The organism is Pseudoduganella sp. OTU4001 (assembly GCF_038440195.1).
Lineage (GTDB): Bacteria > Pseudomonadota > Gammaproteobacteria > Burkholderiales > Burkholderiaceae_D > Rugamonas.
This window is the reverse complement of the sequence record NZ_JASATG010000037.1, coordinates 1-53,685: the sequence shown is the minus strand read 5'-3', so window position 1 is coordinate 53,685 and position 53,685 is coordinate 1. Positions and strand designations below refer to the sequence as shown.

General features: G+C 64.5%; 58 protein-coding genes and 1 riboswitch (1 of these 59 only partly in view). Of the genes, 30 read left to right on the top strand and 28 right to left on the bottom strand.

Translation table 11 applies throughout. The features are described 5' to 3' along the window. Positions 1–36 carry the final stretch of a 2OG-Fe(II) oxygenase gene (locus AAHE99_RS23335; RefSeq protein ID WP_342119815.1) on the top strand. It extends 747 nt beyond the left edge of the window, so 36 of the gene's 783 nt are visible here — the last part of the coding sequence; its start codon lies beyond the left edge, outside the window; the stop codon is at positions 34–36. Between the two features lie 492 nt (positions 37–528). Here the strand turns inward: AAHE99_RS23335 and AAHE99_RS23330 are convergent, their stop codons facing one another. The 3 genes from AAHE99_RS23330 to AAHE99_RS23320 all read right to left on the bottom strand — a co-directional run bounded on the left by AAHE99_RS23330 (position 529) and on the right by AAHE99_RS23320 (position 2,763). Beyond that, on the bottom strand, positions 529–1,167 hold the full coding sequence (locus AAHE99_RS23330; RefSeq protein WP_342119813.1) for a glutathione S-transferase family protein: 639 nt from the start codon (positions 1,165–1,167) through the stop codon (positions 529–531). Positions 1,168–1,238: 71 nt separating this feature from the next. Then, positions 1,239–2,402 (bottom strand): M56 family metallopeptidase, encoded by a 1,164-nt coding sequence (locus tag AAHE99_RS23325; protein WP_342119812.1) that lies wholly within the window; start codon positions 2,400–2,402, stop codon positions 1,239–1,241. Continuing rightward, positions 2,392–2,763 (bottom strand): BlaI/MecI/CopY family transcriptional regulator, encoded by a 372-nt coding sequence (locus tag AAHE99_RS23320; RefSeq protein WP_342119811.1) that lies wholly within the window; start codon positions 2,761–2,763, stop codon positions 2,392–2,394. The genes AAHE99_RS23325 and AAHE99_RS23320 overlap by 11 nt, the downstream gene beginning before the upstream one ends. 105 nt (positions 2,764–2,868) lie before the next feature. On the opposite strand from AAHE99_RS23320, the gene AAHE99_RS23315 reads away from it, so the two are divergent. The 8 genes from AAHE99_RS23315 (at position 2,869) to AAHE99_RS23280 (ending at position 13,682) form a co-directional block, all read left to right on the top strand. Beyond that, positions 2,869–4,530 carry an amidohydrolase gene (locus tag AAHE99_RS23315; RefSeq protein ID WP_342119810.1) on the top strand — a complete coding sequence of 554 codons (1,662 nt, stop codon included), beginning with the start codon at positions 2,869–2,871 and terminating at the stop codon, positions 4,528–4,530. 231 nt (positions 4,531–4,761) lie between these two features. Further along, the gene (gene hutU, locus AAHE99_RS23310) at positions 4,762–6,468 is read left to right on the top strand and encodes a urocanate hydratase (RefSeq protein ID WP_342119809.1); all 1,707 of its coding nucleotides are present in this window, start codon (positions 4,762–4,764) and stop codon (positions 6,466–6,468) included. A 104-nt stretch (positions 6,469–6,572) separates the two neighbouring features. Then, positions 6,573–8,114, top strand: coding sequence for a histidine ammonia-lyase (hutH, locus tag AAHE99_RS23305; RefSeq protein ID WP_342119808.1), 1,542 nt, complete (start codon positions 6,573–6,575; stop codon positions 8,112–8,114). Positions 8,115–8,124: 10 nt separating this feature from the next. Beyond that, positions 8,125–8,913: an N-formylglutamate deformylase gene (gene hutG / locus AAHE99_RS23300; RefSeq protein WP_342119806.1), complete on the top strand. Its 789-nt coding sequence runs from the start codon at positions 8,125–8,127 to the stop codon at positions 8,911–8,913. Beyond that, entirely contained in the window at positions 8,910–10,277 is a 1,368-nt protein-coding gene (locus tag AAHE99_RS23295) for a formimidoylglutamate deiminase (protein ID WP_342119805.1), read from the top strand. The genes hutG and AAHE99_RS23295 overlap by 4 nt, the downstream gene beginning before the upstream one ends. After that, positions 10,274–10,858 (top strand): HutD/Ves family protein, encoded by a 585-nt coding sequence (locus tag AAHE99_RS23290; RefSeq protein WP_342119803.1) that lies wholly within the window; start codon positions 10,274–10,276, stop codon positions 10,856–10,858. The genes AAHE99_RS23295 and AAHE99_RS23290 overlap by 4 nt, the downstream gene beginning before the upstream one ends. Beyond that, positions 10,859–12,106, top strand: coding sequence for an imidazolonepropionase (gene hutI / locus AAHE99_RS23285; RefSeq protein WP_342119802.1), 1,248 nt, complete (start codon positions 10,859–10,861; stop codon positions 12,104–12,106). A gap of 28 nt (positions 12,107–12,134) precedes the next feature. Next, entirely contained in the window at positions 12,135–13,682 is a 1,548-nt protein-coding gene (locus AAHE99_RS23280) for a glycine betaine ABC transporter substrate-binding protein (protein ID WP_446728951.1), read from the top strand. Here the strand turns inward: AAHE99_RS23280 and AAHE99_RS23275 are convergent. The 4 genes from AAHE99_RS23275 to AAHE99_RS23260 form a co-directional block, all read right to left on the bottom strand. Beyond that, positions 13,636–13,803, bottom strand: a complete 168-nt coding sequence (locus AAHE99_RS23275) for a hypothetical protein (RefSeq protein ID WP_342119801.1) — start codon at positions 13,801–13,803, stop codon at positions 13,636–13,638. The two genes, AAHE99_RS23280 and AAHE99_RS23275, sit on opposite strands and share 47 nt — an antisense overlap. A gap of 262 nt (positions 13,804–14,065) precedes the next feature. Further along, positions 14,066–14,548 carry a GNAT family N-acetyltransferase gene (locus AAHE99_RS23270; RefSeq protein ID WP_342119800.1) on the bottom strand — a complete coding sequence of 161 codons (483 nt, stop codon included), beginning with the start codon at positions 14,546–14,548 and terminating at the stop codon, positions 14,066–14,068. Continuing rightward, entirely contained in the window at positions 14,545–15,486 is a 942-nt protein-coding gene (locus AAHE99_RS23265) for a DMT family transporter (protein WP_342119799.1), read from the bottom strand. Before AAHE99_RS23265 ends, AAHE99_RS23270 begins: the two co-directional genes overlap by 4 nt. Before the next feature lie 50 nt (positions 15,487–15,536). Next, a complete protein-coding gene (locus AAHE99_RS23260; protein ID WP_342119798.1) occupies positions 15,537–15,974 on the bottom strand; it encodes an Mpo1 family 2-hydroxy fatty acid dioxygenase in 438 nt (145 codons plus the stop codon). 143 nt (positions 15,975–16,117) lie between these two features. Here AAHE99_RS23260 and AAHE99_RS23255 point away from each other — a divergent pair, with 143 nt between their 5' ends. The 5 genes from AAHE99_RS23255 to AAHE99_RS23235 all read left to right on the top strand — a co-directional run bounded on the left by AAHE99_RS23255 (position 16,118) and on the right by AAHE99_RS23235 (position 20,632). After that, positions 16,118–16,726, top strand: coding sequence for a PH domain-containing protein (locus AAHE99_RS23255; protein ID WP_342119797.1), 609 nt, complete (start codon positions 16,118–16,120; stop codon positions 16,724–16,726). 7 nt (positions 16,727–16,733) lie between these two features. Beyond that, positions 16,734–17,675 carry an NUDIX domain-containing protein gene (locus tag AAHE99_RS23250; RefSeq protein ID WP_342119796.1) on the top strand — a complete coding sequence of 314 codons (942 nt, stop codon included), beginning with the start codon at positions 16,734–16,736 and terminating at the stop codon, positions 17,673–17,675. Further along, positions 17,672–18,169, top strand: coding sequence for a DNA-deoxyinosine glycosylase (locus AAHE99_RS23245; RefSeq protein ID WP_342119795.1), 498 nt, complete (start codon positions 17,672–17,674; stop codon positions 18,167–18,169). The genes AAHE99_RS23250 and AAHE99_RS23245 overlap by 4 nt, the downstream gene beginning before the upstream one ends. 192 nt (positions 18,170–18,361) lie before the next feature. Then, positions 18,362–19,003, top strand: a complete 642-nt coding sequence (locus AAHE99_RS23240; RefSeq protein ID WP_342119794.1) for a hypothetical protein — start codon at positions 18,362–18,364, stop codon at positions 19,001–19,003. Between the two features lie 174 nt (positions 19,004–19,177). Then, positions 19,178–20,632, top strand: a complete 1,455-nt coding sequence (locus tag AAHE99_RS23235; RefSeq protein ID WP_342119793.1) for a hypothetical protein — start codon at positions 19,178–19,180, stop codon at positions 20,630–20,632. 678 nt (positions 20,633–21,310) lie between these two features. On the opposite strand, the gene AAHE99_RS23230 is transcribed toward AAHE99_RS23235, so the two are convergent. Further along, positions 21,311–21,622 carry a helix-turn-helix domain-containing transcriptional regulator gene (locus tag AAHE99_RS23230; RefSeq protein ID WP_342119792.1) on the bottom strand — a complete coding sequence of 104 codons (312 nt, stop codon included), beginning with the start codon at positions 21,620–21,622 and terminating at the stop codon, positions 21,311–21,313. Positions 21,623–21,752: 130 nt separating this feature from the next. On the opposite strand from AAHE99_RS23230, the gene AAHE99_RS23225 reads away from it, so the two are divergent. The 4 genes from AAHE99_RS23225 (at position 21,753) to AAHE99_RS23210 (ending at position 24,811) form a co-directional block, all read left to right on the top strand. Further along, entirely contained in the window at positions 21,753–21,953 is a 201-nt protein-coding gene (locus AAHE99_RS23225; RefSeq protein WP_342119790.1) for a hypothetical protein, read from the top strand. Between the two features lie 100 nt (positions 21,954–22,053). Continuing rightward, positions 22,054–22,182, top strand: coding sequence for a hypothetical protein (locus AAHE99_RS23220; protein ID WP_342119788.1), 129 nt, complete (start codon positions 22,054–22,056; stop codon positions 22,180–22,182). Between the two features lie 79 nt (positions 22,183–22,261). Then, positions 22,262–24,319 carry a response regulator gene (locus AAHE99_RS23215; RefSeq protein WP_342119787.1) on the top strand — a complete coding sequence of 686 codons (2,058 nt, stop codon included), beginning with the start codon at positions 22,262–22,264 and terminating at the stop codon, positions 24,317–24,319. A 32-nt stretch (positions 24,320–24,351) separates the two neighbouring features. Continuing rightward, a riboswitch (SAM-I-IV-variant riboswitch) is annotated at positions 24,352–24,457 on the top strand. A gap of 42 nt (positions 24,458–24,499) precedes the next feature. Beyond that, positions 24,500–24,811: a hypothetical protein gene (locus tag AAHE99_RS23210; protein WP_342119785.1), complete on the top strand. Its 312-nt coding sequence runs from the start codon at positions 24,500–24,502 to the stop codon at positions 24,809–24,811. Here AAHE99_RS23210 and AAHE99_RS23205 read toward each other — a convergent pair. Further along, positions 24,804–25,919, bottom strand: coding sequence for a helix-turn-helix transcriptional regulator (locus AAHE99_RS23205; RefSeq protein ID WP_342119784.1), 1,116 nt, complete (start codon positions 25,917–25,919; stop codon positions 24,804–24,806). The two genes, AAHE99_RS23210 and AAHE99_RS23205, sit on opposite strands and share 8 nt — an antisense overlap. A 113-nt stretch (positions 25,920–26,032) precedes the next feature. Between AAHE99_RS23205 and AAHE99_RS23200 the strand changes: the two genes are divergently transcribed. Beyond that, positions 26,033–26,362 (top strand): carboxymuconolactone decarboxylase family protein, encoded by a 330-nt coding sequence (locus AAHE99_RS23200; protein ID WP_342119783.1) that lies wholly within the window; start codon positions 26,033–26,035, stop codon positions 26,360–26,362. Here AAHE99_RS23200 and AAHE99_RS23195 read toward each other — a convergent pair. From AAHE99_RS23195 to AAHE99_RS23180, 4 genes are read right to left on the bottom strand one after another with little or no spacing between them, the layout of a single operon-like run. After that, entirely contained in the window at positions 26,359–26,604 is a 246-nt protein-coding gene (locus AAHE99_RS23195) for a DUF3297 family protein (RefSeq protein ID WP_342119781.1), read from the bottom strand. The genes AAHE99_RS23200 and AAHE99_RS23195 overlap by 4 nt on opposite strands. Then, positions 26,601–26,906: a type II toxin-antitoxin system RelE/ParE family toxin gene (locus AAHE99_RS23190; protein ID WP_342119779.1), complete on the bottom strand. Its 306-nt coding sequence runs from the start codon at positions 26,904–26,906 to the stop codon at positions 26,601–26,603. Before AAHE99_RS23190 ends, AAHE99_RS23195 begins: the two co-directional genes overlap by 4 nt. Further along, positions 26,894–27,178, bottom strand: coding sequence for a CopG family ribbon-helix-helix protein (locus tag AAHE99_RS23185; RefSeq protein WP_342119778.1), 285 nt, complete (start codon positions 27,176–27,178; stop codon positions 26,894–26,896). Before AAHE99_RS23185 ends, AAHE99_RS23190 begins: the two co-directional genes overlap by 13 nt. A gap of 43 nt (positions 27,179–27,221) precedes the next feature. Beyond that, positions 27,222–28,835 (bottom strand): acyl-CoA dehydrogenase family protein, encoded by a 1,614-nt coding sequence (locus AAHE99_RS23180; RefSeq protein ID WP_342119777.1) that lies wholly within the window; start codon positions 28,833–28,835, stop codon positions 27,222–27,224. A gap of 69 nt (positions 28,836–28,904) precedes the next feature. On the opposite strand from AAHE99_RS23180, the gene AAHE99_RS23175 reads away from it, so the two are divergent. After that, positions 28,905–29,561, top strand: coding sequence for a TetR/AcrR family transcriptional regulator (locus tag AAHE99_RS23175; protein ID WP_342119776.1), 657 nt, complete (start codon positions 28,905–28,907; stop codon positions 29,559–29,561). On the opposite strand, the gene AAHE99_RS23170 is transcribed toward AAHE99_RS23175, so the two are convergent. After that, positions 29,558–30,388: an alpha/beta hydrolase gene (locus AAHE99_RS23170; protein ID WP_342119774.1), complete on the bottom strand. Its 831-nt coding sequence runs from the start codon at positions 30,386–30,388 to the stop codon at positions 29,558–29,560. The genes AAHE99_RS23175 and AAHE99_RS23170 overlap by 4 nt on opposite strands. Positions 30,389–30,485: 97 nt before the next feature. Between AAHE99_RS23170 and AAHE99_RS23165 the strand changes: the two genes are divergently transcribed. Continuing rightward, positions 30,486–31,085 carry a YdeI/OmpD-associated family protein gene (locus tag AAHE99_RS23165; RefSeq protein WP_342119771.1) on the top strand — a complete coding sequence of 200 codons (600 nt, stop codon included), beginning with the start codon at positions 30,486–30,488 and terminating at the stop codon, positions 31,083–31,085. Here the strand turns inward: AAHE99_RS23165 and AAHE99_RS23160 are convergent, their stop codons facing one another. From AAHE99_RS23160 to AAHE99_RS23145, 4 genes are read right to left on the bottom strand one after another with little or no spacing between them, the layout of a single operon-like run. Then, positions 31,086–33,008, bottom strand: a complete 1,923-nt coding sequence (locus AAHE99_RS23160) for a CocE/NonD family hydrolase (protein ID WP_342119769.1) — start codon at positions 33,006–33,008, stop codon at positions 31,086–31,088. It lies immediately after the preceding gene. Between the two features lie 15 nt (positions 33,009–33,023). After that, positions 33,024–34,199, bottom strand: a complete 1,176-nt coding sequence (locus AAHE99_RS23155) for a tetratricopeptide repeat protein (protein WP_342119768.1) — start codon at positions 34,197–34,199, stop codon at positions 33,024–33,026. 43 nt (positions 34,200–34,242) lie between these two features. Beyond that, entirely contained in the window at positions 34,243–35,346 is a 1,104-nt protein-coding gene (locus AAHE99_RS23150; protein WP_342119767.1) for a hypothetical protein, read from the bottom strand. A 5-nt stretch (positions 35,347–35,351) separates the two neighbouring features. After that, complete coding sequence (locus AAHE99_RS23145; RefSeq protein ID WP_342119766.1) at positions 35,352–36,218, bottom strand: HDOD domain-containing protein; 867 nt, start codon at positions 36,216–36,218, stop codon at positions 35,352–35,354. 123 nt (positions 36,219–36,341) lie between these two features. Between AAHE99_RS23145 and AAHE99_RS23140 the strand changes: the two genes are divergently transcribed. Next, positions 36,342–36,911 carry a DNA-3-methyladenine glycosylase gene (locus AAHE99_RS23140; protein ID WP_342119765.1) on the top strand — a complete coding sequence of 190 codons (570 nt, stop codon included), beginning with the start codon at positions 36,342–36,344 and terminating at the stop codon, positions 36,909–36,911. Here the strand turns inward: AAHE99_RS23140 and AAHE99_RS23135 are convergent. Beyond that, positions 36,892–38,565 carry a methyl-accepting chemotaxis protein gene (locus tag AAHE99_RS23135; RefSeq protein ID WP_342119763.1) on the bottom strand — a complete coding sequence of 558 codons (1,674 nt, stop codon included), beginning with the start codon at positions 38,563–38,565 and terminating at the stop codon, positions 36,892–36,894. The genes AAHE99_RS23140 and AAHE99_RS23135 overlap by 20 nt on opposite strands. 6 nt (positions 38,566–38,571) lie before the next feature. Beyond that, positions 38,572–39,024 (bottom strand): cache domain-containing protein, encoded by a 453-nt coding sequence (locus AAHE99_RS23130; RefSeq protein WP_342119761.1) that lies wholly within the window; start codon positions 39,022–39,024, stop codon positions 38,572–38,574. Between the two features lie 173 nt (positions 39,025–39,197). On the opposite strand from AAHE99_RS23130, the gene AAHE99_RS23125 reads away from it, so the two are divergent. From AAHE99_RS23125 to AAHE99_RS23115, 3 genes are read left to right on the top strand one after another with little or no spacing between them, the layout of a single operon-like run. Next, entirely contained in the window at positions 39,198–40,577 is a 1,380-nt protein-coding gene (locus AAHE99_RS23125; RefSeq protein WP_342119760.1) for a KamA family radical SAM protein, read from the top strand. Between the two features lie 9 nt (positions 40,578–40,586). Continuing rightward, entirely contained in the window at positions 40,587–42,047 is a 1,461-nt protein-coding gene (locus tag AAHE99_RS23120) for an MFS transporter (RefSeq protein WP_342119759.1), read from the top strand. Positions 42,048–42,077: 30 nt separating this feature from the next. Continuing rightward, positions 42,078–42,923, top strand: a complete 846-nt coding sequence (locus AAHE99_RS23115) for a fumarylacetoacetate hydrolase family protein (RefSeq protein ID WP_342119758.1) — start codon at positions 42,078–42,080, stop codon at positions 42,921–42,923. On the opposite strand, the gene AAHE99_RS23110 is transcribed toward AAHE99_RS23115, so the two are convergent. After that, a complete protein-coding gene (locus tag AAHE99_RS23110) occupies positions 42,920–44,260 on the bottom strand; it encodes an aspartate aminotransferase family protein (protein WP_342119756.1) in 1,341 nt (446 codons plus the stop codon). The genes AAHE99_RS23115 and AAHE99_RS23110 overlap by 4 nt on opposite strands. Positions 44,261–44,354: 94 nt before the next feature. On the opposite strand from AAHE99_RS23110, the gene AAHE99_RS23105 reads away from it, so the two are divergent. Then, positions 44,355–44,897: a carboxymuconolactone decarboxylase family protein gene (locus AAHE99_RS23105; RefSeq protein ID WP_342119754.1), complete on the top strand. Its 543-nt coding sequence runs from the start codon at positions 44,355–44,357 to the stop codon at positions 44,895–44,897. Here the strand turns inward: AAHE99_RS23105 and AAHE99_RS23100 are convergent. From AAHE99_RS23100 to AAHE99_RS23090, 3 genes are all read right to left on the bottom strand, one after another. Continuing rightward, positions 44,887–45,669, bottom strand: coding sequence for an SDR family oxidoreductase (locus AAHE99_RS23100; protein WP_342119753.1), 783 nt, complete (start codon positions 45,667–45,669; stop codon positions 44,887–44,889). The genes AAHE99_RS23105 and AAHE99_RS23100 overlap by 11 nt on opposite strands. Further along, positions 45,666–45,992, bottom strand: coding sequence for a nuclear transport factor 2 family protein (locus tag AAHE99_RS23095; protein WP_342119752.1), 327 nt, complete (start codon positions 45,990–45,992; stop codon positions 45,666–45,668). The genes AAHE99_RS23100 and AAHE99_RS23095 overlap by 4 nt, the downstream gene beginning before the upstream one ends. A 110-nt stretch (positions 45,993–46,102) precedes the next feature. Further along, positions 46,103–47,014 (bottom strand): LysR family transcriptional regulator, encoded by a 912-nt coding sequence (locus AAHE99_RS23090; RefSeq protein ID WP_342119751.1) that lies wholly within the window; start codon positions 47,012–47,014, stop codon positions 46,103–46,105. 149 nt (positions 47,015–47,163) lie between these two features. Between AAHE99_RS23090 and AAHE99_RS23085 the strand changes: the two genes are divergently transcribed. Both AAHE99_RS23085 and AAHE99_RS23080 read left to right on the top strand, forming a co-directional pair. After that, positions 47,164–47,919 carry an alpha/beta fold hydrolase gene (locus AAHE99_RS23085; RefSeq protein ID WP_342119750.1) on the top strand — a complete coding sequence of 252 codons (756 nt, stop codon included), beginning with the start codon at positions 47,164–47,166 and terminating at the stop codon, positions 47,917–47,919. Positions 47,920–47,951: 32 nt separating this feature from the next. Next, positions 47,952–48,383, top strand: a complete 432-nt coding sequence (locus AAHE99_RS23080; RefSeq protein WP_342119749.1) for a MarR family winged helix-turn-helix transcriptional regulator — start codon at positions 47,952–47,954, stop codon at positions 48,381–48,383. Here the strand turns inward: AAHE99_RS23080 and AAHE99_RS23075 are convergent. Genes AAHE99_RS23075 through yjgA form a run of 4 tightly spaced genes read right to left on the bottom strand, consistent with a single transcriptional unit; the run spans position 48,376 to position 51,074 of the window. After that, the gene (locus AAHE99_RS23075) at positions 48,376–49,224 is read right to left on the bottom strand and encodes a M14 family zinc carboxypeptidase (RefSeq protein WP_342119748.1); all 849 of its coding nucleotides are present in this window, start codon (positions 49,222–49,224) and stop codon (positions 48,376–48,378) included. The genes AAHE99_RS23080 and AAHE99_RS23075 overlap by 8 nt on opposite strands. Then, positions 49,200–49,868 carry an alpha/beta hydrolase gene (locus AAHE99_RS23070; protein ID WP_342119746.1) on the bottom strand — a complete coding sequence of 223 codons (669 nt, stop codon included), beginning with the start codon at positions 49,866–49,868 and terminating at the stop codon, positions 49,200–49,202. Before AAHE99_RS23070 ends, AAHE99_RS23075 begins: the two co-directional genes overlap by 25 nt. Continuing rightward, complete coding sequence (gene mog, locus AAHE99_RS23065) at positions 49,865–50,473, bottom strand: molybdopterin adenylyltransferase (RefSeq protein ID WP_342119745.1); 609 nt, start codon at positions 50,471–50,473, stop codon at positions 49,865–49,867. Before mog ends, AAHE99_RS23070 begins: the two co-directional genes overlap by 4 nt. Further along, on the bottom strand, positions 50,466–51,074 hold the full coding sequence (yjgA, locus tag AAHE99_RS23060; RefSeq protein WP_342119744.1) for a ribosome biogenesis factor YjgA: 609 nt from the start codon (positions 51,072–51,074) through the stop codon (positions 50,466–50,468). Before yjgA ends, mog begins: the two co-directional genes overlap by 8 nt. A 71-nt stretch (positions 51,075–51,145) precedes the next feature. Between yjgA and pmbA the strand changes: the two genes are divergently transcribed. Together pmbA and AAHE99_RS23050 are read left to right on the top strand one after the other, a co-directional pair. After that, complete coding sequence (gene pmbA / locus AAHE99_RS23055) at positions 51,146–52,498, top strand: metalloprotease PmbA (protein ID WP_342119743.1); 1,353 nt, start codon at positions 51,146–51,148, stop codon at positions 52,496–52,498. 50 nt (positions 52,499–52,548) lie between these two features. Beyond that, positions 52,549–53,640 carry a TRAP transporter substrate-binding protein gene (locus tag AAHE99_RS23050; RefSeq protein ID WP_342119742.1) on the top strand — a complete coding sequence of 364 codons (1,092 nt, stop codon included), beginning with the start codon at positions 52,549–52,551 and terminating at the stop codon, positions 53,638–53,640. Positions 53,641–53,685 lie beyond the last annotated feature (45 nt).

Genomic DNA, 53,685 nt, shown 5'->3' with positions numbered 1-53,685 from the left:
CACACGCTGGGCATCATCTTCCACGACGCCGCATGAAGGGTCGGGTGTCTCGATTCGGGGTCCCTGGCAAACCCACAGAAAATTGCACTGAAATGGCCTGAAATGCCACTGAAATCCCCTGAACTTTGGTTTCGAGTGCTGAGGGGGCGCTGGCATCCTGGCTCGCCACGGCGCGCGGCGAAGCGCCACAATCGGCACGCTTGCATCTGCCACCGTGGTGGGGAACGTAGTCATGTACGAAGGTCTTCCCACCACCCCAAACAGATTTGCCGCAGAGGTTGCCGGTTCCGCGCGCAATGCCTGGGAAGTACTTTGGTGCGGCTCCCTGGGCAGCGCTCTTGGAAGAAAGCGCTTTTTGTTCGTAATGAACACTTGCGCGGCCCACGCGTGGAGGGACCGCCGCAGTTCCAGGCGCACAACGCAGCGGCAGCGCGATTCCGGGGATTTCAGTGGCATTTCAGGCCATTTCAGTGCAACTTTCTGTGGATTTGTTTGAGACCCCGGATCGAGGTCCCCATCACCCAGTCTTCAGGGAAGCTCTGATGACGAATGCGGATCGATCGAGTAGGGATGGTGCTCGTCGAGGAAGCCGGGCTGCGCGCGCACGCGCTCGATCCAGGCGCAGACTTGCGGGAACTCGCGCAGCGGCAGGCCTGCTTCGTCGGTGCGGTGAGCGTACGCGAACAAGGAGATGTCGGCGATGGTGTATTCATCGCCGCAGATGAAGGGCCGCGACGCCAATTCGCGCTCCAGGATTTGCAGCGCGCGCATGCCGCCGGCACGCCGCATCGCCACCAGCGCGGCTGGGCGGCGCGCCAGCTTGCCCGTCATCGTCCAATGGCGCAGGCACGCAATGTTCAGCACATAGTCCTGCTCGAACGACATCCACTGCTGCACCTTGGCGGCGGCAAACGCGTCGGCCGGCAGGTAGCGTGTGCCGGCAGCCAGATAAGTCAGGATGGCATTCGACTCCGCCAGCACGCGCCCATCATCCAGCCGCAGCGCCGGCACGGCGCCGGTCGGGTTGATGGCGAGGTAGGCCGGGTCTTGGCCGGCGCCTTCGAAGATGCTGACCAACTCGGTGCGGTACTGCAGGCCGAGATGCGACAGCAGCAGGCGTACTTTGTAGGCGTTTTGCGAAGGCAGGTAATCGAACAGCGTCATCATGTGCGGGACTCCAACGGTTAAAACCGTATTGAACCCGTCACGCGGCGCCGCCGCACTCCGCTTCTTGCTGCTCAATCCTGTGCCGTCACGCGCACCGCGACGTTGAAGTCCTTGCCGCCATCGGCCACGGCGAAGCTGCCATTGCCGCCTTCCGGCATCTTCAGCTTGAAGTTGCTGACGGCCTTGTCGCCATGGCTCACCTGCACCTTCAGCAGGACGTTACCGCCCGCTGGTTCGGCCACAAAGCGCGTGCTCCACTTGTCGGCGCCTTCGCCTACCGTCACCGTGCCCGGCTCGCCGGCTTTCAGCAGGATGCGCGGGGCGGAACCTTCCATCTCGAGATGCAGCTTGTAGTGTTTGCCGGCCGGGGTGCCGGCGTGGGCCGACAAGCCGGCCAGGCCGCAGGCCGCCACCAGCAATGCGGCAGCCAGCTTGCCGCCGTTGCGGCGGGCCGGTGAAACGGATGATTTCAATTGCATGATTCTCTCCTTCAGTGGATGGACGGCCTGCCATTGGCAAGCCAGTGGAAGACCCTGCGCCGCCAGCTGTGTTTTCAGCATGGCATTGGCATAAGTGCCGGCCTGCCCGTGCCGGCGCAGGACCGTTTCGTCGCACGCCAGCTCCTGGTCCAGCCGGAAGCGCGCTGCGGCAAGGTGGATCAGCGGATTGCACCAGGCCAGGCATTGCAGCAGCGCGCATGCCGCATTGGCGAGCAGGTCGCCGCGCTCGGCGTGGATGCGTTCATGGGCCAGCACCAGGCGCCGTTCGGCCCGGTCGTACTTGCGGCGGAAGTCCAGCGGCAGCACCAGGCGCGCGCGCCATATGCCCAGCAGCAGCGGGCCGTCCGGCCAGCGTTCGCGCTGCAGGCCGCGCTGGAACGACCATTGGCGCCAGGCCATCCAGCCGGCAGTGGTCAGCGCCCCCGCCAGCCAAGCGCCGATCAGCCAGGCCTCCCAACCAGCGGCGCGCCAGATGGCCGCCGTGTTACTGGCCGCCTGCAGGGCATCGCCCAGCGCATGGGTGGCGGGTGCCGGCATGGCCGGCCAGGCGACCGACTGTCCGATCACGCCACTGCGCGGCGCCAGGGCCGCCAGCATGCTGGCCGGCACGCACGCCCACAGCAGGTAAGCGCAGCCCGCCCCGCACAGGCGGCGCAGCGGCTGGCGCAGCAGCAGCACCAGCGTGCAGGAGGCCGCACTGGCCAGCAAGAAGCGCAGCAGCCAGTCACTTGTCATCGTCCAGTTCCTTCACCAGTTTTTTCAATGCCGCGATATCGGCTTTGCTCAAGGCCTTGTGCTGGCTGAAGTGCGCTACCAGCGGCGCCAGGCGGCCGTTGAACATGCGGTCGAGGAAGCCCTGGCTTTCGGTCGCCAGCCAATCCTCGCGCGCCAGCAGCGGCGCATACAGGTAGCGCCGCCCGTCCTTTTGCGCGCTGATGGCGCCTTTGTTCAACAGGCGGTTGAGCAGGGTCTTGATGGTGGCGTCCTGCCAGCCCTGGCCGGCCAAGGCGGCGCACACGTCCTCCGACGCCAGCGGATGGCGTCCCCATAACACCTGCATCACCTGGGCTTCGGCTTCACTGATCTGGATAGTCATGATCATTTACGTTTGTAATCGATGGTTGATGATTACACGTGTAAATGGTCGAGTCAACAGGTACACTCTGCAAATTCTTGCTTTCAAATTGAGAGGACTGGACCCATGCACTTCCGCCGCACCCTGCTGGCCGCCGCCGCGCTGGCCGCCGTCACCATCTCCGCCAACGCTGGCACCATGATCGAGAACGCCAATGGCTATACGCTGAATGCCAAAGGCCAGCTGGTGCAGTTCAAGGCGCTGGCCTTCGACGATCACGGCAGGCTGCTTGCCGTCGGCAGTGCGAAAGAGGTCGCGGCCAGGGCCAAGGGCTTCAAGCGCGTGGACGTGCAGGGCAAGACCGTGCTGCCAGGCCTGATCGACGCCCACGGCCACGTGTTCGGCCTGGGTGAGGTGGCCACCAGCGCCGACCTGTACACGCCAACGTCGCTGCAGGCGGCGCAAGCGTCCATCGCCAAATTCGCAGCCGCCAACCCGCAGCGCAAATGGGTGATCGGCAAGGGCTGGAACCAGGAGATATGGAAGCTGGGACGTTTCCCGACCGTGGCCGAACTGGACGCGGTGGTGGGCGACCGCCCGGCGGCGATGGAGCGCATCGACGGCCACGCCATGTGGGTCAACACCAAGGCGCTGGAAGCGGCCGGCATCACGCGCGACACCAAGGATCCGGAAGGCGGCAAGATCGAGCGCGATGCGCAGGGCAACGCAACCGGCATCCTGGTCGATACCGCGATGGACTACGTCTACAAAGTGCTGCCCAAGCCGACCGAGGCCGAAGCGCGCGCCATGCTGGACGGCGCAATGGGCATCCTGTCCAGTGTAGGCCTGACCAGCGTGCACGATGCCGGCATCGATGTCGGCTCCGACCGCTTGTTCCGCGAATACGCCGACCAGGGCAAGCTGTCGACCCGCGTGTACGCCATGATCGGCGACGTGGGCGCCGACTTCGACCAGTTGGCCAAGGCCGGTCCGCTGAAATCCTATGCCGGCGACCGCTACGCGCTGTCCGCCGTCAAGCTGTATTCCGACGGCGCGCTGGGCAGCCGCGGCGCCGCCCTGATCCATCCTTACAGCGACGCGCCGCACACCAAGGGCCTGCTGTTCAACAGCGACGCCGCCATCGGCGCCAAGATCGAAAAGGCGATGAAGGCCGGCTACCAGGTCAATGTGCACGCCATCGGCGACGCCGGCAACAAGCAGATCCTCGACAGCTTCGAGAAGCTGGGCAAGCAATTCCCGCTGCCGGCCAAGCGCCACCGCATCGAGCACGCGCAGGTGGTGCAGCCGTCGGACATCCCGCGCTTCAAGCAGCTGTCGATCGTGCCGTCGATGCAGCCGACCCACGCCACCTCCGACCAGAACATGGCCGAGCAGCGCGTCGGCGCGCAGCGCATCAAGGGCGCGTATGCCTGGCATACCTTCCTGCAGCAGGGCAGCCGCATTGCCTGCGGTTCCGACTTCCCGATCGAGTCGCCCAACCCGCTGCAGGGCATCCACGCCGCCGTCACGCGCCAGGACATGCAGAACGTGCCGGCCGGCGGCTGGTACAAGGAACAGGCCATGACCCTGACCGAGGCCTTCCGCTGCTTCACGCTGGACGCGGCCTGGGCCGCGCACCAGGAGCAGGCCATCGGTTCGCTGGAGAAGGGCAAGTGGGCCGACTTCATCGTGCTCGACCAGGACCTGTTCAAGGTCAAGGATGATCAAATCGGCAAGATTAACGTGCTGGAAACCTGGGTCGGCGGCAAGCAAGTCTTCCGCAAGTGAAGCGGCGAACGGACGGCCGGCGCCGTCCGTAGCAAGCTGGAGCCTCACTTTATAGGAGGCTGTCATGGGCAAATATTTCCTGGCCTGGCTGCTGGGCGTTCCTGGCATCGTGCTGCTGCTGGTGTACCTGTTCTTCAATTAAAAACTGGTTGACTGGGTTGTCTATACAACTTAAGCTGTGAGTATGCGCGGGCCGGTGCAGGTCCGCTCTCACCAACTTGAGGAGATGACATGAGCACCCAGCACCTGGACAACGATCCCCGCTACGACGCTTCCCGCGATATCCGTGCCCCGCGCGGCCCGGAAATGGTCTGCAAGACCTGGGGCGCCGAAGCCGCCTACCGCATGATCCAGAACAACCTGGACAAGGAAGTGGCGGAGAACCCGAAACACCTGGTGGTGTACGGCGGTATCGGCCGGGCGGCCCGCAACTGGGAGTGCTTCGACCAGATCCTCGCTTCCCTGAAAAAGCTGGAAGCCAATGAAACCCTGTTGATCCAGTCCGGCAAGCCGGTCGGCGTGTTCCAGACCCACGAAGATGCGCCGCGCGTGCTGCTGGCCAATTCCAACCTGGTGCCGAAATGGGCCAACTGGGAGCACTTCAATGAGCTGGACCGCCAGGGCCTGTTCATGTACGGCCAGATGACCGCCGGTTCCTGGATCTACATCGGGACCCAGGGCATCGTGCAGGGCACTTATGAAACCTTCGCCGAAGCCGGCCGCCAGCACTTTGGCGGCGACCTGAAAGGCCGCTTCGTGCTGACCGCCGGTCTGGGCGGCATGGGCGGCGCGCAGCCGCTGGCGGCCACCTTCGCCGGCGCGGTGTCGCTCAACATCGAGTGCCAGCAGTCTTCCATCGACTTCCGCCTGCGCACCAAGTACCTGGACAAGCAGGCCGCCAACATCGACGAGGCGCTGGAACTGGTGAAGTTCCACAAGGAGCGCGGCGACGCGATTTCCATCGGCCTGCTGGGCAATGCGGCCGACGTGCTGCCGGAGCTGGTGCGCCGCGCCAAAGCCGGCGGCATCATCCCTGACCTGGTGACCGACCAGACCTCGGCGCACGACCTGGTCAACGGCTACCTGCCGCAGGGCTGGACCGTAGAGCAGTGGAAGGCGGCGCAAGCCGACGCCGCGCGACACGCCAAGCTGGTCGACGCCGCCGCCGCTTCCTGCGCGGTGCATGTGCAGGCCATGCTGGACTTCCAGGCGCTGGGCGCCAAGGTGGTCGACTACGGCAACAACATCCGCCAGGTGGCGTTCGACAAGGGCGTCAAGAATGCCTTCGACTTCCCGGGCTTCGTGCCGGCTTACATCCGCCCGCAATTCTGCGAAGGCCGCGGCCCGTTCCGCTGGGTGGCGCTGTCGGGCGATCCGGAGGATATCTACAAGACCGACGCCAAGATCAAGGAACTGTTCCCGCAGCATGCCAACGTGCACCGCTGGCTGGACATGGCGCGCGAGCGCATCGCCTTCCAGGGCCTGCCGGCGCGTATCTGCTGGCTGGGCCTGGGCGAGCGCCACATCGCCGGCCTGGCCTTCAATGAAATGGTGAAGAACGGCGAACTGAAGGCGCCGATCGTGATCGGCCGCGACCACCTGGATACCGGCTCGGTCGCTTCGCCGAACCGTGAAACCGAAGGCATGCGCGACGGCACCGATGCGGTGTCCGACTGGCCGCTGCTGAATGCTATGCTGAATACTGCCGGCGGCGCGACCTGGGTCTCGCTGCACCATGGCGGCGGCGTGGGCATGGGCTATTCGCAGCACTCGGGCGTGGTGATTGTTGCGGACGGCACGGAAGCCGCCGCCAAGCGCCTGGCGCGGGTGCTGGTCAACGACTGCGGTTCGGGCGTGATGCGCCATGCGGATGCGGGCTATGAAAGCGCCATTGAATGTGCCAAGCGTAACCACCTGAACCTGCCGATGATTAAGTAAAACCGGCAAACCAGTGTCTGACCCATAGGGTCAGACACTTGCCATGCGGCCGCCGCGGGCGCCGGTTTACCGGTTTGAAAAGCAAACGAATACGAGAAAAAAACATGACCCATCTGACCCTGAACCCAGGCAAACTGACCCTCTCCGACCTGCGCGCCGTGTGGACCGCCCACGCGCCGATCGCGCTGGCGAAAGAAGCCTACGCCGCTGTGGAAGCCTCCTGCAAAGCCGTGCAGGACATCGTCGCCAAGGGCGATGCCGCTTACGGCATCAACACCGGTTTCGGCCTGCTGGCCAAGACCCGCATCCCGGACGACAAGCTGGAACAGCTGCAGCGCAACCTGATCCTGTCGCACTCGGTGGGCACCGGCGAGCTGATGTCCGACCAAGTGGTGCGCCTGCTGATGCTGACCAAACTGAGCTCGCTGGCGCGCGGTTTCTCCGGCATCCGCCCAATCGTGATCGACACCCTGATCGCGCTGTACAACGCGGGCATCATGCCGGCCATCCCGGCCAAGGGTTCGGTCGGCGCGTCCGGCGACCTGGCCCCGCTGTCGCACATGACCCTGGCCATCCTGGGCGTGGGCGAAGTGCGCGTGAAGGGCGAGCTGGTGCAAGCCGCCGATGCGCTGAAAGCCGCCGGCATCGCGCCGGTGGTGCTGGCCGCGAAAGAGGGCCTGGCCCTGATCAACGGCACCCAGGCTTCCACCGCGCTGGCGCTGCACGGCCTGTTCATGGCCGAGCGCCTGCTGGAGGCGGGCATGGTGACCGGCTCGCTGTCGCTGGACGCGGCCAAGGGTTCCGATTCGCCGTTCGACGCACGCATCCACGAAGTGCGCGGCCAGCCGGGCCAGATCGCCGCCGCCGGCATCTACCGCGAACTGGTGTCGGGCAGCGCGATCCGCGCCTCGCACCTGGTGGGCGACGAGCGCGTGCAGGACCCGTACTGCCTGCGCTGCCAGCCGCAAGTGATGGGCGCCTGCTGGGACATCATCGCCAATGCCGGCCGCACCCTGCTGATCGAAGCCAATGCCGTCACCGACAACCCGTTGATCTTCCAGAACGACGACGGTCCGGTGGTGGTTTCGGGCGGCAACTTCCACGCCGAGCCGGTGGCCTTCGCCGCCGACACCCTGGCGCTGGCGATTGCCGAAATCGGCTCGATTTCCGAACGCCGCATCTCGCTGCTGATCGACGCCACCCTGTCCGGCCTGCCGCCGTTCCTGGTGCGCGACCCGGGCGTGAACTCCGGTTTCATGATCGCCCACGTGACCGCCGCCGCGCTGGCGTCGGAAAACAAGTCGATCGCGCACCCGGCCTCGGTCGACACCATCCCGACTTCCGCCAACCAGGAAGACCACGTGTCGATGGCCACCTACGGCGCGCGCCGCCTGCACGATATGGCGCACAATACCGCGACCATCCTCGGCATCGAACTGCTGGCCGCCGCGCAGGGCATCGACTTCCACCGTCCGCTGAAAACCTCGGCGCAACTGGAACATGTACACGCCCAGCTGCGTTCCAAGGTACCATTCTTCGACGCCGACCGCTTCTTCGCGCCGGATATCGAGGCAGCCAAGCAGATGGTGGTGAATGGCGACCTGAGCGCAAGCTGCAAGAACCTGTTCAGCGCCCTGCATCCGTAAGGAGGGTTTCATGGATTACCGCTTCCACGCAGGCAGTATTCCCTTGCTGGTGTCGATGCCCCACGTGGGCACCGACATCCCGGACGATATCGCCGCCGGCATGGCGCCTGCGGCGACCGAAAAGGCCGACACCGACTGGCATTTGGTGCGCCTGTACGACTTTCTGGGCGAGCTTGGCGCGTCCACGCTGTCGGCGCGCTGGTCGCGCTATGTGATCGACCTGAATCGTCCGCCGGAAAACACCAACCTGTATCCGGGCCAGGACACCACGGGCCTGTGCCCGCTCGATACTTTCCACCGCGAGCCGCTGTACCTGGCAGGCCGCCAGCCGGACCAGGCCGAGGTGCAGCGCCGCCTGGCCGCCTACTGGCAGCCTTACCACAGCCAATTGCGCGCCGAACTGGAGCGCCTGCTGGCGCTGCACGGCCAGGTGGTGCTGTGGGACGCCCATTCCATCGCCTCCGTCGTGCCGCGTTTCTTCGAAGGCAAGCTGCCGGACCTGAACTTCGGCACCGCCGACGGCGCCAGCTGCGACAAGTCGATGACCGACGCCATCGCCAACGTCGCGCGCAAGGATGAACGCTACACGGTGGCCGTCAACGGCCGCTTCAAGGGCGGCCACATCACGCGTTTCTACGGCAAGCCGGAGCAGGGCGTGCACGCGATCCAGCTCGAGATGTGCCAGTCCACCTATATGGATGAAACGGCGCCGTTCGGCTACCGCGAAGACCTGGCAGGCGAGGTCCAGCCCTTGCTGCGCCAGCTGGTGCAAACCGCTGCCGACTGGGTGCGCCAATGAAGGCCCTCTACGCCCAGCACGCGCTGCTGCCGGATGGCTGGCGCAAGAACGTCCTGCTGCAGTGGGACGAGCGCGGCAACTTCACCGCCGTGCAGGCCGACGCGGTCCAGGCGCCCGGCCTGCCGAGCGCGCGCCTGGTCATGCCGGGCATGGTCAACCTGCATTCGCACGCCTTCCAGCGCGCGCTGGGCGGCCTGACCGAGTTCGCCGGCGAAACCAAGGACAGTTTCTGGACCTGGCGCGACCTGATGTACCGCTTCGCGCGCAACATCACGCCGGAGCAGATGGAAGCCATCGCGGCCCAGCTGTATTCCGAGTGCCTGCGCCACGGCTACACTTCGATCTGCGAATTCCACTACGTGCAGCGCGCAGCGGACGGCAGCATGTACCCGCAAGCGTCGGAAACCGCGCAGCGCGTGATTGCCGCCGCGCGCCAGGCCGGCATCGGCATCACCATGCTGCCGGTGCTGTACTCCTACGCCGGTTTCGGCGAGCAGCCGTTGAAGCCGGAGCAGGCGCGCTTCAAGACCGATGCGCGCGATGTACTGAAAATCATCGGTGAGCTGGAACCATTGCGCGACGCGCAGGTGGAAGTCGGCGTGGCGCCGCATTCGCTGCGCGCCGCCTCCGTGGCGCAGATCAAGGAAGTGCTGGAGCACCTGCCGAAAGCGCGCCCGGTGCACATCCACATCGCCGAGCAGCAGGGCGAGGTGCGGCAGTCGCTCGATTACAGCGGCAAGCGCCCGGTGCAGTACTTGTATGAACAACTGCCGGTCGATGCGCGCTGGTGCCTGGTGCATGCCACCCACCTGACCGATGACGAAGTCAGCGCCATTGCCAACAGCGGCGCCGTGGCGGGCCTGTGTCCGACCACCGAAGCCAACCTGGGCGACGGCCTGTTCCCGCTGGAGAGCTTCCTGGAGCAGGGCGGCCGCATCGGGGTGGGCAGCGACAGCCATGTGTCGCAAAGCGCGGTGGAGGAGCTGCGCTGGCTCGAATATGGCCAGCGCCTGTTGCACCAGCGCCGCAATATCGCCGTCGCCGGTGGCGAGCGCCGCGTGGGCGACTTCCTGTGGCAAGCTGCCCTGCAGGGCGGGGCGCAGGCGGCCGGCCGCCCGGTGGGCGCACTGGCTGCCGGCAAGCGTGCCGACCTGATAGTGTTGGATGACGACCACCCGAATCTTGACGGAATCGACGCCGCCGACGTTTTGGGGTGCTTCGTTTTCAGCGGAAATGATAATCTAGTCAGGGATGTAATGGTTGGCGGCCAGTGGGTGGTGCGCGACCAGAAGCACGTGGCGCAACCGGCCATCACCGCGCGCTTCAAAAAGACGCTGGCCGAACTGCGCGAGCTACGAGCATGACTCAAATCATCCAGTATGCAAGCCTGCACGCCACGCCGTGGAAGAACGGCGGCGGCAGCACCACGGAACTGTGCGTGATGCCGCCCGGCGCCGGCTTCGACGAGTTCGAATGGCGCCTGTCGCTGGCCACCATCGCGCAGAGCGGGCCGTTTTCCGTGTTCCCCGGCATCGACCGCACCCTGACCCTGGTCGAGGGCGGCGGTGTGGTGCTGGACGTGGGCAACGAGCGCCGCGTGGCGCTGTCCGAGCGCGAGCCGGTGATCGCCTTCCCGGGCGAGAACGCGGTGCACGCCACGGTGGAAGGCGCGCCCACCACCGACTTCAACGTGATGACGCGGCGCGCCGTCTGCAACCACCAGCTGGAGCGGCGCGTGGTGCGCGACTTCTCCACGCTGGAGCGGCGCAGCCCGACTACCGTGGTGTTCCTGGCCGAAGGCGAGAGCCTGAACCTGGCCAGCAACAGCGAGCGCATTTCCCTGGTGCGCTATGATGCGGTGGTGCTGGACAAGGACGATGTGTGGACGCTGGAAGCGGGCCACGCCACCGTGTTCATTGTCGATATCTTTCCGAACGAAGAGTAAATGATGGCAGTAGAGTGGGACCTGTTGATCACCAACGTGCATCTGGCCACCATGGTGGGCGGGGGCTATGGCGAAATCCGCGATGCCGCGATTGCGGTCGACCATGGCCGCATCGCCTGGATCGGCCGCCGCGAGGATGCCGCCGCGGCCGGCAGCGCGGAACTGGAGCATGATGCCGGCGGCTGCTGGCTGACGCCGGGCCTGATCGATTGCCACACCCATATCGTCCATGCGGGCAACCGCAGCGACGAATTCGAGGCGCGCCTGAATGGCGCCACCTATGAAGATATCGCCCGCGCCGGCGGCGGCATCATGTCGACCGTGCGCGCGACCCGCGCCGCTTCCGATGCGGAGCTGCTGCGCCAGTCCCTGCCGCGTATCGCGGCGCTGCTGGCCGAGGGCGTGACCACGCTGGAGGTCAAGTCCGGCTATGGCCTGGACCTGGCCTCGGAATCGAAGATGCTGCGCGTGGCGCGCCGCGTGGGGGAGGTGATGCCGGTCAACGTCGTCACCACCTTCCTCGGTGCGCACGCCTTGCCGCCGGAATTCAAGGACCGCGCCGATGATTATGTCGACGCGGTGATTGCCATGATCCCTGCGCTCGCCGCCGATGGCCTGGCCGATGCGGTGGATGCTTTCTGCGAGCGCATCGGCTTTAGCGCCGCCCAGACGGAGCGCATCTTCGCCGCCGCGCGCGAACACGGCTTGCCGGTCAAGCTGCATGCCGAACAGCTGTCCGACCAGGGCGGCGCGGCGCTGGTGGCGCGCTATCGCGGCCTGTCGGCCGACCACCTGGAGCACCTCTCCGAGCAGGGCGTCGCCGCCATGGCAGCCGCCGGCACGGTGGCGGTGCTGCTGCCGGGCGCCTACTACTTCCTGCGCGACACCATGCCGCCGCCGGTTGCGGCCTTGCGCGCGGCCGGTGTGCCGATGGCAGTCGCCACCGACAACAATCCCGGCACGTCGCCGATGACGTCCCTGCTGCTGGCCATGAATATGGTGTGCACGCTGTGGCGCCTGACGCCGCTCGAAGCGCTGGCCGGCTGCACCGTCCACGCCGCGCGCGCGCTGGGCTTGCAGCAGGACCTGGGCACGCTGGAGGTGGGCAAGATTGCCGACTTCGCGCTGTGGCAGATCGCGCGTCCTGCCGACCTGTCCTACGCGTTCGGCTTCAACCCCTGCGTAGCGGTGGTGAATCGCGGCGTGTGGCGCGATCCGGTGGTTGGCATCCCTGCCACGGGCGCCTGACTTGCTGCGCCGCGCCGCTACTGCCTTCCTGGCCCTGGCGGCCGCCGCCACGCTGCTCGTTTCCGCTGCCGCCGCAGCCGCCCAGCCGGATGGCGTGCTGCGCGTCGGCTCCAAGCGCTTCACCGAGTCGTACATTCTTGGCGAGCTGCTGGCGCAAGCGGCCGCACCGCACGCGCGCGTGGAGCACAAGCAGGGGCTTGGCAACACGGCGATCGTGCTGGCCGCGCTGAAGTCCGGCAGCATCGACGTTTATCCAGAATATACCGGCACCATCAGCCTGGAAATCCTCAAGCACGCGCAGCCCGCCACGCTGGCGCAGATGCAGCGCGAGCTGGCCGCGCAGGGCCTTGGCATCGCCGTGCCGCTGGGCTTCAACAATACCTATGCGCTGGCGGTGCGCGGTGACGCCGGCGGCCCGCGGCGCCTGAGCGAGCTGGCCGGGCAGGCTGGCATGCGCTATGGCCTGTCGCATGAATTCATCGGCCGCGCCGACGGCTGGCCAGGACTCGCGCAGCGCTACGCCATCCGCGCCACGCCGCGCGGCCTCGACCACGGCATCGCCTACGAAGCGCTGGCGGCGCAGCAGGTCGACGTCATCGACATCTACTCCACCGACGCCAAGATCAGCCAGTACGGCCTGCGTGTGCTGGAGGACGACCGAGGCTACTTCCCCCGCTACGACGCCGTGCTGCTATACCGCCTCGACGCCGCCCAGCGCTTCCCCGCCGCCTGGCAAGCGCTGCGCGCGCTGGAAGGCCGCATCAGCGCCGCCGACATGATCGCCATGAACGCCGCCGCCGAGCTGCGCAGCCAACCCTTCGCCGCCATCGCCCGCGACTGGCACGCCCGCCACCCCGCCAGCAAGCCGCCGGGCGCCTCCCTCGCGTCCCCGGCCGCCGCTCCGCCCGGCGCCGCCGAGCGGCAAGGCCTATGGCAGCGCCTCTTTGCCGACGACTTCTGGCCCTTGACCCGCCAGCACATCTTCCTGGTTGTGATGTCGGTAGTACTGGCCAGCCTGATCGCCATCCCCCTCGGCATCCTCGCCGCCTACCGTCAAGCCTGGCGCGAACCGGTGATGGCCGCCGCCGGCATCCTGCAAACCATTCCCTCGCTCGCCCTGCTGGCGATGCTGATCCCGCTGCTCGGCAGCATCGGCACCCTGCCGGCCCTGTGCGCGCTCTTCGTCTACGCGCTGCTGCCGATCGTCCGCAACACCTGCATCGCCCTGTCCGGCGTACCGGATGGCCTGAAGCAAGCCGCCCAGGCGCTAGGCCTGACCCCAGCGCAGAAGTTGCGCTACATCGAGCTGCCGCTGGCCGCACCCGTCATCCTGGCCGGCATCAAAACCGCCGCAGTGATGAGCGTCGGCACCGCCACCATCGCCGCCTTTATCGGCGCCGGCGGCTACGGCGAGCGCATCACCACCGGCCTGGCCCTGAACGACAACACGCTGATGCTGTCCGGCGCGCTGCCGGCAGCCATCCTCGCCCTGCTCACGCAAGCGATCTTCGAAATGATCGAAAGGGGATTCAAAGCATCTGCAGCCGTGCGCGCACCTGCTCAGCTTCGCGTGTAAGTAGCTGCTCGGCCAGCGCATCATTGGCCTGCTGCGCCGCCAGCACCTGCAGCTCCCGCATGCAACGGCTCAGCCGAAAGCGCAAATATGCCCGATGGACAGCAACGGAAATCTTCTGCATGGCACTCTCCTGCGGATGGCGGGACTATCCATTCTGAGAATTTCCTAGCGGCACGCGTTGCGCTACATCAAATGTAAGTGGATATCGCTTCTCGGTAAAAATTTGTAAGTGACAGCGCAAGGCCGAGAACGGCGGACTATATTGAAACCGTCGATTCATCTCCCCTCCCAACTGACACCTGGGTTTCCTAATCCCTCGCCCGACCACACACGAGCCGCGAGGGATTTTTTTTGTCCAGCCGGGAACTCCGCATTTTCCAGGTTCAGGCCGCGGCCAGCGCGTTCAGGGCGGGGCCGGTCACACGGCATACACGCCAATCCGGCAATACGTCCGCACCCATCTGTTCATAGAACTTGATGGCATTCACATTCCAGTCCAGTACCGACCACTCAAAACGCCCGCACTGGCGCTCCACGGCAATCTTCGCCAGCGCCGCCAGCATCTGCTTGCCATAGCCGGCACCGCGCCGATTCTGCTTCACGTACAGGTCTTCCAGGTACAAGCCCTTCTTGCACAGGAAAGTAGAGAAATTGTGGAAGAAGAGGGCATAGCTCACCACTTCGCCGCCCTCCACGCCCACAATGCCCTCCACGCCCGGCTTGGCGCCGAACAGCTCCTCATGCAGCATGGCCTCGTCAGCCACCACCAGGTGCTCCAGCTTCTCAAAGACGGCCAGCTCGCGGATCATGGCAATGATGGACGCCACGTCTTCCGGACGGGCAGGGCGGATAGTCAAATTGCTCATACAGCTTTCTTCAAAGGTTCAAGTTCAACAGTTTTACGCGGCGCCGGCGCCGACGGCGAACGCAAGGCCCAGGCCACGCTGGCGATACACACCACCATGCCCGCCACCTCCATCCAGCCCGGACGGTAATTCTCCAGCCGAATACTCATCAGCACCGAAATCACCGGCGTCACCACGCCGATATACACCGCCTTTTGCGTGCCGATCCGGTCGATCAGCGTGAAATAGCAGGCAAACGCAATCACCGACCCAAACAGCGACAGGTACAGCAAGCCGCCCCAGTAAGGCACGGTGGTTGGCATGGCAAACTTGTCGCCGCGCGCCAGCGCAAACAGCGCCACCAGCAGCGTGCCCCACAGCATGCCCCACGCCATGGTCAGCAGCACATTCGATTCATGCTGGCGCACCTTGACCACCAGCGTATTGCCGACCGAACTGGCGATGGTAGCGCCGAGCGCCAGCAGCAAGCCCAGGATGAAATGCCCTTCGCCGCCGGCCAGCGCATCGCGCAGCGACTCGGCAATGGCATGGTAGAACAGCAAGACCACGCCGCCCACCGCGACGATACCCGCCGCCCAGGTACGCCAGGTCAGCGGCGTGCCGAAAGCAATGCGGCTGAGAATAGGATTCCAGAACACCATCAGCGCAAACAGCACCGCCACCAGGGCCGACACCACATACTGCTCGGAGAAATAGGTCCCGATATAGCTCAGGCCAAAGCTGCAGCAGCCTTGCAGGATGGTCCAGCGCTGCGCCGCCCAGGACAGGCGCAGCTTGTCACCGCGCAGCAGGCACCAGCCGAACAGCACACTCGAGGCCAGGGCGAAACGATAAACGATGGAAACGGCCGGGGCGATATCGCCCAGTTGCAAAGTGATGGCCCAGAAGGTGGAACCCCAGATCAGGCAAGCGGCAACGAAGAGGATGGAAGAAGGCATCCCGCCAGTATAAGTGTTTCTTGAATGCAGCGCTGGCGGGTGCCCAAAGATCAATAGGCCAGGTTCCAGCGCCGGTACAGCACGCCCAGCACGAACAAGGGGCCGATCAGCAGGAAGCGCAAATCATCGAAAAAGGACGGCTTCTTGCCCTCGATCTTGTGGCCGATGAACTGGCCGATCCAGGCCAGCACGAAGATCGTCACACTCAGCGGCATGACCGCGCCCGGCGGCAGCGCGCTCAGCACGGCCAGCATCAAGCCGGCCATCACCAGCATGCCCAGCGCGAAATTGCGCGATAACTTAAAGTAGTACACCATCGACGCGACCGTCACGGCGACGGCCAGCAGGGGATGGATGGCCCATACCAGGCCCAGCAAGCTGAACACGATCAGCGGCACGCACACGCAGTGGATGAGCTCATTGGTCGGGTCCATATGGCTTTCGCTGTACTTAGCCAGCAGGGTATCGATGGCACGCGCATCGGTCATAGTGGCAGTCTCCATTGTTGATGTTTTGTTTAGCACTACCGTTCGATTCTACACGTGAAGTGTCTGGACGCATACTTGCTTAAATGCTAATCTTGCCCAGCGCATTGCACACCGTTCCGGCCGGTTGCCGAAGGAGTGAAACCATGTTCAAGAAACTGGCGGCAGAGGCCCTGGGCATCAGCGATATCGGCGTAATCGTTTCGCCCAATGATTACGACAAGGTCGACGCGGACGACTACCTGTTCTCGGAAGACGGCGAGCAGATCTTCTTCCTGATCAAGAGCAAGAAAGACGAGTACTGCTTTACCAACCTGGCGCTTATCCATGTGGATGGCGATTCGGCGGTATCGTCCAAGCGCTCGATCAAGCGCTACGACTACAGCTCGACCGACATTTCCCACGTCAGCATCGAAACCGCCGGCACGCTGGATATGGATGTCGAACTCAAGTTCCACGCCGGCGAGACCGTGTTCAGCATCGACGTCAAAAAGTCGCACATCGAGCAGCTGAAGGACATCTACAAGGCGCTGATTTCGATCAGCAAGCAGCAGTACAAGGATGCGGTCGGCCGCGAAAACGCCGTGCGCGCCCTGGACGCCACGGCCTCGATGTATAAACTGAACGGCATTCAGCCAGGCAGCAGCGTTGCCGGCCAGTTCGGCGAACTGCTGGCTGCGGTGAACACGGCCATCCTGGACACGCACACCAAACGCGATTTTAGCGACGTCTTCACCAAGTACATCCACAACTGAGAACACCATGCAAGAGTATGTCCGCGTCAAGTCCGTGCAGTTGCTGTCGGACGACTGGTATGTCCTGAAGAAGACCACCTTCGATCTGCGCCGCCGCGACGGCCGCTGGCAGACCATGACGCGCGAAACCTACGACCGTGGCAACGGCGCGGTCGCCTTGCTGTACAACCGCGCCCAGCGCACCGTGCTGCTGACGCGCCAGTTCCGCTTCCCGGCCTACGTCAACCAGCACGACGGCTACCTGATCGAAGCGCCGGCCGGCATGCTGGACGACGCCCATCCCGAAGAGCGCATGCATGCCGAGCTGGAGGAGGAGACCGGCCACAAGGTCGCCAAGTTGCAGCCGGTGTTCGATGTCTTCATGAGCCCCGGCTCGGTCACCGAGCGCCTGCACTTCTTCGTCGGCGAGTATGACGCCGATTCGCAGGTCGGCCACGGCGGCGGGCTTGAACACGAAGGCGAAGATATCGAAGTCATCGAACTGGACGCCGACCAGGCGCTGGCCATGATTGCCAGCGGCGAAATCATGGATGGCAAGACCATCATGCTGCTGCAATACCTGCACCTGCACTTGCTGCCACCGCGCAGCATGATGATCCTGGTGGCCGGCCCGTACCGCTCCGGCACCGGCGACGACCCGGCGCGCATGGCCGCCAACGTCGCGGCGATGGAAGCGTTCGTGCTGCCGCTGTATGAGCGCGGCCACACCCCGGTGCTGGGCGAATGGCTGGCGCTACCCGTGCTGCACGCTGCCGGTTCGCAGAAGGTGGGCGATGCAGTGTATGAGAAGATCTTCCACCCGCATTGCGAGCGGCTGCTGGCGCACTGCGACGCCGTGCTGCGCGTGGGCGGCGCTTCCGCCGGAGCCGACGCCATGGTGGAACTCGCGCGCCAGCGCGGCCTGCTGGTCTACCACGACATCAATGACATTCCTGTCGTGAAGCCATGACCCTGAAGCGCTGCTTCGACCCGGTGGTCGACGACCGCACACGCCTGCTGGTGCTCGGCAGCCTGCCCGGCGACAAATCGCTCGCCGTGCAGGAGTACTACGGCAACCGCCAGAACAAGTTCTGGATGCTGATGTCGGAAGTGATCGGCCTCGACCTCGTCCCTCTCGACTACCCATCAAGGTTGCAAGCATTGCTGGCGCACGGCGTAGGGCTGTGGGATGTGGTCGCGGAAGCTCATCGAAAGGGCAGCCTCGATAGCCATATCAGGGAGCGCAACCACAACGACTTGCGTGGTTTGCTTTCGCGCCATCCCAATATCACGGCGATCGCATTTAATGGTGGGACGGCTGGGCGGCTGGGGCTTAAAGTATTAGGGGAAGCGGTACTCGGCTACCATATCGTGGAACTTCCATCGAGTAGCCCAGCACATACCTTGCGGTATGCAGAGAAAGCGAGGCGGTGGCAAGCCTTGCGCGCGGCGTTGGCACGATAACGCATTGCTGACTCTCTCCAAAACCCAAGGGCTGGAAAGAAACGCTACATAGGCTGGCCACTCAGCCTATTCAGCAGTTCAGCTACACGACAGGAATGAATTCCACGGACTCATCCCTTATCATCGATGCAATGGAGAGGGCAAGATGGAGGCCCTTCGCCTGTTGCCATATCCATCACATTAGGAGCCTAAGTGAGCTTGAATCTTTCATCGTCTATCACGCAAGTGAAGAACACCACGCCCTCGTCGATTTCGCCTGGCGTTCTGGCTCTGTGCCACGACATTGTGCGCAATGGGGTGCCGGAGTATGTCAGCGTTCAGGTGGAAAACGGCGCGATCGTCAACGAGTGTTTCGGCAATGTCGCCAAGAAGGTAGCGGCGGACGGAGGTTCTATCCAGCACGGTTGGACTATCTGGCAGACTGGCGCTTGGATGGTGGAAGGCGAGTTTCACGCGGTTTGGAAGGCGCCGGACGGCACCTTGATCGAGGTCAGTCCCAAACCAGACGGCGAGTCATCGATTTTGTTTTTGCCAGATCCCAAGCTTGTCTTTAGTGGAATGGCGCGTGGGAGCGTTCGTCGAGCACTGGTCCGCAGTTTGCCGGTGGATGACTATGTCAATTTGGCGAACAAATTTGAAGCGCTGGGACTTGCCGCGCGGGCTGGGACTGTAAGGATCTCACGCGAAGCACTTATGCAGCTCATGGAGTGCAAAGATACTGCATTGGCGATGATGGCAGCCGATGGCGGCGCTGATCACCCATGCGCCTGCAATAGTGGAAAGCGCTACAAGAACTGCCATAGCAAGGCGGCCAAGAGCATTCGCGTGCTTTGACGCGCGCGTTCGCGAGGCTAAGGTTGCGGTGGCTTAGAACTTCAACATCCCGAGCTAAAATCCTGGCTGAGCTCCGCATTGAAGAGTAGTCGTTGCGAGGCGAGTGAACGCCCTTAGGCTATCGCTGACGAATCGCTGGCTTCCAAAGGAATAGCGGATAAGGAGAGATGCTCAATGAGCGAATGGAGCTTGGCGCCGAAGGCGTTTGTGGGATCGTTGGGAATCGAGGGGCATAGCGCGGAGGTCGAGTTCACAGTCGGTCTGGACGAGGCCGGCCAAGCCGTAATTGAATTCAATCCGCTGGACGTCAACTCTCAGACAGCGTTTGTCATGACCCATTCGAACGCGGAGAATGGTCGGTTTTCCTGTTTCAAACTGGAGGGCGCGGACGGCGAGGGGGCTCGCTTTGAGTGCGACAACCTTGTTTTGACCGGACTTGGATCTCAAAGCGTTCTGGCGCCCGGCTTCACCGAGATGGACGAGGCGCCTTTTTTCGTCAGCACGATGACGCCGCGCGCGGCTTACTCTACCGCGCGAATCACCATGAAGGCCGGCGTTCCGAAAGAACTCTGCGCCAAGGAGCTCGCGGAACAGAGCGAGCCGCCGGTCGTGCAATGGCAATTGAAGGGCTTCGCCAGCCACGGCTGTCTCAGCGCGGATTGTCCATTAGGCGCGGTGACGATGTGGGGCAACATGGAGAACAAGGGCCAGAATGACCTTACAGGCACTCTGCGAGTCGCTGCCGCGAGCGAGCAAACGGATGTCGAAGAATGGAGAAAGCAGACGGAGTCATTGTGCCGCCATGTTCGGCATGTAATGTCATTCGCGGTCTCTTCGATGTTGGGAACGCCAGTAGAGGAGTTCTACCACGACGACATGGTGGTCATGGACCTTTTGAGCCAGAGTGAGCAGCAGCGCTCGGAGTTCCAAGTCTTTCACCACCTCGACTTGGACGATATCTTCAAATGCGCGGTGGTATCCCATTTCCAGCCGGCGTTCGACGTCAAGAACATTACCTTCGCGATCCAATGGTTTGCCATGCGAGCTGCCTATCGAGAGTCTCGGCTGATTTCGTCCATGACCGTGCTGGAAAACTTGATCGACTCGAACCTTCCTGAGGAGGACACATATATTCTTTCTCCGAAAGCCTTTGAAAAGCTCAGGGGCAAGCTGAGCGAAAAAATTAAAGAGCTTGCGATGGGCTGGGCCGAAGACGAGGCGTCTCAGAAGGCCTATGTGAAGGAATTTAACGACCGCCTGTCGGACCTGAGGCGGCGCTCTCTGATGGATAAGATTTTATTGCTAGCAAAACGTTGGGGAGTCGAACTGAGCGACATTCCACAAGAGTTCATACAAGAGGCCAAGCGAGCAAGGGACTTGGTGGTTCATCGTGGCTCGTTCGAGCAGAAGAAGGATTCAACTCGCGACTTGCACGATCACATCGTGACGGTGAGAGAGGTGGTGTCTCGATTCGTTTTGACCGCGTTGGGCTTTGAGGGACGCTATATCTCTTACCTGGGCGGCTACCATACCAGGGTTTTTACGAAGAATGCTCCCGAGCTGAATTACAACGCAGGAGCGCCGTCATCGCTTACGTTGGTGACGCCAACAAAGGCTTTGCCCGACTGATGTTGCCAACACAGCCGTTGTTGGGCTTGGAGCTAGCTACCATTTCCGGTTCTGGCGTTGAGCGACATTAAGAAAGAGACAGCGCTAACGCGCCGTCGTAATTAGCCAAGAGCAGGCATTAATTATATGAAAGAAACTTATGTCGTTTCTCGGTCTTACCCCCCGCTTGTGCGAACAGCCGCAACCAGTAGTTGGCTTTGCCTATCATGTTACGCACGGCGCTCGCCTCCACTCTATAAAACTTACTGGGTTAGTACCCGGCAAGCCTGGCGTGCAATATAGAACTGACAATGTTTTTTTTGGCACTAACCTCGACAGCATGTACTCGGCGTACGGGACTACCATTGTTAGCCCCCTGGAGCGCAAGGTTGGTAAATGTGCTTTTATCTACTATCAAGGCGTGGCTGTCTTGCGCACAGCGCAGGCCCAATTGATTGGGCTAGGATTTAGCCAGATCAATGGAAACGATTGGAGCGGTTCTAGTGTTCCGCCGTCCAAACTTGAGCTCTTCATTGATGGTACATGGCAAGCGCTGCAATCAGTGGAACTAGGTTTCGCAAATGCATGCTGGCGCGTGTTGTACGATGCCACGCCATGGCTACGCGGTTAATCCGTGTCGTAATCAAGGAATGGGTTTATAACGGCGGCATTGGGGCGTAAGCTGCCGTCGGTAATTGTTTAAGACTCATCCGTCTCAACAGGCTGTACTACCAAGCGTAAGCCCATGGTGCTCAAGATGGCCCGAAGGATATCTAGAGAGGGATTACCCCGTTCGGATAACATGCGGTCCATGTTGTTGGGATTGGCTTCTGCCTTGCGGGCGATTTCTTGGACGCCACCGAACGCATTGCTTATGTACCGAAGCGCTAGCATGAGATCCACTTCGTCGCCTGTAGCGAGCACCTCGTTGAGGTAGTCAACCGCCAGCATGGGGTTCTTCTGGAGCATCTCTGTAATTGCAGCTTCATGGGATCTGTGAGCGTTAGCCATTTCTGTTCTTCCAGCCGAAGTGTGTCAAGCCTTCTACATGCTAGCTTGTATGCGAACTTCAGGCGCGCGCTATGTGAAAAAGGGAATGGGCGAGTAACATCTGGTCTATGCCGATGACGGGAAGTGAGCCATGCGCGTCTCTGCGATCATGGACTTTTGCTTGCTGACCTTAGCCGACGCGGTAGCTGCCCAGCAGCCGCTGCACGTGCTGGTGGAAAACGCTGCATCTCCTTATTCCAATCCTGATGGCACCGGCGTTGCCAATGATGTGGTGCGGGCGGCATTCGATGTCGTGGGTATGGCGCTTAAGCTCACTATTGTGCAATGGTGATGTCGAATCCTCTTGCCGGTGCGCGTCACCGGCTCAACCAAGCAGGCGTCGAAAATGAGGTCAATGAAGCATTCCTCAGCGCTGGCATCGAGTGTGGTATATGGGCGCCAGCTTGTCGCATGCACGCGGCGCCGAGGTCTTGGAGAAGTTTAACGACGGCATGCGCCGCATTGCGCGCAACGGCGAGCTGGAACGCATCCGCCGGCGCTGGCATCCGGCCGACAACTGAGCCGCTGGACAGCGTGAGAATTTGCGCATTTTTAATCTGAGCAAGATGATATGCTCGAAGTTTTTCGGCTGCCGGGTTTATGGAATCGACTGTACAAAGCGAAGAGTTCATCAAGTTGAATTTCCCCCGGCTGGCGGCGGCGCTGGAATACATGCCGGTTGGTGTGACCATTGTCGACCGGGACCTGACCATCCGCTTCTGGAACCCGGCCTTTTGCGAAGTGCAGGGATTTCCCGATGGGGTGATGCATGCCAATATCACCATGGCCGAGGTGTTCCGCTACATCGCCATCCGCGGCGACTATGGGCCGGGCGAGATCGATGACCACGTGGCGGCGCGTGTGGCGCTGTGCCTGAAGTTTGAGCCCCACAACTTCACCCGGACCATGGCAAATGGCCGCAAGCTGAATATCTTTGGCCGCCCGATCTTCGGCGCGGACGGCGAGGTCAATGGCTTCGTGACCATCTACCACGACGTGACAGCCGAAAAGCGCCACGAGGAAGAGCTGGAAGCCAAGAACCAGGAACTGCTGCAGGCCAAGCAGCTGGCCGAGGCGGCCAGCATGGCCAAGGGCCAGTTCCTGTCCAATATGAGCCACGAGATCCGCACGCCGCTGAACTGCGTGATCGGCATGGCCTACCTGGCCTTGAAGACGGAACTCGACCCGCGCCAGCGCGATTACCTGGAGAAGATCCGCTTCGCCGGCGAGCATGTGCTGGGCATCATCGACGACATCCTCGACATCTCCAAGATCGAGGCCGGCAAGATGGAGCTCCAGCATATCGACTTCTCGCTGGGCCACGTGATGCAGACCCTGACCACGGTGGTGGCGCCGAAAGCGGCCAGCCGCAACCTGGAGCTGCAGTTCGATCTCGATCCCACCTTGCCGACCATGCTGGTGGGCGACCCGCTGCGCCTGGGCCAGGTGCTGATCAACTACACCAACAATGCGATCAAGTTCAGTGAGCAGGGCCGGATCGTGATCCGGGTGCGCCGGACGGGCGGCGATGCGCGCGGCTGCCTGCTGCGCTTCGAGGTGAGCGACCAGGGCATCGGCCTGTCCGAAGCGGAGATGGCCAAGCTCTTCGTCTCGTTCCAGCAAGCCGATACCTCCACCACGCGCGAGTATGGCGGCACCGGCCTTGGCCTGGCCATCTGCAAGGAGCTGGCCCACTTGATGGGCGGCGAGGTCGGCGTCCACAGCGAGCACGGGGTCGGCAGCACGTTCTGGTTCACGGCGCGGCTGGGCGTGTCGTCGCAGACCATGTCGACCCTGATCACCCAGCTCAGTGATGCCGCCAGCGGCCTGCTGGCCAGCGCCCACACCACGGCGGTGAAAGCGGCGCTGCAGGCGGCCCGCATCCTGCTGGTCGAGGACAATGACTTCAACCAGCAAATCGCGCAGGAAATGCTGGAGCAAATGGGCGCCACGGTGTCGATCGCCAATAACGGCGTGGAAGCATTGGCCTTGCTGGAGCAGACTGCCTTCGATTGCGTGTTGATGGACCTGCATATGCCGCAGATGGATGGCCTGGAGGCGACCCGCCGCATCCGCGCCAACCCGCAGCTGGCCCAAATCCCGGTGCTGGCAATGACGGCCACCGCCACCACCGAAGCGCGCATGCGCTGTATCGACGCGGGCATGAACGATTTCATTTCAAAGCCTATCCAGCCGGCGCGCATGTATCAGACCATCGCCGGCTGGCTGCCGAGGGGCGTACTGCTGGCGGGGCTGCGGCAACCGGCGCCGGTGGTCCGCGACGAGGCGGCAATCGACCTGTCCGTGCTGGCCGGGCTGATTGGCGGCGACCAGCAAAAGGTGCGCAAGTTCGCGCTCAAGTTCTTGCAAAGCACGCAAGATGGCCTGCGCGACATGGAGGCCGCGCTGGCGCGCGGCGAAGTGCAGCAGGTGCGCGAGCTGGGGCACCGCATCAAATCGGCGGCACGCGGCGTCGGCGCATTCGGCATGGCCGATTTGTGCGAGGCGCTGGAGTTCCTGGCGCCGGGCGATGGGGCCGGCGAACTGGCGCGCGCCCGCCCCATGGTGGCGCAATTGGGGGAGCTGCTGGAAAAAGTGGCAGAAGAAATCTTGCCCTTTTATGAGAATTCCGTTATATTGAACTCGAGTTCTGTATAACGAATTCCGTACAACGGGATCTGTTGTCAGATTTACAGCATCAAGAGTCGGTTCGACCGACGCCAACCTGCCTACCCGGGCAAGGTGGAAGCCATTACGGCGATGCGGCCTATTAATACGGCAACGAAGCGGGCGCACATGGTTTTTGCTCCGAATCGGGCCAAGCTCTCAGGAGAAACCATGACTACCCAAGCCTCCCAACAAGACCTCAGCGCGTGGCGCAACCAGTTCCGCCTGACCCATACCTTCCATGTGTCCTCGGGCGCTGACGACCTGATCGCCGGCCAGCTGGAAACCACCCTGAAGAATTCCAACGCCCATGTCGACAAGTGGGTCATCTCGCGCCGCGGCGGCTTTTACGACCACTGTATTACCGTGGAGGGGATCGGCGACGAGTCGGCGCGCGAGCTGCGCAAGGAATTCGCCAGCCTGAGCGGCCATATCAAGGTCCATGTCGAACACATGATCCACTTCGGCAGCGAAGCTAAATAACCGCCGGCAGGCCGTAGATCAGGCGCGATAAATCCACCTGGCGCGATACGCCGGTCTTCTGGTAGATGCGCTGGGTGTGGGTCTTGACCGTGGCCAGCGAAATCGAGAGGTCGCTTCCCAGCGCGTCGGGTGCGCGGCCGTGGGCGATGCCCATCGCGACTTTGATCTCGGCCGGAGTCAGGCCGAAGCTCGATTTCAGCACCTGGCTGGCCATCGAGCGCTGCTGCCGGGCGTCGGCAATGATGATGGCGGCGCTGGCTTGCTGCTCGCCGTTCGGCGCGCTGCCGCTGACGCCAATCGGCAGCACGATCAGGTGCACGCTGTCGCCGCCGGCGGCGTGGCCGATTTCCAGCGCCTGCGCCGCCGGCTCGGCGCCATCGCAGGCGGTGGCGCAGCGCAGCGCGGCTGCCAGTGCTTCGTTGTCGGCGGCGCGCGCCAGGCGGATGCGGCCGAAGATCGAGCTGATGGTCTCCTTTGACTCGAACAGTTTTTCCGCGCGCTGGTTGCTCAGGCAAATCTGGCCGCGCTGGTCCACCAGCACGATGGCGTAGTCGATGTGGTCGAGCATGGCCATGGCCAGGCGCTTTTCTTCGCTGATGCGGTGGATACGGTTGGCGATGTCGTCGACCCGCGCCAGGTGCGGGATCAGGTCCTGCATGAAGCTGGTCTCGGCCGCGCCGAACGGCTCCTGCGACAGCGCGCGCTGGAAGCCGAAAAAGCACACCGTGCTGCCGTGCGATTTGGTGACGCCGCTCAGGATGTGGCGTATGCCAAGCGGCAGCAGGAATTCCTGGTGAAAGCGGCTGGCGGCGACGGCCTGCTCGTCGAGATAGTCGCAGCAGGCGAAGGCGCGTCCCGGATGGTTGGCGATGTGCGCCAGGGTCGGGTCGATGGTCAGGTAGCGTTCGTTGTAAAGCTGCTGGGTGTGCGGCGTGTGGCCGATCGAATGCCAGTAGGCGCCCAGTCCCTTGCGCACGTCGAGCCCTGCGACGAAGCCGGCCACCGCGCCGACCGCGCCGGCAATGGCGCTGAGGGCCGCCTCCCATTCGGCGGGGTCGAGGGCCGCGTCATAAATTTTTCCTACCGCATGGTCGAACTGGCTTGGCATGGCTGTTCTTTCCCGGCTGTTGCACTATTTTTTAATAAAAATAATACAACAGCTGCGAATCCTTTTGGCTGGCCACTGCCTCTTAGCAGTTGGAATTAACCACTGGAGGAGACATGATGGACGACCTGAAATATGCCAAAGACCTGATCGAACTCGCCCCGCAGGAGGCGCACGCCTTCCTCGGCCTGAAAGGGGCGGCGGAACGGGAGGATGGGGCGATCCCGGCCAAATACCGCGAGCTGGTGTCGATCGGGGTGGCGCTGACCACCCAGTGCGGCTACTGCATCGACGCGCACACGAAAAACGCCCTGGCGGCGGGCGCCACGCGGCAGGAAATTGCGGAAGTGGTATTCATCGCCGCTGCGCTGCGGGCAGGAGCGGCGGTGGGGCATGGCCTGCAGGCCATGAAAAAGGCCAGCGAAAGCTGGCCCCGGAGCGCTTAGCGGTAGAAAGCTTCCACCGTGCCTTTCAGCTTGATCAGCATCGGCTGGCCGCGGCGGTCTTTGGCCGTCGCGTGCTGGACTTTGATCCAGCCTTCGCTGATGCAGTATTCCTCAACGTCAAAGCGCTCTTTGTCGTTGAATTTGATGCCAATGTCGTGCTCGAACACCGCTGCCACGTGGTGCGGGCTGCGTGGGTCGATCGACAGATGGTCCGGGAGGTCTGGGCGGGTAGTATCGTTCATGGGGCAGGATTATACCGGAAGCCGGCTTCGCGTTGATGCCGCACCGCCAGCACCAGTATGACGTCCTGGGCTGAATCGTATGCATAAAGGGCAATATATCCTGTCCTTCCCTGCGAGATAACCAGTTCGCGCAAATGATTCTCTGCCGGACGGCCAACCAAGGGATGCCGTGCGAGCATACTGATCGCATCATCGATCAGATCCAGGGCGTGCAAGGCCGCCTGTTCAGAGTCGGTTGCCAGGAAATCGGCGATGCCTTCCAGGTTGCACAGCGCGGTAGCCGAGTAAGCTATTCTCGCCATGTTTTGGTGGCCGGCCGGGGTGCCGCCTTGTCTTGCACGCGCTTTCGCAAGTATGTGCGGACATCGTTGGCTTCATAGCCGGTTCCTGACTCCAGCATTTCTGCTCGGGCCGCCAAAGCCTCGGCGACGAACTGTGCGCGAATCTCGGTTTGTTCGGTTGCCAGCCTGATCGCCTCCACCATGAAGGCGTGGGTGCTCAGGCCGAGCTCCTGGGCGGCAGAAGCCGCCCTTTCCTTGAGGTCTTCCGGCAGCTTGAGGGATGTTGTCGACATGGTGGTCTTTCAATTCGAGGTAACACCATGGTAACACCATCCGCTATACCGGCCAGGCGCGGTCGATGATGGCGGGCAGGCTGGCGCTGGCGGGCAGGGTGCCGTAGATGCGGCCGTGGGCGTGGTCGAAGCGGCTGGCGATGAAGGCGTCGGCCACTGCGGCCGGGGCGCGTTCGCGCAGCAGGCGGGCCTGGATCAGGGTGGCCAGCAGCTGGGCGTGGCGGCGCGCCTGGGCTTCCAGCAGGCAGGCGTCGGCGGCGGGCGCCAGCAGGGCGTCCAGCGCGTCGAGGTGGGGGCGCAGCACGGCGTCGCCGGCGCAGCCCTGGCGCAGGTCCTCGCGCAGGGCCAGCATGGCTTCCGGTTCGCGCGCGATGGCGCGCAGCAGGTCGAGCGCCATCACGTTGCCGGAGCCTTCCCAGATCGACAGCACCGGGGTTTCGCGGTACAGGCGGCCCATCGGGCCTTCATCCATATAGCCGTTGCCGCCGAAGACTTCCATCGCTTCGGCCGACAGTTCGATCGAGCGCTTGGTGGTCCACAGCTTGCCGGCCGGGGTGACGATGCGCTGGTAGGCGCGTTCCAGCGGGCTGTCGCCGCGCTCGAAGGCTTCGGCCATGCGCAGCATGAGCTGGGTGGCCGCTTCGCTTTCGAGCGCCATGTCGGCCAATACGTTCTGCATCATCGGCTGCTCGACCAGGCGCTTGCCGAAGGCGTGCCGCTGGCGCGTGTGGTGGATGGCTTGCGTGACGCACTGGCGCATCAGGCTGGCCGCGCCCATCACGCAGTTCAGGCGCGTGATATTGGCCATCTCGATGATGGTGGGGATGCCGCGGCCTTCCTTGCCGACCAGGCGCCCCCAGGCGCCGTGGAATTCGACTTCGCTGCTGGCGTTGGAGCGGTTGCCGATCTTGTCTTTCAGGCGCTGGATGTGGATCGCGTTCTTGCTGCCGTCCGGGCGGTAGCGCGGCACGAAGAAGCAGGACAGGCCGTTATCGGTGCGCGCCAGCACCAGGTGGGCGTCGCACATCGGCGCCGAGAAGAACCATTTGTGGCCGCTCAGCTCGAAGCCATCGGCCACCGGCTCGGCGCGCGTGACGTTGGTGCGCAGGTCGGAGCCGCCCTGTTTCTCGGTCATGCCCATGCCGACCAGGAGCGAGTCCTTCTGCTCGAGCGGGATGTCGCGCGGGTCGTAGCGGCGCGAGAACAGCTTGGGCGCCAGCGTTTCGAACAGTTCGGGTTCCTGGCGCAGCACCGGCACGCAGGCCAGCGTCATCGAGTGCGGGCACTGGCTGCCGGACTCGATCTGGTGGTGCATGGAGAAGGCGGCGGCATAGGCGGCCCAGGCGCCGGGGCGCTGGTCGGAAAAGGGCTGGGTGACCATGCCTTGCTCGCGCGCCATGCGCATCATGCCGTGCCACGCCGGGTGGAATTCGACGCGGTCGATGCGGCGGCCCTGGCGGTCGAAGGTGTGCAGCTCGGGCTTGTGGTGGTTGGCTTGCTCGGCCATGCGGATGGTGGACGCGCTGCCCAGCAAGGCGCCGTAGGCTTCCAGCTCCGATGCATGCGCGCCGGCGCCGGCGCGGCGCACGCCTTCCTGCAGGGCGAGGTCGGTGGTGTAGAGGTTGTAGCCGGCCAGTTCGTGGGTCAGGTTGTCCATGCGCGATCCTTGATAAAAGTGCAGGAAAGTGTAATGCTCGGCGCTTTCCCGGGTGTTCGGATTTTGACCATGCAACTACCTTCTTCCAGCGCGCCGAAGCGGCGAAAACCGACGCAGTCGCGTGCGCGGGCGACGGCGCAGGCGATTGAGCAGGCGTTTGTGCAGCTGCTGGCGGAGCGGGGCTATGCGCAGGTGACGATCCGCCAGGTGCTGGCGCTGGCCGGCGTGGGGGCGGGCAGCTTTTACGAGTACTTCGCCAGCAAGGAGGCGCTGGCGGCGCTCTGCATCCGGCAGCGGGTGCGGGCGATCGCCGACGCACTGGGCGCGGCGGTGCAGGCGGCGGGCGGGCTGCCGCTGCCGGAGCGGGTCGATGCGCTGCTCGACGCGCAGCTGCGCGCGCCGCTGGCGGAACCCGAACAGTGGGCCGCGCTGTTCCACCTGGAGCGCCAGGTGTCGAAGCCGCAGGCCTTCCGCCAGCTGTACGCCGAGTTCGTGGCGCTATGGGAGCGCGGGCTGGGCGGCGGGGCGGACTGGCCGGCCGGCGCGGCGCTGGGCGATGCGGCGTTTGCCGCGCACGCCATCGCCTACAGCCTGGTGTCGCAGACCCTGATGGCGCGCAGCGAGAGTCCGGATGCGGCGGCGCTGCGGGCGCTGGTGCGGCAGGCGGTGCATGGCTATCTGTCGCTGCTGGCGCCGCGCGCCTATCGCGGCTGCCTGAGCTTCTAGGCTGCGAACTGCGCTTGCAGGAAGCTGGCGATCTTCTGCTGCGTGGTGGGCAGGTAGGGGATGTTCAGGTGGTCGGAATCGGGAATGATCTCGTCGTGGTGCAGGCAGGTGAGCTTGCTGACCAGTTCATTGGTGTGCGAGTGCGGCACGATGTCGTCGCTGGCGGCGCGTAGCACATAGGTCGGCGCGGCCAGCAGGGTCGCATGCTTGACCGATTCGAAGCGGTGCTGCAGCAGCATCGACACCGGCAGCGCCGGGAATTTGCGCTGCGCCAGCGCCAGGATCGAATCGTAAGGCGTGATCAGCACCGTGGCCTGCACCGGCCGCTGCATCGCCACCTGCACCGCCACGCCCGAGCCCAGGCTGCGCCCGACCACGGCGACGCGCGTCGGGTCGACCTTGTGGTGCTTGCACAGCCAGTCGACCTGCATGCAGGCGTCGGCGATCAGCAGCTCCTCGCCCGGCTCGCCGTGCGATTCGCCGTAGCCGCGGTAGTTCAGGGCCAGCACCGCCATGCCGGGGAACAGGTTGCCGGCGTCGCGCACCAGCCAGGACACTTCTTCCGAGCGCCCGCCGAAGTACACCACGGCCGGCCGCACGCCCGGTTCGCGCGGCGTCATCAGCCAGCCCGCCAGCCGCGTGCCATCGCCGCCGCGCAGCACGATGGCGCGCGTGCGGTGGCCGCTGCTGCGCGGGTTGGCAACCTCGCGCTTGACGGTGGGATTGAACAGCAGCTTGCGCTGGCCGGCCATGAGCAGGGCCGTCAATCCGGCCCATGCAAAGCCAATCGCACCCGCGGCGGCTGCCATTTTGCGTGAATTGCTCATGTGTTTTAGTATGCTCTTAATGCTGAGTAAACTGCGTTAAGCCACGCACTTAAGCTGCCCGCTGTCAGATTGCGGCAACACACTTATAAGGATGACCATGGCCACTACCGATCCGCGCGTCGATGCCTACATCGCCAATGCTGCCGACTTCGCGCAACCGATCCTGAGCCACCTGCGCGCGGTGATCCACGCGGCTTGTCCGGATGTCAAGGAGACCATCAAGTGGAGCATGCCGAACTTCGATTACCACGGCATCATGTGCAATATAGCCGCCTTCAAGCAGCACTGCGCCTTCGGCTTCTGGAAGGCCGAGCTGCTGCTGGCGGACGAGGATGACAAGGGCCGCGAAGCCATGGGCCAGTTCGGCCGCATTACATCGGTGCAGGACTTGCCATCGAAGAAAGTGCTGACGGCGTACGTCAAGAAGGCGATGAAGCTGAACGAGGCCGGGGTGAAAGTCGCGCGGCCGAAAGCGGCGCCGCGCGAACTGGTGGTGCCCGACTATTTCATCGCGGCGCTGGAAGCCAGTCCGGCCGCCTATGAGGTTTTCAACAATTTTTCCACCAGCGCCAAACGCGAATACTGCGACTGGCTGAGCGAGGCGAAAACCGAAGCCACGCGCGACAAGCGCATGGCCCAGGCAGTTGAGTGGATTGCGGAAGGCAAAAAACGCAACTGGAAGTACGAGAACTGCTGATCAGGGCAGCACCATCAGCTGCAGGCCGGAGGCGGTGCCCGGCGCGCGGTAGACGCGCTGGGTAGCCTTCACGAAGTGTTCCGGCTTGGCCTGCGGGATGCTGGTGAAGGTCTGCGGGTTGAGGTCGACCAGCGGGAACCAGCTGCTCTGCACATGCACCATGATGCGGTGGCCGCGGCGGAAGGTGTGCTGCACGTCGCCGATCTGGTAGTTCAGCGCTTCCACCTTGCCGGGCACGAACGGCTCCGGCTGTTCAAAGCTGTTGCGGAACTTGCCGCGCAGCGGATTGCCGCGCACCAGCTGCTGGTAGCCGCCCATCGGCACGGACGGCGGCGCCACGTCCTTGTGCTGGCCTTCGTCTTTGTCCTGCGGGTAGTCGGCCGGGTAGACGTCGATCAGCTTGACCACGAAGTCGCTGTCGGTACCGCTGGTGGAGACGAACAGTTTCGGCGTCACCGGGCCGGCGACGGTCACGTCCTCCTCCAGCAACTCGCTCTGGTACACCAGCACGTCCGGACGCGAGGAGGCAAAGCGCTGGTCCGACACCATATACTCCTGCGGCACGCCGGTGGCCGGGTAGCCGATGTAGGGCACCGGCTTGCGCGGGTCGCTCACGTATTCGTCGAAGGCGCTGGCCTGCTGCGCGGGTTGGCTCCAGCTCAGGGTGCCGTTCGGGCCCAGGTACAGCATCTTCGCCTTGGCCGGCGCCGGCGGCCAGGCGCTGTACTGGCGCCAGACATTGGTGCCGGTTTCGAAGGTGTGCACGGCGGCCATCGGCTGCGCCGGTTTCACGCCTTTCAGGTGCTCTTCAAAGAACGGCAGCAGCAGCTTCTTGTTGAAATGCTCGCTGGTCTTGCTGTCGAACTTCACATGGCCCAGGCGCTTGCCGTCGCCACCGGCCCAGCCGCCATGCACCCACGGGCCCATGACCAGGCCGTTGAAGATGCCGGGGTTGTGCTTGCCGAGCGCGCGGTAGGTGAGCAGGGGGCCGGCCGGGTCTTCCGCGTCGAACCAGCCGCCGACGGTCAGCACGGCGGCCTTGACGTTCTTCAGGTGCTGCGCCACGTTGCGCGACTTCCAGAATTCGTCGTAGGTGTCGTGCTCGATGGTGGGCTTGAAGTAGGCCTGCTGCTTGGGCTGCATGTCGGCCAGCATGTTCGACAGCGTCAGGCGCTGCAGGAAGTAGTCGTAGCCGCTGGTGGTGCCGTAGTCGAACCCGTCCCAGGTCTTGGGCAGCATCGTCGGGTTTTTTTCTTCGGTGAAGGCGGCGTAGAAGTCGAAGTTCGCCGCCAGCATGAAGGCGCCGCCGTGGTAGGAGTCGTCGCCCATATACAGGTCGGTGACCGGGGCCTGCGGCGAGGCGGCCTTGATGGCCGGGTGCGAGTCGATGATGCTGGCCGCGGTGTAGAAGCCGGGGTAGCTGATGCCGTAGATGCCGACCTTGCCGTTGTTGTTGGCCACGTGCTTGAGCAGCCAGTCGACGGTGTCGTGCATGTCGCGGCTCTCGTTGCCTTCGCCCGGCGCCAGGTCCTTCCTGGCGTGCGGCGTCATCTCCTGCCATTTGCCTTCCGACATATAGCGCCCGCGCACGTCCTGCTTGACGAAGATGTAGCCGGCGTCGCTGAAGTCGGGCGACGGGCCGAGGCGGCGCGGGTAGAAGTCGACGCCGTAGCGCAGCTGGCCGTCGACCGTGACGCCGGCGCTGTACGGCGTGCGTTCCATCAGGAAGGGATAGCTTTTGCTGGCGTCCTTCGGCACGTAGACGGCCGTGAACAGGCGCACGCCATCGCGCATCGGGATGCGGAATTCGTACTTGGTGTAGGCGGAGCGCAGGTCCGGTTTGTCATCAGGCGCCGCCTGGGCGGCGCCTGCGAAGGCCAGTGCGAGGGAAAGGGAAAGGGTGAGTGGAGTAAGTTTATCCATTACTTGGGCTTCTTATTATTGTCGAAGACGGGCTCGCGCTTCATACAGCCGCAAGTTCGCCAGCTTGCCGGCGTAGATCGCACTGTCGCTGCGCGTGGTGCTGTTGTTCAGCGCCAGGGACATATGCTTGTCCGCTTCCTTCAGGTCGCCCAGGGCAAAGGCGGCCTTGGCCAGCCAGAAGTGGAATTCATGGTAGTAGGGCGCGCGCTGCACTTCGCGCACGAACAGCGAGCGCGCCTTCTTGTAGTCGCCCTGCGCCATGGCCTGCTGCCCCTGGTTGAAGAAGTAGAACGGCGGGTAGGGCTCCAGGCGCGCCAGTTCGGCTTTCAGCCGGGCCGATTCCTCGGTCTTGCCCAGCGCATTGGTGACCTCGGACAGGTTGAACAGGATCACCGCGTTGACCGGATCGTGGCTGTGGGCGAAGCGCAGGGTTTTTTCGGCCAGGGCAAAGTCGCCGCTGCGCTGGTAAATGGTGGACAGGGTGTTGTAGCCCATCAGGAAGCCGGGATCATGCTCGATCGCGGCGCGCGCCCACCAGTAGGCTTCATCCAGCTTGCCCTGCACCATGGTTTCGGCTGCGCGGTTGTTCATGAACATGGCGATGATGGTGCGCTCCGGGATGATCACGGTCGGCATCTTGTCGGCGTCGGGCGGCGGCAGGAAGTCGATCGTCACGTCCTGGTAGCGGTCGTACAGGTTGGATGCTTCGAAGGCGGCTTTGCCCAGCACCAGGTTGACGTGGCCGTTGCTGAAGTAGAGCGAGCCGCTGCGGCTCCAGGTGTCTTCGGCCGTGACGCGCTGGAAGCGCACGGTCAGGCCCATCTCGCGCGCAAAGGCGGCGGTCATGATCACCAGCGACAGGCAGTTGCCGGAACGGGCGTCGAAGGCCTGCGCGGCGGTGCGCGTCATTTCGGAGTCGTATTCGAGGCGCAGCTGGCCGCGCTGGGCCAGCGCGTCGACCAGCGTCTCGTGCATATTGGTGTTGATCTTGCGTTCCTGCCGGATCTTGAAGGCGTAGCGCTTCATTTCCGGCGTCAGTTCGAAGATCTGCTCCGGGCTCAGGATGTGCTCCGGTTTGGCGAACGCGCTGTCGTGATACAGCGAGCGCTCCGGCGTGGGCAGCGGCGCCAGCGGCGAACTGGCGCAACCGGCCAGCAGTGCGGCAAAAGTCAATATTGACAGTAGTTTCATGGTGGTGTCTCCTCCCACTATATGAAACTAGTATGTGCGCGTCTCAGGGGGCTGTCAATTCAACCGTAATGTCGCCGATGCCGAGGGTGGCCAGGGCATCGCGCAGGTCCTCGATCTCCGCGTCCACGTCGTCGCCCACATCGAGGCGGCGGTCGGCGTGCGCCAGTTCGCCGGCGGCGCCGAGCAGCTGCACGCCGAGCGCGGCGTCGTCCTCGGTTTCCACCAGCGTGATCACGGCGCGCGCGCTGCCGTGGGCGTCGAGGGCGGCGCCGAAAGCGGCCATCATGGCCAGCATCCAGTGCTCGGAGCGGCCTTGCTGCAGGGCGCCGTAGAACAGGTCCTGGTACTGGAAGTTCAGGCGCAGCGCGGGCGCCCGGGCGCCGCTGGCCAGGCAGCGCTGCAGCAGCGGCGCGGCCGACACGGTCCAGTCCTGGTAGCGCTGCAGGCGCGCTTCGAACCAGGCGTCCTGCTGTTTGCCGGCCGGCGGCATGGCGTAGAACGGGTCGTCGGCGCGCTTCAGGGCAAAGCCAAGCAGGAAGCGCAGCTCGACCGCTTCGTCGGCGGCGCCGAAGGTGGACGGCTGCCAGCCGGCGATGCTGCGCAGCAGGGCCGGCGCCTCGGCCACCTTCTTGCCGCTCAGGGCGGCGGCGGCTTCGTACACCATGGCATTCAGCTGGCTGGGCGTGATGCGCTCCATCTCGGCCAGGTCGTAGGCGTGCTGCACCAGCACCACCTTGGCTTTCGGGCCTTCCAGGCCGGCGCTGGTGAAGCTGTCCAGCAGGGCGGCGTAGGCTTGCTCATCCTGGAAGCCGTCGGCTTCGCGCAGGCCGCCCTGGCTGTGCACGAACAGCGGGATGGCGAAGGCGTTGATTTCCAGTTCGGGGCCGTCGCCCTTGCGCAGCAGGACGGTGCCGGCGTCTTCCTCGATGGCCTCCTTCAGGTGGCGGTAGGCCTCCACGTCCTCGCCGCGCGCCAGTTCGATGGCGCCCAGCAGGATGGCGTCCTTGCCGTGGCGCAGGTGGCGGCGCACGGCGTGGCGCAGCTCAGGGTCCTGCGCCAGCGCCAGGCTGCACAGTTCATGGCTGAGGGATTCGTCTTTGTCTGCTGCGGGGGGATGGCCTTTGGCTGGGCGCTTGTTCTTTTGCATTCGGCTCAGTGTTCGATGTGGAAGGTTTCGTGCAGTTCGTCGAGCAGGTCGGCGGTTTCGTCTTCATTCATGCCCAGGTGGCGGCAGGCGGCCGCGCCGCCTTTTTCCCACTCCAGCGAGTCGCTGTTGCCGTGGTAGCGCTGGATGGCGCGTTCGGCCAGCACGGCGGCCGACACCAGCGAGCGGATCGCGTCGTCGGTGGCGTCGTCGCTCAGCACCTCGTAGTCGTGGTGGTGCAGGATGGCCCAGGACACGTCGGGCGACAGGCCCCAGTTGCGCGCCAGCAGGCAGCCGATGGCGGCGTGGTTGGTGTTGTGGCGCGCGTCTTCGAGCTCGGTGAACTTGCGGCTGGCCGCGCCGTTGCACAGGTCCAGGGTCTGGTGGTAGTCGGCGAAGCGGTCCATCAGGATCGGGATGCCGATGTCGCAGAACAGGCCGAAGGTGTGGGCGATGTCGGGCGGCGCCAGGCGCAGCTTGCGCGCGATGAACACCAGGGCCTGGGCGCGGCAGGACGACACTTCCCAGAACTGGTTGAGGGCGGCGTTGTTGCCGCCGATGGCCTGGCGCGCCAGGATCCCGGTCAGCATGGCGGCGCACTGGGTGATGCCGAGGAAGTTGATCGCCTGTTCCACCGACTTGGCCTTGCGCGCGGCGCCGTAGAACGGCGAGTTGGCTAGTTTCAGCAGGGCGCCCGACATGCCGACGTCGTTGCCGATGATGCGCGCGATGGCGCGCGGCGACGGGTCTTCCTGCGCCAGTTCGCGCTGCAAATCGACCAGCAGGCTGGGACGCGGGGGGATGCGGATGGAGCGCATCAGCGCGTCTTCTGCGGTGGTGTTTTCTGCCGGGAGCCGGGCTGCTGCTGTTGTCATTTTGCTTCGTGGGTTGTTCTGCTGAGGCGGGCACCGCCATTATCGCCTGTTTTTCCCGCTTTGCCCGGCGCCCGCGTGAGTTTTTTTTCATGCCTGAATGACAGCATTGCTACAATCTGTAGCATGTCTTCCCACATTCTGGCCGGTATCGACTTCAGCGCCCCGTCGCCGCAAGTGGCGCGCCGCCTGATCGGCGTCACCCTGCTCGTCAATGGGGTGGGCGGGCGCATTGTGGAAGTGGAGGCGTATGACCGCGAGGACCCGGCCTCGCATAGCTTTTCCGGCAAGACGGCGCGCAATTTCGCCATGTTCGGCGCGCCGGCGCATGCCTATGTCTACCTGTCGCATGGCATCCACTGGTGCCTGAATTTCGTGTGCCGCGAGGAGGGGCATGGGGCCGGGGTCCTGATCCGGGCCATCGAGCCGCTGGCGGGGCTGGAGCAGATGGCGCTGCGGCGCGGGCTGTCCGATGCGCGGCTGCTGTGCTCCGGGCCGGGGCGGCTGGGGCAGGCGCTTGGCGTGACCCGCGCGCTCAACGCCCTGGCGCTCGGCGCGGCGCCGTTCGAACTGCTGCCGCGCAAGGGGCGGGTGCCGGTGGCGGTGGGGCCGCGCATCGGGATTTCCAAGGCGGTCGAGCTGCCGTGGCGCTTCGGGCTGGCCGGGTCGCCGTTCCTCAGCCGTCCGTTCCGTTAGCGATTCCGCGGCCGCTGCGCCCGCGTCGCGTCCGCCCGTCCCGCATCGGGCTGGCCGCCGAGCGCCGCTCGCCAGCCGTCGCCGCCTCGCCGCGCGGGCGGGCGGGGTGGGCGCCCAGCTCGAACACCGCCACCGCCCGCGCCAGACCGGCCGCCTGCTCCTGCAGGCTGGCGGCGGCGGCGGCGGCCTGCTCCACCAGCGCGGCATTCTGCTGCGTGACATCGTCAATCTGCGCCACCGCCTGGTTGACCTCCGTAATCCCGCGCGCCTGCTCCGCGCTGGCCTCGCTGATGCGCCCGATGATGCTGCCCACCTGCTGCACGGCAGCCACGATATCGCCCATGCTGCCGCCCGCCACGCCGACCGACTCCGCGCCGCGGTCGATGGTGGCCACCGAAGCATTGATCAGCGCCTTGATCTCGTGCGCCGCCGTGCCGCTGCGCTGCGCCAGCGTGCGCACCTCCGCCGCCACCACCGCGAACCCGCGCCCCTGCTCGCCCGCGCGCGCCGCCTCCACCGCCGCATTCAGGGCCAGGATATTGGTCTGGAACGCGATCCCGTCGATCACCCCGATGATCTCAACGATCTTGCGCGAAGAAGAGCGGATCGCCTCCATGGCCTGCACCGCATCGGCCACCGCCGCACCGCCGCGCGCCGCCAGCGCGTTGGCATTGGCCGCCAGCTGGCACGCCTCGCGCGCGTGGCCGGCATTGCTGCGCACCGCCTGCGCCAGGCAATCGACCGCGCTGGCGGTTTCCTGCAGCGAACTGGCTTGCAGCTCGGTGCGCGCCGACAGGTCCATATTGCCGCTGGCGATCTCGCGCGCGGCCACATCGATCTGCTGCACCGCGCTGCGGATCGCACCGATGGTGCCGTTCAGCTGCGCCACGCTGCCGTCGAGCGCGCGCGCGGTATCGGCAATCTCATCGCGCCCGCGCGGCGCCGGCCGCGGCGCCAGCTGTCCGGCCGCCAGGCGCCGCACCGCTTCGCCAATCGCATGGATATCGCGCAGCAGCGCGCGCCGCACCTGCATCGACACCGCCAGCGACAGCGCCACCGACAGCAGCAGCAGGCCCGCCATCGCCATGCCCAGCAGGCGGAACTCCTGCCGCGCCTCGGCATAGGCCATCTCGCTGAGCGATTTTTCCAGCGTCGCCAACTGCGTCAGCTGCACGTCCAGCGCGGCGAACTGGCGCTCCGCCTTGGCCATGGCATTGGTGGCGATCGACTGGTCCACCGCCGCCAGCTCGATGGTTTCCTGCACCGCCTTGCGGTAGCCGGCCAGCGCCTGCGCCGAGCCGGCCAGCAGGCCCCGTTCATCGGCCGCCGCGCTGCCGGCCAGCTGCTCGAGCCGGCTGCCGACCGCGCCGTGGCGGTGGCGGATCTGGGCCGTCAGCGCGTCGAGCCGCGCCTGTGCGAAGCTGCCGTTGATCCAGGCCAGCAGCTGGTAGATGTTGGCGTGCGCCATGCGCGCCTCGGCCGCCACGTCGGCCACCGACTGCAGGCGCGCCGCGCGCAGCTGCACCAGGTTCTCCATCGATGCGTTCTGCCGCACCATGCCGGTCCAGGCGCAGGCTGCTGTCGCCAGCAGCAGTGCCAGCACCGCGCCCGGCGCCAGCAGCAGCTTCGCTCCTATCCGCAGTCGGTTCAGCATGGCGGCCTACTTCTTGTAGATGCCAGCTTCCAGCACGGCGTCGCCCACCCGCATGATGTAGGTGGTCTTCGGTTCGATCTTGCCGTTGGTGGGGTTCTTGTACATGTAGTCGACCCAGCCCTTGCCCTTCTTGGCGGCCAGCTCGATGATCTCGCGCCGGTATTTCTTGCCGCTGGCGTCCGGCACGTCGGTCAGGTCCTTGCCGACGATGGTGGGGTTGACCGGGTGCGCCAGCACGATGCCGCTTTGCAGGTCGCGGATATCGACGTACAGCGCGCCCTGGATGAATTCCGGGTCCTTGGCCGCGACCTTCTCGATGAACTTGTCCTTGCCGTGCTGCTTGATGAATGCGGCGCCTTTCTCCACCATGGCGATGGCGTCTTTCTCGGTCGGCTCGCTGCTGGCGTGCGCTGCCGCCATGGCCAGGACAATCAGTGGTGCGCTGAGGATGCGTTTCATTGCCGGACTCCTTGGGGTGGGGTGGAGATGCCAATGTACGTCCGCGCGCCGCGGCGGGAATTGCGCAAACGCAAGCTCGTAGGATTTTTCCGGCGAAGTATTGAGATGCGGCAATAGGCGAATTCTGAAGCGGACCATCATGAAGTCCTAGCCCACCCACTCAGGAGTTCGCCATGTCTGCCGCTGACCAGCTCAAATTCAAGCCTTACACCCGCCAGACCATCCGCCAGGCGCCGCAATGGGATTTGCTGGCGCCGGAGCAGCAGGAGGCGGTGCAGGTGCTGTCGCATGTGCTGCCGTTCCGCACCAACCAGTACGTGCTGGAGCAGCTGATCGACTGGTCGAATATCCCGGACGACCCGATCTACCGGCTGGTGTTCCCGCACCGCGACATGCTGCCGGCGCACGAGTACTGGCAGCTGCGCGACCTGCTGCTGGTGAAGCGCGATGAGGCGGCGGCGCAGCAGCTGGTGCGGCAGATCCGCCTGCGCATGAACCCGCACCCGGCGGGGCAGATGACGCACAACGTGCCGCGTGTGAACGATGCGCCGCTCAAGGGCTTGCAGCACAAGTACAAGGAGACGGTGCTGTTCTTTCCCAGTGCGGGGCAGACCTGCCACGCTTACTGCACCTTCTGCTTCCGCTGGCCGCAGTTCGTCGGCATGGACGATATGAAGTTCGATGCGCGCGAGACGGGCGAGCTGGTGGCCTACCTGAAATCGCATCCCGCTGTGACCGACGTCCTGATCACCGGCGGCGATCCGCTGATCATGAACACGCGTTCGATGGAGGAGATCATCACGCCGCTGCTGGCGGCGGGGCTGGAGCATATCCAGAACATCCGCATCGGCACCAAGTCGGTGTCGTACTGGCCGCAGCGCTTCGTCAGCGACCGTGATGCGGACGACTTGCTGCGCCTGTTCGAGCGCGTGGTGGCGGCGGGCAAGAACATGGCGATCATGGGGCATTACAACCATGCGGTGGAGCTGCGCAACGAAGTGGCGCAGCAGGCGGTCAAGCGGATCGTCGGTACCGGTGCGACCTTGCGCATGCAGGGCCCGCTGATCCGGCATATCAACGAAGACCCGGCCAGCTGGGCGGAGCTGTGGCGCACCGGCGTGCGGCTGGGGGCGATCCCTTACTACATGTTCGTGGAGCGCGATACCGGGCCGCGCGAGTATTTCCAGCTGCCGCTGGCGCGCGCGCATGAGGTGTTCCAGCAGGCCTACCAGATGGTGTCCGGCCTGGCGCGCACGGTGCGCGGGCCTTCCATGAGCGCTTTCCCGGGCAAGGTGGTGATCGATGGCGTGGCGCAGATTGGCGGCGAGAAGGTGTTTGCCTTGCAGTTCCTGCAGGCGCGCAAAGCGGACTGGGTGCGCAAGCCGTTTTACGCGAAATACGATCCGGATGCGACCTGGTTCGACCAGCTGCGGCCCGCTTTCGGGCGCGACAAGTTCTTCTTCGAAGAGGAAGGGCAGGGCGCTGCGCATGGCGCTGCGCTGGCGCCGCCGGTCACGGTGCTGCCGCGCCGGGTGATTCCGCTGGTGGCATAAGGCGATGCCATGCCTCCGCCCGCATCCGCGCCTGCGCTGCAGCCAGATGCCGCCGAGCCTCCGGCAGCCCCCGCGGCTCATGGCGCACCAGTCTTCGCGCCTGGCGCGGCGGATGCAGCGGCGGGCGTGCGGCGCGGCGAGGCGATGGTGCCGCTGCTGTTGCCCGGCCTGCTGGCGGTGTCGGTGCCGGTGCGCGGCGATTGGCGCGCGCGGGTGCTGGCGGCGCCGGGCCGCTGGTGGCGGGGACGGGAGCGGGTGCCGGGCACGCTGTCCGGCCCCGCCACGCTGCTGCTGGTGTTCATCCCCTTCGCGCTGGGACACTACCTGTCCTGGCTGCTGCGCAGCGTGAACGCCATGCTGGCGCCGCAGCTGCTGGCGCAGGCCGGCCTGACGCCGGCGCAACTGGGCCTGCTGACCAGCACCTACTTCCTCGCCTTCGCCGTGGCGCAGCTGCCGGTGGGCATGGCGCTCGACCGCTACGGCCCGCGCCGCGTGCAGTTTGTGCTGCTGCTGGTGGCGGCGCTCGGCACCCTGGCCTTCGCCGGCAGCCGCGACTTCGCCACGATGGCGATGGCGCGCGGGCTGATGGGCCTCGGCCTGGCGGGCTGCTTCATGGCGGCCATCAAAGCCCTCACCACCTGGCTGCCCGCGCACAAGACGCCTTCGGTGCAGGGCTACCTGATTGCAGCAGGCGGCCTGGGCGCAGCCACCGCCACCTTGCCGGTGCGGCTCGCGCTGCACCATATGAGCTGGCAGTGGATGATGCTCGCGCTGGCGGCTTGCTGCATCGCGGTCGCCCTGCTGGTACTGCTGCTGGCGCCCACCCCGCCCGCCGCGCCGCCGCGCCCCTTCGGTCGCAACGCGCTGGCCGGAACCTTCGCCCACCCCGTGTTCCGCGAAACCGCGCTGCTGGTGCTGCTGCCGCACACGGTGTTCTTCGGCGTGCAGGGCCTGTGGATCGCGCGCTGGATGGCCGACGTGCCGCGCTTCGGCGAAGAAGCCATCGCCTGGCTGCTCTACCTTGGGATGGCCGCCGTCATCTTTGGCTCCATCGGCGTCGGCATGCTGACCGAATGGGCCGCCCGGCGCGGCTGGCGCGCGCTGGACGTGGCCGCCGCCGGCGTGCTGCTGTTCGTGCTGCTGCAATGCGCCTTCGCCTCCGGCTGGCGGCCGCCGCAGCAGATGCTGCCGGTGCTGTTCATGCTGGTGGGCTGCGTTACCGGCATGGAGTTTTCGATCGTCGCGCAAGCCATACCGCCAGCATTGACGGGACGCGCCTCCACTTGCCTCAACCTGCTGATCTTCATCGGCGCCTTTATCGTGCAGGCGGGATTCGGCCAGGTGGTCGGCCTGTGGCGGCCGTCCGCGCTCGGCCACCATCCCGCCATCGCCTACCAATGCGCCTTCGCCGTCCTGGTCCTGATCCAGCTGCCGGGCCTGTGCCGCTACCTGCTCCGACGCTTCCGGTAAAATATCGCCTTCAACAAGAAGGAAGATGAAATGAAACTGGTTCGTTACGGCCGTATCGGCAAAGAGAAACCCGGCCTGATCGATGAATTCGGCAAGCTGCGCGACCTGTCCGCTGAGATCAGCGACTTCGAAGGCGACAACCTGTCCGATAAAGTGCTGCGCAAGCTGGCCAAGATCGATCCAGAAACCCTGCCTGTGGTGCGCGGCAATCCACGCTTCGGCGTGCCGGTCGCCAAGGTGGGCAAGTTCATCGGCGTAGGCCTGAACTACGCCGACCACGCCAAGGAAGCGGGCCTGCCGATTCCTTCGGAACCAATCATCTTCATGAAGGCCATTACCTGCCTGTCCGGCCCGGACGATCCGATCATGCTGCCGAAAGGCTCCAGGAAGACCGACTGGGAAGTGGAACTGGGCGTGGTGATCGGCGCCCGCGCGCGCAACGTCAGCGAGAAGGACGCCGAAAAATACGTCGCCGGCTACTGCGTGGTGAACGACGTGTCCGAGCGCGAGTTCCAGCTGGAGAAGGGCGGCACCTGGGACAAGGGCAAGGGCTGCGATACCTTCGGCCCGGTCGGCCCGTGGCTGGTGACGCGCGACGAGATGTGGGACCTGAACAAGCTTGACCTCTACCTGGAGGTCAACGACAAGCGCATGCAGACCGGCAGCACCGGGACCATGATCTTCAAGGTGCCGCAGCTGGTGGCCTACATTTCGCGCTTCATGACGCTGGAACCGGGCGACATCATTGCCACCGGCACGCCGCCCGGCGTCGGCATGGCGCGCAAGCGCTTCCTGAAGAAGGGCGATTTCGTCCGCCTCGGCATCGCCGGTTTGGGCGAGCAGCAGCAGGACGTGATCGGCTACCAGGAGTTCTAAGCCGCCGGACGCACGCGCAGCAAGGCGCGCTCCAGTCCATCGGCCAGGCGCGCCACGATCTGCTGCAAATCCGCCTCCGTCGCGATAAACGGAGGCGCCAGCAGCACATGGTCGCCGCGCCGGCCATCGATGGTGCCGCCCATCGGATACACCATCAGCCCGCACTCCATGCAGGCATCCTTCACCGCTGCGTGCAGCCGCAGGTCCGGATCGAACGGCCGCTTGCCATCCCGGTCCTGCACCAGCTCCAGTGCCAGCAGCATGCCGCGCCCGCGGATATCCCCCACATGCGGATGCATCGAGAACGCCTCGCGCAGCATGCGCTTGAACGCCGCGCCGCGCACCGTCACCGCCCCCAGCAGGCAATCGCGCCGGATCACCTTCTGCACCGCCAGCGCCGCCGCCGCCGCCACCGGATGGCCGACATAGGTATGCCCATGCTGGAACACCCCGCTGCCTGAGCGCAGCCGCTGCACCACATGGTCGCGCGCGACCACCGCGCCGATCGGCTGGTAGCCGGCGCCCAGCCCCTTGCCCAGCGCCACCAGGTCGGGCACCACGCCATCCTGCTCGATGGCGTACAGGGTGCCGGTGCGCCCCATGCCGCACATGACTTCATCGGCGATCATCAGGATGCCGTACTTGTCGCACAGCGTCCGCACGCCCTTGAAGTAGCCCGGCGTCGGCGGCACCGCGCCGCTGGTGGCGCCCACCACCGTCTCGGCGCAAAAGCCGATCACGTGCTGCGGCCCCAGTTCGAGGATTTTCGCTTCCAGTTCCTGCAGCAGGTTGGCGGTGTATTCGTGCACGTCCTGCCCGGCGCGGCGCTCGCGGTATTCAAAGCAGGGCGACACGCGCGCCACATCCATCAGCAGCGGCTCGAAGTGGCGGCGGCGGTACTCGTTGCCGCCCAGTGCCAAAGCGCCCAGCGTGTTGCCGTGGTAGCTCTGGCGGCGCGCGATGAACACGCGGCGCTGCACCTCGCCATGCTCGACGAAGTACTGGCGCGCCATCTTCAGCGCCGCTTCGACCGCCTCCGAGCCGCCCGACACCAGGTAGGCGTGGTTCAAGTCGCCCGGCGCGTCCTGCGCCAGCCGGTCGCCCAGCTCCTCCGCCACCTCGGTGGTGAAGAACGAGGTGTGCGCATACGCCGCCACCTTGAGCTGCGACTGCATCGCCGCCAGCACGTCCGGATGGCCGTGGCCCAGCGAAGACACGGCGGCGCCGCCGCTGGCATCGAGATAGGTATTGCCTGCGCTGTCGCGCACTTGCATGCCGAAAGCGCAGACGGCAACGGGCGGCGTGCTGCGCAGGTCGCGGTGGATCAGGTGGGTCATGGCGGCTCCTCGCTGGTTGGTCGTCCAGCGACATTAGCGCGCACCTTGCGCCGGCGTTTTGATTTTTGTCGCATCCTGTGCGAGGATTTTCGTCATGGAAGAGAGACTCGGCCCCATCCCGCAGGAAGCCATGACGCCCGCACAGCGCGCGGCGGCGCAGGCCGTGATCGACGGCCCGCGCGGCGCGCTGTACGGTCCGTTCGTGCCGCTGCTGCGCAGCCCCGAGCTGCTGGCTTGCACCCAGCGCCTGGGCGAATACCTGCGCTACCGCAGCGCCATCGGCACGCGCTTGAGCGAGCTGGCCATCCTGGTGACGGCGCGCCAATGGGACCAGCCGGTGGAGTGGGCGATCCACGCGCCGATCGCGGCGCAGGCCGGCCTGCCGCAGGCGGTGATCGACGCGATTGCCGCGCGCACTGCGCCGCCCGGCCTGGCGCCGGACGAGCAGGCCGTGTACGACTTCTGCATGGAACTCCATACGACCAAGCAGGTCAGCGATGCCGCCTGGGCGGCGGCCTTGCTGCATTTCGGCGAGCAGGGTGTGACGGACCTGATGGGCATCAACGGCTACTACACCATGCTGGCGATGGTGATGAACGGCGCCCGCTCGGCGCCGCCGCCGTTCCCTACACGGTAGGAACCGTGCCGCCGTCGATCACATGTTCGGAGCCTGACACCGATGCCGCGCGCGGCGACACCAGGAAGGTGATCAGGTCCGCCACCTCTTGCGGCTTGGCTGGGCGCCCAAGCGGAATTCCGCCCAGCCAGTCCATGATCAGCTGCTTGCCGCCCTCATAGTCCGTGCTATTTTCAAGCGCCATCCGCTCGGTGAAGACAACCGAAGCCTCGGTTTCAATCCAGCCTGGCGATACGCTGAGTACGCGAACGCCTTTCGGCGTGACTTCCTTCGACAGGGACTTGCTGTAGGTCGACAGGGCGCCCTTCGCCGCCGCATAGGCGGTGGTCGACGCCGGCAGCGGAAGCACACGCTGGATCGAGCTGACGTGCAGCACCACGCCTGCGCCTTTGGCCAGCATCGCGGGTAGCAAGGCCCGGTCAAGACGAACCGCGCACATCAAGTTCAGGTTCAGTTCATTGAACCACACCGCGTCATCGAGCACGGCGAAACCGCCGCTCGGAGCGCTCGAGCCGCCAACGCTGTTGATCACGATGTCGGCGCTGCCCCAATGCTCGCTGACCGCGCGGGCCAGTTCGGCGACGCCTTCCGCCGTCGACAAATCGGTCGCCACGTATGTCACGCCTGGCAGCGGCTGCTCTGGTGTGGAGCGTGCCGAAGTCATTACTTCCACTCCGGCCTCCTGCAAGCTCTTGACGAGGGCAGCGCCCAAACCTTTGGTGCCGCCTGTCACCACGGCACGCTTTCCTTTCAGTTGGAGGTCGAAGCTCATACGGAAATCTCCAGCGATGCGATCAGGTCGCGTTCAAGTAAGAAACGGTAGGACAGGTCAACCGGACTGCCGGCGAAGTTGCCGCTGACCTTGGCACGCACGACCTGGAAGCCATCCTCCTGTTGCAAGGCAAACGGCACGGTGGTTGCGCTGTATTTGGCCGACACCGTGGCCATGAACGCCTTGATGGTGTCAATGCCAACGTAGGTGTAGCCGTCGTCCTTCATGACGGCGTCCGCTTTGAAGCATTGCGCCAAAGCGTCAGGATTGTGTTCGGCCGCGAAGTACTCAGCGATTGGTGCGGGAAGTGTCAGGGTGTTCACGATCAGGACTCCATGTAGTTACTGAAGGCCTATCATGCGCGCCGCTACCTGATTAGGGAATCGTCTAGAATTCGCATGGGTTGTGTAGGGATCAGTGCATAATGCGGGCGCTAGGGCCGATCGAACGGCGCCCGATCCAGCAAACAATCGATGAATGCCCCGAGGGCGGCTGGCCGGTGTCGCCGGTTCGGGTAGTAAAGGAACAGCCCCGGACGCGAGATCGACCAGTCCGCAAGGACCTGGACCAGCCGCCCTTGCGCCAGCAGCTCGCCCACGCCATCCAGCGCAAAGTGATAGGCAATGCCAAGCCCGTTCACCGCAGCGGCAACGCCAACGTCGGCGTGGTTGGTGACCACGGGGCCCTGTACCGCGACCTCGAAACGCTGCTCGCGCTTCTGGAACTCCCAGCGATAATGCCGGCCCTCCGTCTGCAGCCGCCAGTTGATGCATGCATGGTTGTGCAAATCGGCGGGTGACCTGGGGACGCCGCGACGCGCCAGGTAGTCCGGCGCCGCCACCGCAACCATGTCCAGGTCTGGCGTGAGGCGGATGGCGACCATGTCCTTCTCGAGCTGCCCTCCCACGCGGATGCCCGCGTCGAAGCGGCCTGCGACGATGTCGCTGAGCGCGTCGTCGACCACGATGTCGAGCACGACATCCGGATGCGCTTGGTGGAAACGTGCCAGGCGGGGAGCAATGATGGTCCTTGCTGCGATCCCGAGCGTGTTGATGCGCAGCGTGCCGCTCATCTGCCCCGTGGCTTCGCTGGCTTCGGCGACGGCAACGGCCATCTCCCGGAACAAGGGGGCGACGCGGTGATACAGCTGCTCGCCAACTGCCGAGGGCGCGACACTGCGGGTCGTACGATGCAGCAGGCTGGCGCCAATCCGGCTCTCCAGCTGGCGAATTGTCTGGCTGAGCGCAGAAGGCGATAGGCCCAGATGCTCCGCTGCGCGGGCAAAGCTCTGGCGCTCGACTATGGCCACGAAGGCCTTCAGCTCAGCAAAGTCTGACCCACGCATTATGTGCTCTCGCCTTCATGGAAAGTCCCGATTCTAGTACTTTTTCTAAATCCTCATAAAAATATTTGCACGCTAACGATTAGTGCGCTATATTTCAGTCATGCGCTTAGCGCGCTAACCATTAACGCGATAACTTAAAGGAAAATGCCATGACCAAGCCCATCAAATCCGCCCTGATCGCCGCCTCCCTGCTGGCCGGCGCCACCCTGGTTCCAGCGCACGCCGCTGAAGACACCACCGTCGTGCTGGTGCACGGCGCCTTCGCCGACGGTTCGTCGTGGGACAAGGTGATCCCGCTGCTGCAAAAGCAGGGCTTGAAAGTGGTGTCGGTGCAAAATCCCCTGACTTCCCTGGCGGACGACGTGGCTTTCGCCCAGCGCGTGATCGATGCGCAAACCGGCAAAGTGGTCCTGGTTGGCCACTCCTGGGGCGGCGCGGTGATTACCGAGGCTGGCGCCAGCGATAAGGTGAAAGCGCTGGTCTATGTGGCCGCCTTCGCACCATCGGAAGGCGAGGTGATTGGCGAGTTGGGCAAGGACTTCCCGCTGCCGCCGGGCGTTCCGACCCTGAAGCCTGATGCCAATGGCTTCATCTACTTGTCGCAGGAATCGATGGCGGTCAACTTTGCGCAAGACCTGACGCCGGCCCAGCATCGCCTGATGACCGCCACCCAGGGTCCGATCAAGGCCAGCGCCTTTGCCGACAAGGTAAGCGTCGCGGCCTGGAAGAACAAGCCTAACTATTACATCGTCGCCTCCAAGGACCGCATGATCGACCCAGGCCTGCAGAAGTCCTTTGCCGCCAAGATCAATGCCACCACCACCACGCTGGCCGCCAGCCATGTGCCGATGGCGTCGCAGCCGGCTGCTGTGGCGAAGGTCATTCTCGAAGCGGCCAAGCGTTAATCGCCCGAGGGGGCTGTGCTAAAGTACGCGCCATGGAAAAACGCACGCCCCCAACGCTGGACCAGCATCTCTGCTTCAAGCTGTATTCGACGTCGCTGAAGATGACGCAGCTTTACAAGCCGCTCCTTGCCCCGCTCAATCTGACCTATCCCCAATACCTGGTGATGGTGGTGCTGTGGGAAGAGGAGGGCCTTGGCATCAAGGGCCTGGCCGAGCGTTTGCAGCAGGACCCGGGCTCCATCACGCCCCTGGTCAAACGCCTGGAAGCCGAAGGCTACCTCGCGCGCGGCCGCGACCCCAACGATGAACGCAACCTGGTGCTGACCCTGACCGACAAGGGCCGCAAACTGCGCGCCGACGGCTTGAAGGTCAGTGAGCAGATCGCCCATGCCTGCGCCATTACCATGGCCGACGTCGAACGCCTCGCCTCCGGCCTCGACAAGCTAAGCCGCAACCTTAGTTAACGTTCTGCCGGATCCAGTCCAGCATGTCCTGCCAGATGCGCTGGATTTCAGCGTCGGACGGCATGGCTTGCGCATGCGGCAGTTCGATCGTAATCACGGGCACCTGCTTGTGCTGCCCACTGTAGTTGCCAAGCGAACCCGGATACACGCCCACTTTGCGGTAGCTTAGCCGCCCGAACTTGCGCGGCGGCTCCGCCTCGCCATCGAAATCCAGCACGCCGAACGGCGCATGCACCGACACAATCAGGTCAGGGCGGAAGCGCTCGATGGTGTCATGCACCCACTTGCTTTCCGGCTCGGATAACGGATTCTTGCCAGGGAAGCGGCGCGGGTCGCTGCGCGTCACTTTGGCCCAATAGCGCGGAGCTTCGCGCTGCCAGCCCGGAGTAGGGAAGTTGCGGTTCAAATCCACGCCGCGGGCATTCACGCGCTGCGGCTTGGCCGCCAGCAGCCCATCGGGATTCAGCAGCGGCGCCACCTTCCAGTGCAGTCCCTGCGCCCCCGGCGTATCCATCTCCTTCAGCCAGCGGAACACCAGCGCCGAAGCACTCGGCTCGTCGCCATGGATCCCGCCCAGCAGCAGCACGCGCGGCTGGTCGACGCCTTTGCGCGGCGCGATATCGCGTTCAAGGATAGGGAAACCTTTGGTGGACTTGGCGCCGCTCGGTACCACCGCGCTTTGGCGGCAGGCATCCGCGCTGACGGTTGGCAGGCGCGGCGCCAGGCGCTCGCACCATGGCGCAGCCGGAGCAGCGTGGGCCGCGCCGGCGCAGGCCAGCACCAAGGCGGCCCAGCCAGCGCGCACGCTGCGCAGGTTTAAGCGAACACTTTCTTCAGCCATGCCGAGATATGCTGCACTTCCTCGGCGCAAGCGGAATGCTGCATAGGATAGTCGTGCCATTCAATCTTGTAACCCAATTGCGTCAACAGGTCGCGCGAAGCAGTCGCGCGGCCAATCGGAATCACCGGGTCCATCGTGCCATGCACCATGAAGACCGGTGTATCCTGGTTGGCTGCGTGGCGCTCAACAGCCGCCTTGTCAGCCAATGGCAGGTAGCCGGACAGGCACATCAGGCCCGCCAGCTTCTGCGGATAGCGCAGGCCAGCCTGCAGCGTCATCGCGCAACCCTGTGAAAAACCACCCAGCACGATGCGGTGCGCCGGCACGCCGCGCGCGATTTCGCGCTCGATCAGCGCGTCCACCAGGATCTGCGACTCGCGCAGGCCCTTTTCATCTTCCTGGCGGCCCAGGTCCGTGTGGATGATGTCGTACCACGAGCGCATGACGTAGCCGCCATTGATCGTCACCGGCATCATGTTCGCATGCGGGAACACGAAACGGATGCCCGGCAGGCCGCGCAGGTCCAGTTCATTGACGATCGGCGCCCAGCCTTCGCCGCTGTCGCCCAGGCCGTGCATCCAGATCACGGAGAATTCAGGATTCGGCGCGGTGTCGATGACGATGGAGTCGAGCAGGTGGGTCATGCGTTGTCCTTCTTGCGGATAGCGGATTTAGGGCGGAATGCCTTGCACACCGCGTCATTGGTTTCAGCGTAAGGGCCGCCGATCAGGTCGATGCAGTATGGCACGGCCGCAAACACACCGCCCACCAGCTGCTTGCCGTCGGCATCCTTCAAGCCCTCCAGGGTTTCCTTGATGGCCTTCGGCTGGCCCGGCAGGTTAATCACCAGCGCCGCATGGTCAGCGGTCTCGCGGATCACCGCCACCTGGCGCGACAGGATCGCGGTCGGCACGAAGGCCAGGCTGACCTGGCGCATCTGCTCGCCGAAGCCCGGCATTTCCTTGGTCGCGATGGCCAGCGTGGCCTCCGGCGTCACGTCGCGCCGTGCCGGACCGGTGCCGCCGGTAGTCAGCACCAAATGGCAGCGCACATTGTCGACCAGGTCCACCAGGGTGGACTCGATCTGCGCGCGCTCGTCCGGGATCAGCCGGGTTTCAAAGCGCACCGGCGTGGACAGCGCACTGCGCAGCCACTCTTCCAGCGCCGGGATGCCCTGGTCCTGATAGATACCGCCGCTGGCGCGGTCGGAGATCGAGACCAGGCCAACCAGCAGGGTTTCATCACTCATCTTCATCGCCCTCAGGCGCGTCGACGTCAACATCCGGGCCAGGCGACGGCGCCGCAGCGCCAGCCTTTTCCAGGTCCTTCAGGATCTGGAAGATTTCACGGTAAGCCTTTGGCGGCTTGTTCTCCGCCTGCTCCTTGCGCGCATTGCGGATCAGGGTGCGCAGATGCTGCACGTCCAGGTGCGGCGCTTCTTCCAGCAGGGCGGTCAGGGCCTTGTCGTCGGCCAGCAGCTTGTCGCGGCGGCGTTCCAGCGCGTGCAGGGCGGCGGTATCGGCCTTGGAGGCGCCTTTCCAGCCCTCGATGGTGCGCTTGATGACGGCCACTTCCTCATCCGTCAGGCTGCGCATCTTTTTGCCGATGAACTGCATCTGGCGGCGGCGGCCTTCGTGGTTGTTGATATTTTGGCATTCCAAAATAGCATCGCGCACATCGTCCGGCATCGGCACGCGCTTGACGCGGTCGCGCGGCGCCTCGACCAGCTCCTTGCCCAGCGCCTGCAGGGCGTCGGACTGGCGCTTCATCTCGGTTTTGGAAGGGCGTTCGTATTCTTGTTCGAACTCGTTGGACTGGAAGCCAACCGAGCCGCGGTTTGGATTAGGCATGATAGAGCGAAAAAATCGGTAAACGGCTGCTATGATAACTGTTTTAACGCCACAGCCCCCAAAAAGACCCCATGAGCGAATCCGCCTTCTCCTACTCGCAGGACCAGTTGAAACAGCTTGCACGTGATGTATTGAAGTACGCGCGCGAGCAGGGCGGCACCGATGCCGCCGTTGAAATCAGCGAAGGCAGCGGTCTCTCGGTGTCGGTCCGCAAGAGCAAGATCGAAACGATCGAGCAAAATCGCGACAAGGGGATCGGCGTCACGGTCTTCATCGGCCAGAAGCGCGGCAACGCCAGCACTTCCGATTTCTCCACCGCCTCGCTCAAGGCCACGGTGGAAGCTGCCTACAACATCGCCCGCTTCACGGCGGAAGACGATTGCGCCGGCCTGGCCGACGCCGACCAGCTGGAAATGAACCCGCAGGACCTGAAGCTGTTCTACCCATGGGCCATCAGCACCGAAGAAGCGGTCGCCCTGGCGCAGCGCGCCGAAGCCGCCGCCTTCGCAGTCGACCCGCGCGTCACCAATAGCGAAGGCGCCGGCGTGCACGTGCAGCAGTCGCACTTCGTCTCGGCCAACTCGCGCGGCTTCATCGGCGGCTACCCGTACTCGCGCCACACCCTGTCGGTGACCCCGATCGCCGGCAAGGGCGCCAAGATGCAGCGCGACGACTGGTACACCTCGGTGCGTGATCCAAAGAAAATGGCCAGCGCCGAAGCCGTCGGCCGCTACGCCGCCGAACGTTCGCTGGCGCGCCTGAACGCGCGCAAGCTCGGCACCCGCACCTGCCCGGTGCTGTTCGAAGCGCCGCTGGCCGCAGGCCTGCTGGGCGCTTTCGTGCAGGCCACCTCCGGCGGCGCGCTGTACCGCAAGTCTACCTTCCTGCTTGATTCGCTGGGCAAATCGGTATTCCCGTCCCATATCCAGGTCAAGGAAGACCCGCACGTGGTAGGCGGCATCGGCTCGGCCCCGTTCGACGAGGAAGGCGTGCGCACCCACAAGCGCGACGTGGTCAAGAACGGCGTGCTGCAAGGCTACTTCCTGTCCACCTACTCGGCGCGCAAGCTGGGCATGAAAACCACCGGCAACGCCGGCGGCTCACACAACCTGACCATCACCTCGTCGCTGACCAAAAAGAACGACGACTTCGAAGCCATGCTGCGTAAGATGGGCACCGGCCTGCTGGTCACCGAGCTGATGGGCCAGGGCACCAACTACGTCACCGGCGATTACAGCCGCGGCGCCTCCGGTTACTGGGTCGAGAATGGCGTGATCCAGTACCCGGTGGAAGAGATCACCATCGCCGGCAATATGAAGGAAATGTTCCAGGACATCGTCGGCATCGGCACCGATACCCTGGTGCGCGGCACCAAACAGACCGGGTCGATCCTGATTGAAAAGATGGTGGTTGCCGGAAACTAAATATTTCCATACACTGTCCCGAGAACACCACCCTCAAGGAGACAGAACGTATGGAACGTCGTTCGTTTATCAAGAAGGCAGCCGCGGGCGCGGGCGCAGGTGTAATTGCCGCGCCAGCCATCGCTGCCGAACTGCCTGCCGTCACCTGGCGGCTGGCATCCAGCTTCCCTAAATCCCTCGACACCATCTACGGCGCGGCCGACACGTTCACCAAACGCGTGTCGCAGCTGACCGGAGGTAAATTCACCATCAAGGTCTTCGCCGCCGGCGAGATCGTGCCGGGCCTGCAGGTGCTGGACGCCGTGCAAGCCGGCACCGTGGAATGCGGCCACAGCGCCTCGTACTATTACTACGGCAAGGACGCCACCTTCTCGCTCGACTGCGCCGTGCCGTTCGGCCTGACCTCGCGCCAGCACACCGCCTGGTACGACCAGGGCGGCGGCAAGGAGCTGCTGCGTAACTTCTTCAAGGACTACGGCGTGGTCAACTTCATTGCCGGTAACTCGGGCACCCAGATGGGTGGCTGGTTCCGCAAGGAAGTGAAGTCGGTGGCCGACCTGAAAGGCGCCAAGATGCGTATCGCCGGCCTGGCCGGCAAGGTGATGGAGCGCCTGGGCGCGGTGCCGCAGCAGCTGGCCGGCGGCGACATCTACCCTGCGCTGGAAAAAGGCACCATCGACGCGGCGGAGTGGGTCGGTCCTTATGACGACGAGAAGCTGGGCTTCTACAAGGTCGCCCCGTTCTACTACTATCCGGGCTGGTGGGAGCCGGGCGCTTCGTTCACCCTGTACGTGAACATCAAGGAATGGGAGAAGCTGCCGAAGGAATACCAGGCCGCGATCGAGTGCGCCTCCTACGAAGCGCACGTGGTGATGCAGGCCGAGTACGACTTCAAGAACCCGACCGCACTGGGCCGCTTGCTGAAGAACGGTGTCAAGCTGCGCAACTACTCCAACGACATCATGGAAGCGGCCTACAAGGCTTCCAATGAACTGATGGCCGAGGAAGCGTCCAAGAACGCCAAGTTCGCCAAGATCTACGAACCGTGGAAGCGCTTCCGTTCCGACCAGAACCAGTGGGCTTCGATCGCCGAGTCCACCATGCAGAACTTCCTCATCAAAGCAGGACGGGGCGGTAAGTAAGCCCACCGCACGCCGCAGCCGTCATCATGACGCTGCGGCGATTAA

Excerpts from the sequence above, each read along its gene's own strand:
- AAHE99_RS23330 (WP_342119813.1), bottom strand. The coding sequence starts at position 1,167 with ATGATGACGCTGTTCGATTACCTGCCTTCGCAAAACGCCTACAAAGTA.
- AAHE99_RS23325 (WP_342119812.1), bottom strand. The coding sequence starts at position 2,402 with ATGACAAGTGACTGGCTGCTGCGCTTCTTGCTGGCCAGTGCGGCCTCC.
- AAHE99_RS23320 (WP_342119811.1), bottom strand. The coding sequence starts at position 2,763 with ATGACTATCCAGATCAGTGAAGCCGAAGCCCAGGTGATGCAGGTGTTA.
- AAHE99_RS23315 (WP_342119810.1), top strand. The coding sequence starts at position 2,869 with ATGCACTTCCGCCGCACCCTGCTGGCCGCCGCCGCGCTGGCCGCCGTC.
- hutU (WP_342119809.1), top strand. The coding sequence starts at position 4,762 with ATGAGCACCCAGCACCTGGACAACGATCCCCGCTACGACGCTTCCCGC.
- hutH (WP_342119808.1), top strand. The coding sequence starts at position 6,573 with ATGACCCATCTGACCCTGAACCCAGGCAAACTGACCCTCTCCGACCTG.
- hutG (WP_342119806.1), top strand. The coding sequence starts at position 8,125 with ATGGATTACCGCTTCCACGCAGGCAGTATTCCCTTGCTGGTGTCGATG.
- AAHE99_RS23295 (WP_342119805.1), top strand. The coding sequence starts at position 8,910 with ATGAAGGCCCTCTACGCCCAGCACGCGCTGCTGCCGGATGGCTGGCGC.
- AAHE99_RS23290 (WP_342119803.1), top strand. The coding sequence starts at position 10,274 with ATGACTCAAATCATCCAGTATGCAAGCCTGCACGCCACGCCGTGGAAG.
- hutI (WP_342119802.1), top strand. The coding sequence starts at position 10,859 with ATGATGGCAGTAGAGTGGGACCTGTTGATCACCAACGTGCATCTGGCC.
- AAHE99_RS23275 (WP_342119801.1), bottom strand. The coding sequence starts at position 13,803 with ATGCAGAAGATTTCCGTTGCTGTCCATCGGGCATATTTGCGCTTTCGG.
- AAHE99_RS23270 (WP_342119800.1), bottom strand. The coding sequence starts at position 14,548 with ATGAGCAATTTGACTATCCGCCCTGCCCGTCCGGAAGACGTGGCGTCC.
- AAHE99_RS23265 (WP_342119799.1), bottom strand. The coding sequence starts at position 15,486 with ATGCCTTCTTCCATCCTCTTCGTTGCCGCTTGCCTGATCTGGGGTTCC.
- AAHE99_RS23260 (WP_342119798.1), bottom strand. The coding sequence starts at position 15,974 with ATGACCGATGCGCGTGCCATCGATACCCTGCTGGCTAAGTACAGCGAA.
- AAHE99_RS23255 (WP_342119797.1), top strand. The coding sequence starts at position 16,118 with ATGTTCAAGAAACTGGCGGCAGAGGCCCTGGGCATCAGCGATATCGGC.
- AAHE99_RS23250 (WP_342119796.1), top strand. The coding sequence starts at position 16,734 with ATGCAAGAGTATGTCCGCGTCAAGTCCGTGCAGTTGCTGTCGGACGAC.
- AAHE99_RS23245 (WP_342119795.1), top strand. The coding sequence starts at position 17,672 with ATGACCCTGAAGCGCTGCTTCGACCCGGTGGTCGACGACCGCACACGC.
- AAHE99_RS23235 (WP_342119793.1), top strand. The coding sequence starts at position 19,178 with ATGAGCGAATGGAGCTTGGCGCCGAAGGCGTTTGTGGGATCGTTGGGA.
- AAHE99_RS23230 (WP_342119792.1), bottom strand. The coding sequence starts at position 21,622 with ATGGCTAACGCTCACAGATCCCATGAAGCTGCAATTACAGAGATGCTC.
- AAHE99_RS23225 (WP_342119790.1), top strand. The coding sequence starts at position 21,753 with ATGCGCGTCTCTGCGATCATGGACTTTTGCTTGCTGACCTTAGCCGAC.
- AAHE99_RS23220 (WP_342119788.1), top strand. The coding sequence starts at position 22,054 with ATGGGCGCCAGCTTGTCGCATGCACGCGGCGCCGAGGTCTTGGAGAAG.
- AAHE99_RS23215 (WP_342119787.1), top strand. The coding sequence starts at position 22,262 with ATGGAATCGACTGTACAAAGCGAAGAGTTCATCAAGTTGAATTTCCCC.
- AAHE99_RS23210 (WP_342119785.1), top strand. The coding sequence starts at position 24,500 with ATGACTACCCAAGCCTCCCAACAAGACCTCAGCGCGTGGCGCAACCAG.
- AAHE99_RS23205 (WP_342119784.1), bottom strand. The coding sequence starts at position 25,919 with ATGCCAAGCCAGTTCGACCATGCGGTAGGAAAAATTTATGACGCGGCC.
- AAHE99_RS23200 (WP_342119783.1), top strand. The coding sequence starts at position 26,033 with ATGATGGACGACCTGAAATATGCCAAAGACCTGATCGAACTCGCCCCG.
- AAHE99_RS23195 (WP_342119781.1), bottom strand. The coding sequence starts at position 26,604 with ATGAACGATACTACCCGCCCAGACCTCCCGGACCATCTGTCGATCGAC.
- AAHE99_RS23190 (WP_342119779.1), bottom strand. The coding sequence starts at position 26,906 with ATGGCGAGAATAGCTTACTCGGCTACCGCGCTGTGCAACCTGGAAGGC.
- AAHE99_RS23185 (WP_342119778.1), bottom strand. The coding sequence starts at position 27,178 with ATGTCGACAACATCCCTCAAGCTGCCGGAAGACCTCAAGGAAAGGGCG.
- AAHE99_RS23180 (WP_342119777.1), bottom strand. The coding sequence starts at position 28,835 with ATGGACAACCTGACCCACGAACTGGCCGGCTACAACCTCTACACCACC.
- AAHE99_RS23175 (WP_342119776.1), top strand. The coding sequence starts at position 28,905 with ATGCAACTACCTTCTTCCAGCGCGCCGAAGCGGCGAAAACCGACGCAG.
- AAHE99_RS23170 (WP_342119774.1), bottom strand. The coding sequence starts at position 30,388 with ATGAGCAATTCACGCAAAATGGCAGCCGCCGCGGGTGCGATTGGCTTT.
- AAHE99_RS23165 (WP_342119771.1), top strand. The coding sequence starts at position 30,486 with ATGGCCACTACCGATCCGCGCGTCGATGCCTACATCGCCAATGCTGCC.
- AAHE99_RS23160 (WP_342119769.1), bottom strand. The coding sequence starts at position 33,008 with ATGGATAAACTTACTCCACTCACCCTTTCCCTTTCCCTCGCACTGGCC.
- AAHE99_RS23155 (WP_342119768.1), bottom strand. The coding sequence starts at position 34,199 with ATGAAACTACTGTCAATATTGACTTTTGCCGCACTGCTGGCCGGTTGC.
- AAHE99_RS23150 (WP_342119767.1), bottom strand. The coding sequence starts at position 35,346 with ATGCAAAAGAACAAGCGCCCAGCCAAAGGCCATCCCCCCGCAGCAGAC.
- AAHE99_RS23145 (WP_342119766.1), bottom strand. The coding sequence starts at position 36,218 with ATGACAACAGCAGCAGCCCGGCTCCCGGCAGAAAACACCACCGCAGAA.
- AAHE99_RS23140 (WP_342119765.1), top strand. The coding sequence starts at position 36,342 with ATGTCTTCCCACATTCTGGCCGGTATCGACTTCAGCGCCCCGTCGCCG.
- AAHE99_RS23135 (WP_342119763.1), bottom strand. The coding sequence starts at position 38,565 with ATGCTGAACCGACTGCGGATAGGAGCGAAGCTGCTGCTGGCGCCGGGC.
- AAHE99_RS23130 (WP_342119761.1), bottom strand. The coding sequence starts at position 39,024 with ATGAAACGCATCCTCAGCGCACCACTGATTGTCCTGGCCATGGCGGCA.
- AAHE99_RS23125 (WP_342119760.1), top strand. The coding sequence starts at position 39,198 with ATGTCTGCCGCTGACCAGCTCAAATTCAAGCCTTACACCCGCCAGACC.
- AAHE99_RS23120 (WP_342119759.1), top strand. The coding sequence starts at position 40,587 with ATGCCTCCGCCCGCATCCGCGCCTGCGCTGCAGCCAGATGCCGCCGAG.
- AAHE99_RS23115 (WP_342119758.1), top strand. The coding sequence starts at position 42,078 with ATGAAACTGGTTCGTTACGGCCGTATCGGCAAAGAGAAACCCGGCCTG.
- AAHE99_RS23110 (WP_342119756.1), bottom strand. The coding sequence starts at position 44,260 with ATGACCCACCTGATCCACCGCGACCTGCGCAGCACGCCGCCCGTTGCC.
- AAHE99_RS23105 (WP_342119754.1), top strand. The coding sequence starts at position 44,355 with ATGGAAGAGAGACTCGGCCCCATCCCGCAGGAAGCCATGACGCCCGCA.
- AAHE99_RS23100 (WP_342119753.1), bottom strand. The coding sequence starts at position 45,669 with ATGAGCTTCGACCTCCAACTGAAAGGAAAGCGTGCCGTGGTGACAGGC.
- AAHE99_RS23090 (WP_342119751.1), bottom strand. The coding sequence starts at position 47,014 with ATGCGTGGGTCAGACTTTGCTGAGCTGAAGGCCTTCGTGGCCATAGTC.
- AAHE99_RS23085 (WP_342119750.1), top strand. The coding sequence starts at position 47,164 with ATGACCAAGCCCATCAAATCCGCCCTGATCGCCGCCTCCCTGCTGGCC.
- AAHE99_RS23080 (WP_342119749.1), top strand. The coding sequence starts at position 47,952 with ATGGAAAAACGCACGCCCCCAACGCTGGACCAGCATCTCTGCTTCAAG.
- AAHE99_RS23075 (WP_342119748.1), bottom strand. The coding sequence starts at position 49,224 with ATGGCTGAAGAAAGTGTTCGCTTAAACCTGCGCAGCGTGCGCGCTGGC.
- AAHE99_RS23070 (WP_342119746.1), bottom strand. The coding sequence starts at position 49,868 with ATGACCCACCTGCTCGACTCCATCGTCATCGACACCGCGCCGAATCCT.
- mog (WP_342119745.1), bottom strand. The coding sequence starts at position 50,473 with ATGAGTGATGAAACCCTGCTGGTTGGCCTGGTCTCGATCTCCGACCGC.
- yjgA (WP_342119744.1), bottom strand. The coding sequence starts at position 51,074 with ATGCCTAATCCAAACCGCGGCTCGGTTGGCTTCCAGTCCAACGAGTTC.
- pmbA (WP_342119743.1), top strand. The coding sequence starts at position 51,146 with ATGAGCGAATCCGCCTTCTCCTACTCGCAGGACCAGTTGAAACAGCTT.
- AAHE99_RS23050 (WP_342119742.1), top strand. The coding sequence starts at position 52,549 with ATGGAACGTCGTTCGTTTATCAAGAAGGCAGCCGCGGGCGCGGGCGCA.